Source organism: Agrobacterium sp. 22-210-1 (assembly GCF_053522525.1).
Map to the genome: position 1 here is coordinate 57,672 of NZ_JBNWCI010000003.1, position 57,671 is coordinate 115,342.

Genomic DNA, 57,671 nt, shown 5'->3' on the forward strand with positions numbered 1-57,671 from the left:
CTTGGTCCACTCGTCGTTTTCTCAGGTAAAATACTGTCGGCCCTCGATGTGACCAAAATTCACACCCTCGCTGTCGAGGCCTTTGGCGCGCGAAGTTCCGGACCGGTGGGCGAAGTCGATCGTGGCAAGGTGTCGATCACACGTCGTCCATGGGGCTTTCCGACAATCAAGGTCAAAACTCTAGAAACGAAGGTCGATCTCATCACTCTTACCCTGGGGTGTGATGACCGACTTTTCGAAGCAGCTGTTAATTCCGGGGCGCGAGGCATCGTCCTTCAAGGTTTCGGCAGCGGAAATGCCACGCCGGAGATCGTCTCTGCGGTTGACCGAGCAACCGGGAATGGCGTCGTCACCGTGGTTACGTCTCGCTGTTTTGACGGACGTGTGCTCCCGCTCTACGGTGATGGGGGAGGGCGAGATCTGCAGGATGCCGGGGCTATTTTCGCTGGCCGTCTGCAGGGCCCGAAAGCCCGCATCCTCTTATGCGCGGCCCTCGCCAACATCCCGATCTGCGATATTGCTGACGTCTTCGAACAATTCGGCAGATAGTTGCCTTCACCGTAGTTGGTGTTCAGCTACCACGTTGGCCAAGCTTTCCATGCGACTCTACTGTCGTCTGGAGCCCAATGCGCTCGTTTGCATCGGCTTATAGCACACGATCTATATCGAAAGATTACTCTGCGACAACTCCAGGAAATTATTAGACAACCTGCGGTTAATCCGTCATGAAAATGCGGGTGCTTAAGGGGGAAAGAATTGTACGTACCGCCATGGACGATTTTCGCGGGTCTCGGGGCGCTTGATCGCCGCGAACTGTGCAATCTCATCGCAAGCTTCGAGGCCACAACGCTGTTGTCCATGTCTATGGACCGCGTTAGCGATATGTTGTCCCGCTTTCAGAAGAATGCCGAGTCGTCAGATGCCACGGCTTTCGCCCGCCGTCTAAGACTCGCCGCAGACGAACTGTTTGCGTCCGATATCTCAGACCGCGCGCTGAGGATTCGCCTCTGGGTCAGGATCGCGGAGGCTCTCGACCTTGACGCTACCCTTCCACTATCGTCTAGAAGGGCCAACTCGGTTGGCGCGGGTGTGGCACACAAGACATCGTCGGTGATGTCCGTTCCTGTCTCTGACGAAAGCGAGAATGCATCGCAGACGGGCATCCAGAAAGCCTGGCAGGCAGTGAAGACGCTGCGCGGTCGATCCCACCAAGATTTCGCCTCTCTGGTCGCCGATCAGGCGCAACTCGTTGCCAAGGCAGTGGCAGAGGCGGCGACATCAGGTGAGATTCCGGAAGAACTGGCGAGCGCACTCGGCCAGCGCGTCCGTGACCATATTCGAAGCCTGCCACCCGAGCTTCGGGATGAGGCTATGCGGGCCGCCCTGACGGCAGGAGATCGGGCAGCCTTTACTGTGCTCGCCACCGGGACCGCGGCATTCTCCATCGGCATGGGCGTAAACCTGGCCGGGTTCAGCGCCTACATCCTCGCTGCCCAGGCTTCGGCGTTTATCCCTTTCATGAGCGGACCAGCCGTCGTATCGACGCTCTTCATGCTAGCGAACCCGCTATTCAGTGTCCCGGCTGTCCTCGGTATCGGGTACCTGGCAAACAACTTCGTAAACGGTGGGCAGGCTGCAAAGCTCGCCGCTATCGTTTCGGTCCAGTTATCCCTTCGTGGGCTGTCGGCAGAACGAGATGGCTTGGCGGTCGTACTGAACGATTTCCGAACCGCGGCCAGAGCCGACCTAGCGTCAGTGTCCACGTCGACCATGGCCGAAAACATGCTTCGCAACGCGGCCGTCGCAAGGACGACCGGCGGGAGTTTGCCAAAGGCATTCGGCGATCCGAGGACCGGAGTGCTTGTCCCCGAGCGGCAAAGCGACCTGCTTACGGCCGTACTCTCGAAGAACAGTGGCGATGCGCTGGAAATGGCCGCTGTAACGGCTCTGTCGGCGGGTGACATGCTCTACAACGCGGTATCCATCGATCCGATGGTTCTCGCCGCGGCCGATTTCTCGCGCTCGGAAGACCTGGGAGACATATTCAAGTTCGGTACGTTTGCCGAGCGCGTCGGAGCAATGAGCGTTGCCGCTGCGGCCGGAGCAGGCAATAACCTACGCGGTTATGTCTCCGAACAGCTAGTAGCTGCACGTCTTTCCGAACTCGGCCACGTGGTCAGTTTTCCGGAGACCTCGAACAATGCGGGTTTTGATCTCCTCGTAGACGGTGTTCCGTTTCAGGTGAAATGCCTGCAGGGCCTCGAAGGCCTGCGAAAGCATTTCGCCAAGTATCCCGACATGCCTGTGTACGCCAATGCCGAATTGGCGGAGGCTGTTATCAGCAGCGGAGAGGAATGGGCAAAACTCGTTTTCTATGTCGATGGATTTGATCGCGAGATCGCCGACCTCGTCATGACAACCTCCCTCGAAGCCGCAGAGGCGTTGGGCGACCTGAACGTGCCGTTCTTTGCCATGGCAGTTTCCTCGGCGCGAAACCTCCACAGTGTCTGGCGCGGCCGCATGCTCCTGTCGGACCTGCCATTTTCCGTCCTGATGGATGCCAGCGTCAAAGGAGGACTTTCGGCCATTGGCGCGCTGTCAGGCAAGGCTATCGGCCTGATGGCTTTCGGCCCGGCTGGAGCGCTGGTCCTGAGTGGTGTCGGTGGTGTGAGTGCACTGGTCGGCGCGGGCTGGACGAGAGAGCAGGCAACGCGATTGCTGTCATCCGACTGGCTTGCCGACCTCGACGCGTCCACCGATCGGTTCCGTACCGCGCTTCTGGCGGTCGTGCAGGCCAAGATCGCGATGCTCGAGGCGAAGAAATCCGCCGTTCCCGCCACGCTTCCCGAGATCAACGACTGGATAGACGCGCGCTTCGCGGACGACATACTATCTCTCGGTGAAGTCACGTACGATATCAAGACGGCAATTCCGACGCTCAGTCAGCCAGCCAAGGCACGAGCTTGCCTGGCTGCCATGGATGCGGCCAAGGTTCACCCCCTTGCCGTTGAAGCGGAGTTAGCGAACCTTTTGGAGGTGCTTGGGTCCGAGCCATCGAAAGCCGCATCCGCTGGCAGGAAGGTCTCGGACGCATGGTCCGCGTTGAAATCGAAGCTGCCCAGTGCGGGCTAATGGAGGTATTGCATGCAGGCGTTGATCGGGGCGGCAAGTTCTAGGGTTATGTTGTTGATTGCCGCTGCAGTCGCAGCGGGAACGTTGTCTATCATTCCCGCGCGGGCGCAGGACGATCACTCGATCTACTACGGATCGCGTGCCGGCATGCACGTAACGACCGTCTCAAAATCCGGGATCGGTACGTCGAAAGCCGTTATCATGATCAAGCATACGCCCAAGGATGCCAAGGCGTACTGCGTTGAATACGAGCAGGACTATTCGATGGCTTGCGTCAAACGGACAATGGCATCGATAAAAGTAGGCGACAGGGTAACGGCGAACTGCAAAAAGGGGACTTGGACCGACGTTTACGGCGAGGGGTATGTCTTTGAAGGCAAACCGAGGTCAACTGACCTCATGGCTGACTATGTCGTACGCAGCGTAAAATCGGGCGAGGTACTCGACGGTTCATCGGCTTCTGGCTACCCGACCGCACTGAGCGTCTTCCAGGAACTTTGCCCTGGTGTCGCTGAATGATACGTCCTTTTTCCGTCGTCACAATGCTTGCATGCTTAGGCTTGACGGCTCCGGTAAGCTCCCATGCCGCCGACGTTAAGTTCGAAGGGATTACGAACGGGCAGTTCGGTCCAGAGGCACGCTTCAGGCTCGAGGGCGAAATCCTCGAGGCCGACAGTTCTCGTGTGAAGCAAGCATTGGCGGAAGCCAACATCTCAGTTCAACAAAACCCTTGGCAACGGATTGTCATTGCCCTGAATAGTCCGGGCGGCGATTACCACGAGGGATTAAACCTCGCCTTGGCGTTCCGCCGTCTCGGTCTTGCCACCGTCGTACGTGAGATGGATTCCTGCTACTCCGCCTGCGCCATCGCATTTCTCGGGGGCGTCGACCTTCCGAAAGACCCGACACCTGTCGGCGACAATGATCCTCTCCCCGATCAGAAACCGTCGCGCACGATTGAAAAAGGAGCGAAACTGGGATTTCACGCGCCGTATCTCTCCGTTCCTGAAGGGCGCTACGACGCCGCCCTCGTACAGGATGCCTATAGGGCAGCGGTCCTGGGTATCGCGCGATTGGTAGCAGTCGCGGATCGTCTCCATCTCGTTCCAGCCGAGTTGCCTCGCTTGCTCGCTCCAGGTCGTGACGAAATGTATATGGCCGACGACGTAGATGCTGTCCGTGTTCTCGGCATCACTTACAACGACTTTTCGTACCAAATCCGAGATGGATATCCATTTTCGCATTCCATGATTTTGAATGGATGTGTCAACCGCTACTACCACCTCGGGCGGAGAAGCAGTTCCGACGGTTACCAGATTGCCTTGTCTTCACTCGAGGAGTTCATTGAAGGTTCCCAGCTGATGGAGAACGGTGAGGACGCGATTGCATTCGGCGTTCGGTCGATCGGGCAGGGGACGGTTTCAACGTGGCTTGCCTACATGCCAATCGCCAAGACGAAGGATGGTGATCGCTTCGTATGGTGTTTATTCTCGCCAGGCACGACAGGGCCAACGACATTCTACAAACCAGCAGGGACCATCGAAGAGCTGTTCTCGGAACTCAAGGGAAAGGGCGACCTCTGGGACTTCACATCATCCCCGACGACGATCGCGCTTTCGACAGGTGATTGGGTTGACGACTTGATGCGCGCAATCGACCTCGTTCCGCCACGCACGAAGCTGGGCGACGTGGCGAACCAACTTGAAACCTATCGCAAGTCCGAGCAGGCGGTCGCTCCTCGGTGAGCACCCAGTACGGCGTGGGTCCGAGGCGCTGTTACAGCTTGAAGCAGAAGCGATTCCGTGTTTCGCTGTTAAGCGCACACAGCGTATACCCGTCGGCGGCGTAAGGCGTGGACGGCTTACCGTTTATCGTGAAGAAGTCGCCGTCGCGCGCGAAAATGGTTTTGTTGCCCGTCGGCCATACGAATTCGTAACGATCGGACCGCCGACTATCTACAATGACATTGATGTTCAGAGTAGCTTCACAGGGTTCGATCTCTTTTTCGCCACTCGTATTGAAAACGGCGCACGTGGCGGACGCTTTCGCACCGATTATCGACCGAGGGGATGTGGCATCTCCACTGACGGGTACTCCACTGAGTTCTTTGAGCGTGAGGCCGGGCCGATATGAGGCGAGTTGGTTAATCCCCCAACTCCGGTCGGCAAAATTATCGACAGTGCAAGCTCCCTGACCCAACAAGACGTTGTACATCCCGTTGTAACCGCAACCCTGTAGGCCGTTTTCAGTGACCGCGATCACGCATCCCGCTTCGGAATACCCGGCATCGCTACTCGTCACCGAATAGTATCCGGTGCCATCTGCGATTTTCAGGAGTTTGACAACAGATTGGTCCTGCGTCACGGGTTTCGTGAATTTCCGCACGTCGACGGGGTCCTTCATCAGGCCTACTTGCCAATGGAAGGAATTCTCGCACGCATAGTACGCGCGTTCTTCGGGTGGGGCCGATTGTTTAGGAAGGCCTATGAGCTCGATTTCGAAGCGGCCGGCTTTCTCTACTGTATCGATGTAGAAGAAATCGTTGCCGATATGACGGAGCATCTCCTGAATCAGGTCAGGGCGCATCATCGTCGAATTCGACCACGGGACCAGATTGTTAGCGAGCAACATGATCTTGCTCATGTCCTCCAAGGCAACGTCGTGGGCGACGGCTAGCGCTTTGGTACTGATCAGGCTTTCTTGCTTCAGCGCCAAAAACGGGCGATGAAATCCGAGCTTACCGGTGATATGGAGCTTACGATTGACGAAGGTAACCTCGGGTCCCTGTGCAATTCCCATCATGAACATGATGGCGCACATCGAGTAGCATTCCGCACCATCGTCAATGACCGTGCCAACGCCGTTCTTGTAGAAGAATTCAGCGAGTTTAACGCCCTCGGTGACATTCCCTCCCGGACTGTTCAAACAGATCGTATCTCGGGCCGAACTCTCGCCATCGACACCGAGAAATTCCTTGGCGGCTATTTCGACAAGGCGGGAGAAGTCACCTGAGACGATCTCGCCTTCAAGCGAAAGAACACACGTCTCTTTGGAGGACTTCCGTATATTAGCACCGGTGGCCGCCCCTGCCTGAAAGAATACCAGTCCGACAATGGCCATCCACAGCGAGCAAACTTGCCACGATGACCTGTACAGTTTCCCCATCTGCCCCTCCCTTAAAGGTCGCGTCATTGATCCGCCTCGATCCCCTCGGGCTGATCGCCTCGAACCTCTGTTGCTTCTGCCTGTCTTACTTTTTACGTCGTTGCGGTGAAGTTTCGGTTGATTAGTTCGAGACTCCATTCAGGCTTTTGCTAGTAGGGGTCGAAGATGTTCTGACCGGGAGATCTGCGGAATGGCCAACGGCCCGGATGTCGTCTAACAATATTGAGTACCCACCATAGTGCTCGCCTGCCTTGAAGGTGCCCCACGTCATCGCGAGGAACCGCTCAAAATGGAATGAGAAAGAGCAGAACGTACTCCATCTGCGTTCAAAGACTTAGGGGCGTTAGATCTCTGATCTGATTTTGAGGTCATGTCCTTCAGCTTCGGAGAACATGTCAGCTGTTGGCGCGATGCGGAAGACCGCAGTCGGCCCGTTGCTGACATCATCACCGCGACGCATCTATGGGTATCGTAGATTTTCGCCTAGCCGCCTGGCAGTCTTGGCATGGAGCCTGCGAGGCTGACGAAGCTCTCGTTCTTGAGGGTTTCAATGATCTGCGCGCACCCAAGTGCTTGCGGAATCTTAACAGTCAGAGTTTCGTGCTTGGTATCGAGTCGCAACCGCGTCCCTGTTTGAAGTTCGATTTCGATTACACCCGTGGTCTGGTTCCCCTCTGAACTCAAACCCAAATCCTCCTCCCGATCCTCGATTTGGTCGAGCAGGTCGACGTAGTGGCCTTTCATACCAGGAGCCGGGATGATCAGAGTGTCAACACTCTCAAGGAACACGTCGTCGAAGTCCGTTGGCAATGCAGTAGAGCGGAGATGGATTTCACGTCGGAGAACAGCTTCCGCAGGATTGTCTGGGTTCTGCATCGCCTCGATTTCGAACCGGAAAATGTCCGTGTCTACACTACCGGTGCCCACGTGCACCTTCTTAACGATATCCTTGGACTTGATCTTGAGAACTTTGCGGGCCTGCAGTGCTACATGCTGGCACTCGGTCTCAACCTCCGGAGCTAGGAGCCTGGCCGCCCAAGCGGACGCGCTTGGACTCAGTTCAGTTGGCACCGTGTGTTTCTTCGTATAGGTGAAACCATCAAGCTTCCTGAATTCTCTAGTCTCCTCACCAACGAACCAAGCGTTGGCGAAATCGGGCTTTATGATTGGATCACTGTCAACTACTGGCGGTTCGGGAAGCGCGGCTAGGATAAAGGTTCCATTGTGGTCGATCTTCGCGAAAGGCGTTTGGACCGCCTTCTTCGAGAACTCCTCCCTCGTAAACTTTCTGACCGCTGCCAACAGGTAGTCTTGCAAACTTGTCCCGGTCACGTAACTGTCGTTCATAATCGCGGCAGGGTCCTCGCCCCTCAAGGCGCGGACAAGATGATACGTCCAAACTCCATGTTTGAGTTTGTCGGACGAATAGGACTTTTCTTCCGGAGAACAAGCCAAGAATGTCGCCGTATAACGAGTGTTTTTCACGAACTCGATGAACTCGTCCTTCCTCATTGCGGAGAGCAAATCCCTTGAAGGGAGATCCTCGAAGATTTCCGTCGAGCAAGCGTCGATGAAAAGCGCGCTCTGCTTGCATCTGCTCTGTCGTAAGGGCGCGAGCAAGACCTCTTCTACGCTGGCGGTCGTGCCGTGGACATTGAGAGCGTGGGTATCCCAACAGGTTAGCCTATTGCCTCCGACCGGGGCCCAGAAACCGTGACCAGCATAGAAGAAATAGAAGCGGTCGTCAGGTTCGAGGTTCTTTATCAAAGCCGTTAGGGAGAGTTGCAGTCTTGACCATGTCGCTTCTTGATCAAGCCAGATCGTTATGTTCGAGCGTGGTACCGCAAGCACGTTCTCGAGAACATCGGCGAACTCTTGCGCGTCGTTATGGGCATACTTAACGCCCACGATAGACTTCTCTTGGTATGATTGGATTGCAACGACGACTGCAAATGATTCTGCCATTGATATACTCTAAAAATGTAAGCGATCGTTTTCTACACGTTAGAGTTGGGCGCACAATTCCGCAAGCTCTTCGTGCCATCGCAGAAGATAGGCGGGCGTCCTCCGGGCAAGGATTTTCGACGGTTGTCAGCTTGGATGCTTCGTCAATTCGCGCGAATCCGCTGCCTGAGCCTCCTCTTACACCGCTTCTAAACGAGGACTGAGCCCCTGAGAAGCGAGCGTTATCGACATCGGCTACCACGTCCGCTATCGGCAGCTTTGCTGCCGTCAACGTTGCAGCGGCGGCTTTCGAGATGGCCCACGCTCTTAGTCAGGGCATAATGAGGACACCGCTTACCTTTCACTCGATGAGTTGGCGCGATTGCAGAGCTTTTAGAAATTCAATGAATCTGGTCATTTAGAGAGCGACCTTAAAAGATTGATTCATATCAAGTTTCGGCAGGTCGATGGTTACCAACGGCTAAAAGCGCGCTTCAATGCCGCTTGACTCTTGCACGGCATGAGAACAAAAGAGGAACATAAGCTTTTTATGGACATGAAGTCCACCTTTCACACGAGCCAGAGGAGGTCCGTGAACGATGTTGCACGCCCGGACCCCAGGCATAATTGATGACCTTAGAGAACGCATAGCACACCTTGAAGGAAGCGTCGGCCGCAAAGCTCTCGTGCTGCCTTTCGGTGTCAAGACAATCGATGAACGGCTGCCGGGAGGGGGCCTTGCATATGGTGCGCTTCACGAATTCGCAGGCGGTGGAGCAGGGACGGTAGACGGGGCGGCCGCAGCCTTGTTCGCGGCGGGGATTGCCGCGCGGTCTAGAGGAAAAGTCCTTTGGTGCCTTACTCGTCCTGACTTGTTTGCTCCAGCGCTGTCCCAAGCCGGCCTCCATCCAGATCGTGTGATTTATTGCGAAGCTGACAAGGAGGAAGACGTCCTAGCGTCTATGGAAGAGGGGTTGTCGTTCGGCGGGCTCGCAGCCGTCGTCGGAGAACTAGTCCGACTTCCCATGACGGCCTCCAGACGCCTCCAGCTCGCCGCTGAAAAGACAGGGACGATGGGTTTGGTTGTTCGCCGATGGCGGCGGCAGACGGAGGCTGCCGATTTTGGAAATCCCACAGCCAGTACGTCGCGATGGCGCGTAAGTGTGTTGCCATCCGAGAAGTTGCCGACTGCCGGTGTGGGGAGAGCGAGGTGGTTGGCTGAACTGATGAGAGTGAAAGCAGGCGAAAGTGCTGAGTTTGAGATAGGAGCCTGTGATGCCAAGGGTCGTGTGTGTTTACTTCCCACAGTTGCCGGTGGACAGGATAAGACGGCATGGAGACGGATCGGTGCCCGCTGATCAGCCGCTTGTGGTGATTTCGCGAAGTGGGGCCAAGCGATGGGTTTCATCTGTTGACGCCGCCGCCCGGAAGGCTGGTTTGCGCGTCGGGATGGCTGCAAGCAAGGCTCAGGCAATTGTCGCAAACCTTACTATGATTGACGCCGATCCGGCTGCGGACGCCGCGGCCATCGAACGTCTCGCCCTTTGGGCATTGAGGCAATACACCCCTGTCGTCGCTGTCGATGGAAACGATGGCATCGTGATGGACACAGAAGGTGCGGATCATTTGCAGGGTGGCGAAGCGATGCTCATTTCGGGCTTGGTCAACTCACTGCGAGGGCGTGGTCTGATATCGAGGGCAGCGGTATCCGACACCTGGGGAGCGTCCCATGCCATCACAAGGCTCGTGAAAGCTGAAACAACGGTCGTTCCCGTCGGTGGGGTGAGCAAGGCCATTGTTGGTCTGCCAATCCATTGTCTTCGCTTACAACCGGATACGATCCTGGGCCTGCGTGTTCTCGGTGTCGAAACCGTCGGCGAACTTTCCGCTATGCCACGGGCGCCGTTGACCCTTCGCTTCGGCGCGGAGGTTGGACGCCGCCTTGATCAGTTATTCGGGCGAGCGGCCGAGCCCATAGAACCCTTGCGTACACCGGAGCTCGTTCAAGTATCGCGAAATTTCCAAGAGCCGATCGGCGCGGCCGAGACTATCGCGAAATACATCCGTCGTCTTGTAGGGGAGCTATCTGCGAAGCTCGAAGAGAGGGGACTAGGTGTCAGGCGTTCCGACCTTGTCGTTCACCGAGTGGACAATACAAGGCAATCCGTGCGTGCTGGCCTTCAAAAGCCCGTTCGCGACCCATCCCGCCTGTCGAAATTGCTCTGCGACCAAATCGAAAAAATTGATCCTGGGTTCGGGATAGAGAGACTCGACCTCGTGGCCGTGATGGCCGAGCCGCTGCAGGAGCGACAGGTCGCTTCATCCCTCATCGAGGAACAAGTCGTCGACATCACCCCACTCATTGATGTTCTGGGGAACCGCGGCCAACGCCTCTACCGTATGACACCCGTCGCCTCAGATGTGCCGGAGCGTTCGTTGAGGCGGATATCACCTTCCGCCGACGACACGGGGGTCGACTGGGCCGTAAAATGGCCAAGGCCTTCTCGTCTTCTTGCCCAGCCAGAGCAGATCGAGACGATAGCCGTGCTGCCCGATCAGCCGCCAGTCGTTATCACGTGGCGGGGCAAGCGCCGGCGCGTCGTCAGCGCCGACGGACCTGAACGGATATTCGGCGAGTGGTGGCTTAGGCCGCGCGAAATGGAGGCTGTCAGGGATTATTTCGTCATTGAAGACGATGCGGGGGAGCGCTTGTGGGTCTACCGCGCAGGAGACGGCGTTGATAAAGCAACCGGCTCTCATAAGTGGTTTCTCCATGGGATTTTCGGCTGATGCGATACGCCGAACTCCAGGTAACAACGCATTTTAGCTTCCTGCGGGGCGCGAGTTCGGCCGACGAATTGTTTGCAACGGCTGCCGCAATGGGCATCGATGCAATTGGCGTGGTCGACCGAAACTCTTTGGCAGGCATAGTTCGTGCTTGGGAGGCCGCAAAGGCTACTGGCGTCCGTCTTGTTGTGGGTTGTCGCCTTGACCTCAAAGACGGTATATCTCTGTTGGTTTATCCGACGGATCGAGCCGCCTATTCGAGATTGACCCGGTTGCTGACATTAGGAAAATCGAGAGGCGGCAAAGGCAACTGTATTCTCGATCTTTCCGACGTCGAGGCGTATAGCGAGGGCCTCCTCGCGATCCTGATCCCTGATGAAGCTGACGATGTCTACGCGGGCCAACTCAGAAAGATTGTGACCATTTTTGCGGATCGGGCTTACGTGAGTCTGTGCCTTCGTCGGCGTCCGAATGATCGACTACGTTTGCATAATCTCTCAAAACTGGCCTTCAAAAACGGCGTAAAGACCGTTGTCACCAACGATGTCCTCTTTCATGATCCTTCACGAAGGCAGCTGCAGGATGTGGTGACGTGTATCCGGAACCGGACGACAATCGACAGCATTGGCTTTGACCGTGAACGGCACGCAGACCGATTTCTCAAAACGCCGGAAGAAATGCACCGTCTGTTTGCGGAGTATCCGGAGGCTTTGGCCCGAAGCCGCGAAATCGTCTCACGCTGCAAATTTGACCTGTCTGAGTTGCAATATCAGTATCCAGACGAGGCGATCGTTCCTGGCCTTGATGCCCAGCAGTCGCTGACCAAGTTTGCATGGGAAGGCGCAGCCGACAGATACCCGGAAGGCATTCCGGACAAGGTTCGCACGGCCATTCTCCATGAGCTCGAATTGATCAGAGTCATGAAATATGCGCCTTATTTCCTCACGGTGTACAGCATCGTCCGGTTCGCCAGATCAAAGGATATACTGTGTCAGGGAAGGGGGAGCGCGGCGAATTCGGCTGTTTGCTACTGCCTTGGCATCACAAGTATCAATCCGGAAACCTCCGATCTGCTTTTCGAACGGTTTGTCTCTATGGAACGCGACGAACCGCCTGACATCGACGTCGATTTCGAACACAACAGACGCGAGGAAGTCATCCAGTGGATCTACGAGACATATGGCAGGTCTCGATCTGCCCTGTGTTCGACTGTCCTGCGTTATCGAGCCAAAGGCGCGCTCCGCGACGTTGGCAAGGCATTGGGATTGCCCGAAGACCTTATCGGGCAATTGTCGTCCGGTATCTGGGGATGGTCCAAGGAAGGGGTGGGCGAGAAGCAGCTCAAGGAAAACAACATCAACACATCTGACTACCGACTACGGCTTGCGCTCGACCTCGCAGGCCAGCTCATGGGCGCACCGAGACATCTCGGGCAGCATCCGGGCGGCTTCGTATTGACGCAAGATCGTCTCGACGATTTGGTGCCGATCGATCCTGCGCGGATGAAAGATCGTCAGGTCGTTGAGTGGGACAAGGATGACATCGAAGCTCTGAAGTTCATGAAAGTCGATGTGCTTGCTCTTGGAATGTTATCTTGCATGGCGCGATCGTTCGAGATGCTGACCGACTACAAGAACATTCCGATGGGGCTGGCGGATGTCCCCCACGAAGATACAAAAACATACGCAATGATCCGTCGCGCCGACACGCTCGGCACTTTCCAAATTGAGAGCCGGGCACAGATGGCCATGCTGCCGCGTCTGAAGCCGCGAACCTTTTATGATCTTGTCGTGCAGGTCGCGATCGTCAGACCCGGCCCTATCCAGGGCGATATGGTCCACCCGTATCTTCGTCGCCGAGAGGGTAAGGAAAAGGTCGAGTATCCAACGCCGGAACTTGAGGCAGTCCTTGGGAAGACCCTCGGCGTCCCGCTTTTCCAGGAGTCAGCCATGAAGGTGGCGATGACCTGTGCGGGCTTCACCGCGGGAGAGGCCGATCAGCTCAGGCGAGCAATGGCGACGTTCAAATTCACCGGCGGCGTCTCGAAATTTAAAGACAAGCTCGTTAGTGGGATGGTCAAGAAGGGCTACACGGCGGAATTTGCGGAACGAACGTTCACTCAGCTAGAGGGCTTCGGCAGCTATGGTTTTCCGGAGTCGCACGCCGCCTCTTTCGCCCTCGTCGCTTATGCGAGCAGTTGGGTCAAATGTCATCATCCGGACGTTTTCTGTGCGGCACTAATCAATAGCCAGCCGATGGGATTTTACAGCGTCGCACAGATCGTAACGGACGCCCGTCAGCACGGTGTCGAGGTCCGCCCTGCCTGTGTAAACGCATCCAGATGGGACTGCACCATGGAGCGTATAGAGAATTCGGATCGATACGCCGTCCGTCTTGGAATGCGCATCATCAAGGGATTGCCGGAGGCTGACGCGGCACGCATCGTCCTATCCAGGGCCGATTCCCGGTTTGAGAGTGCAGACGACTTGTGGCGACGGTCTGGCGTCCCGACAGCTTCCCTCGTCAAGCTCGCGAAGGCAGACGCCTTCCTGCCATCTATGGGGCTCGAGCGCCGGGAGGCGCTTTGGGACATCAAGGCATTGCGGGATGAGCCTCTCGAGTTATGGGCTGCCGCAGCTGAGCGAGAATCCAAGACCATTGCTGAAATGCAGGAACCTGATGTCATGCTTAAGTCGATGACAGAAGGGAGAGAAGTCGTAGAGGATTACACCGTCACCGGGCTGACCTTGAGGTCGCATCCCATGTCCTTCTTGCGCAACAATCTAAAGGCTAAACGCATCGTGACCTGCGCGGAGGCGATGAACGAGCGCGATGGACGTTGGCTTTGGACCGCGGGGCTGGTTCTAGTCCGGCAGCGCCCTGGCAGTGCGAAGGGCGTCATGTTCTTGACCCTCGAAGACGAGACCGGCATCGTTAACGCAGTCGTGTGGCCATCGTTGTTTGAGCGCCAGCGTCGCGTCCTGATGACGGCAAGCATGATGGGCATTCACGGCAAGATTCAACGCGAAGGTGAGGTAGTCCACCTCGTAGCCCAAAGGCTCTTTGATTTCTCGAGCGATCTATCGAGCCTTGGAGAAAGAGACACCGAATTCCCACTTCCCCATGGTCGGGGAGATCAAGTTAAACATGGAGGTGGCCCCGATCCGCGGGACAACCCGAAGCCAGCTGTTCAAGCCCGCGATATCTATATACCGGATCTGCATATCGACACGCTGAAGGTTAAGAGCCGGAATTTCCATTGAGACAATTCGAGTAACGAAACATCCGCCATCGGATTTGATCGGAAGGACGGTCACTTACCTAGAATTCTAACCAGCATCGAAACCGGAGTGAGCAACGTGTCGCGCTTGTTTTCAGTAGTGAGAGGGATGGACGAGATCATCACGCATTTCGGTGTCGACGTCCCAACCGACGCGCCAGTGCCCTCTGAAACGATCGAAGGCACACAGGGTTTGGTGATATTTAAGAAAGATGGACTTCGGCACCTACGGTCAATTCCCTGGGGCTTTCCGCGCAGAAGCCGTGATTCACCCCCCACCAGACTGGGCCTCGTCGCCGACCTCACGAACCCGATGTGGGAGCGTACCGTCGTCGATCCGATATACAGATGCCTTATCCCGCTAACACATTTCGCCGAGCCAGACGGTCCCAAGGGCGAAAAAACAAGGACGTGGTTTAGCTTGAACCGACAGCCTCTTGTCGCATGGGCAGGCTTCTGTCGCCGGACCCCTGAGTTCGGGCCGGTGTTCGCAGGAATGACTGGTGAGGCGAATGAGAAAATTCGCCCGCTCAACGATCGGATGCCGGTGCTGCTCACGCCCGACGAATATGATGCATGGCTTTCTGGCGACATCCAGGACGTTATCAGGTTCCGGTTTCGACCGCCCATGTCGGCGGATGCTTTCGACACGCTCGAAACCGACGACAAATGGCAGAGCGGTAAATCGCCAAACCGTACCATTCCTAGATAATCAGGTCCCCCTGCGCTAGGACCACACGTACAACCTGAGAATTTGCGGTTCTCGGGACACCGTTTGTGGCGCGTCTCGCCAAAACATGCCCCACGCGGTTCCCGCTTCAAGGGGTCTGGATGGGGAGGCATGCTCGTTGGTTCTTGAGCTTCGTCCAAGCCGCCAGAAACAAAGCTGATGGCGCATCGACCAAGCCGTTTGCAGAAATGTCGGGATTCTCCTGAGTAAAGAGACGGACAAGGCGATAGCCGATTGAATATCCAGCCCATCGCGGCAGGTCTCCAGTTCCAAAGAACCAGGTGGCATGATCATAGTGGAAGCTATTTATTTCGTCCTCCGCTCGGTCGAGGACCAAACTCAAATCATTCTCGGTGAGGGCGCTCGTCCATGGTGGAGCTGAAATGCCGCTCACCATTTCTGAGAAAACATCGGCAAGCCCTTCGGATACCAACGCATCGCCCAAGGAAAGCCCGTACCCACTTGTCCGCCATCGCATGGCGTGATGGAGCTCGTGAGCGAGTGTACGGTCGAAAACACCGCTGGTGAGGTGATCCTCGAAACCGCGTGCTCCGGGGTCGAGACTGATCGTCACCAGTCCACGCCGGAAACAAGACCCGCCAATCCCCAATTCTGGCACGGTTTCATCCGGAAGATGCTGGATCACGACATCCACCTCATGACGGCCAAACTCTGACGGCACGATTTCGCCAATACGCTCGGCAACGGAATTAGATCGTAGCCGAAGAACATCGCGCCAAGGGGTGAGGCTCCCCTCGGCCTGAAGAAAATGAAGATTAAGTTTCATGAACGTCCAATCGCCGTTTGCCACACCCATTATGGATCGGCAGCGTTTTCCCTGAAGGTGTCTAAGAGCCTTCGGAGTGAATTATGCGATGGTGACGGAACTGATCATGGATGTAATTTGCCACATTTAAGGCAACGCGTCAAAGCGACCCGTTGACTCACTTACAGTCGATAAGATCGTCATTGGGTCCGAATTTCGACTGGCTATTTTGCCTTCGGTTTTCGACACGCTCGAGATCAGAGACAAATGGCAGAGGTGTCCCGCCAAACCACAGTATTCCTAGACGACCGAGCCGCCCTGTGTTCTAGTTGTGGCCGTACAGACGGGAGAGACCGCATGTGTAACTTGTATACGGTCCGGAAGTCAGCCGCGGAGGTTGCGGCTCACTTCGGTGTCGCTAATCCGATAGCAACCAACGCACCGGAAGAGGTGTATCCTGGCACTCCCGGTTTGGTCATCACAGAAGCTGATGGTGCGCGCGAGATGAGGTCGATGACCTGGGGCTTCCCGCTGCGGCTCAAAACGATGAAGCCGGACGCCAAACCGAAACCCGTCAACAATATTGCCGACATAGGCGGTCGCATGTGGGTTGGTCTAGCGAAGAGACCGGATGCGCGCTGCCTTATCCCGCTTACGGGCTTCGCAGAAGCCGAAGGCGAAAAGGGACGAATGACACGCACGTGGTTTTCGCATCGGGACGATCCTATCTTTGCCTGGGCGGGGCTTTGGAGGGTCAGCGATGAATGGGGTCCGGTCTACTCCGGCGTTATGACTGACGCCAACGAAGCCATCTCGCCAGTCCACAACCGGATGCCTGTGCTGCTCCAGAGAGAAGATTACGATGGGTGGCTTCACGGAAGCTATGAGGAAGCCCGTCGTTTTCAAGAACGAGTTTTCCCACCGGATTTAATCGTGGTGGATCGCACCACCGAATTATGGTCACGGAGGAAGGCCGCAGGAGACACGCCGGTCCTTCTGTGATGGATCACAGCTTTGAAAACCAGTCCGCATAGGGCGTGTTTTTAGCGAGGTGCCTATTATAGTCGGGCTCCCCGTCATCCCACCAGACGGGACCGCGTTCACCGAGCGCAATCTTCGCTTCATGGACTCGCATTCGAGCGTCGCGCATCGCTCCATAATTTGCCGCATCATCACGCACCGCGCGCCTTGCGGCCATAAGTTCTTTTACCAACTTCTCTCGCTCGGCCTTCCCGAGTCCCGGATTGCTCTTCCGCCAAAGCCGCCCGTGGACGACGAAGTATCGGCCGTCCGGGGTGTCGGGATATGCGGAGTGTGCTTCGGGCGCTTTGGGCATGGAATATGAACATGAGCGGACACGTCTTGTTCCGCATGAGCTCTTGGCAAGGGGCGGCTAACCGTAGTTATTGCTTGTATCGTTCGGCTGCACCAACGAACGAGACAAGCCGCGTTGATGGCCTGCCGTCGATTTCGAAAAGGTTCATGGCGACGGTCTACCAGTCCCTGCGCTTGAGATCATCTCGAATAAAATCCACGAAAGTTCGGATGAGGGGGTTTTTATAGCGACTTTGAAAATACATTGCATACAATGTATGCACACTCGCCGATTGAAAATCGGGAAAAAGCACCTCCAGTTTGCCGCTTTTTATATGTCGATCGGCTAGGTAGATTGGAAGGCAGGCTATTCCCTGATCAGACAAAGTGAAGTTCAAGAGAGCCAAGCTGCTGTTGCACTCGAGGCTTGCGCTGATCTTTACCCGTTCCATCGCTCCTTTGTGCCAGTAGAGCCACGCACCGCCGCTGGTCATAGCAGGATATACCAGGAGCTGGTGATTTTGAATTTTCAGATGGCTAGGTGTTTCCGGGCGACCATAGCGGTCAAGATAGTCCGGCGTCGCACAATATACCCAACGGATTCGGGTCAGCATGCGAGCGGCATAAGGACCGTCTGTTGAGTCTGTAATTCGCAGCGCCACGTCGATGTTCTCCGCGCTTAAGTCGACAAAGCGGTCATCTAGAGAGATGTGAACATTAACATCCGGATACCTCGCCTTGTATCGGCTTACGATGCCAACCAGCTGCGAGCTGCCGAAAGCAATCGAGCACGAGATATGCAGATCTCCCTTTGTTTGATTGAGGAGGTCGCCGACTTCGTCAAGCGCGTCCCCTACATCTCCGAGAATCCGGGCAACACGTTGAAAAAAAGCGTTTCCATGCTTGGTCAGGGTAACTGTGCGAGTCGTGCGTCGCACAAGTAATACACCAAGCTGCTCTTCCAGCTGCGAAAGGCTTTTGCTGACGGCGGAAGGCGTCATTCCAAGCTCTCGCGCAGCCGATGACAAACCGCCGGTCTCCGCGATTTTTGCGAAAATAACGAATTGGCTGAGCGATGTGGCTCTCTTCATTTGTGAACAAATATCACAAGAGATTTCAGAAATGAACTATTCTTCATAACGACAGCTCGTTCTAATATCCGCTACACCTGAAGGAAATTTCTCTGGAAAGAGGGTGTGATTTGTCAGATTATTTTGACCGGGTGGTCGACCGGCAGAAATCGAATTCCATTAAATGGGGCGCTCCTCACAAGAACCTGCAGCCAGATGAAGTGGCAGCCCGTCCTTTGCCGATGTGGGTGGCGGATATGGATTTCAAATCTCCGCCAGCGGTAATAGAGGCACTTGAGCGCGCTGTACGAGATGGCATATTTGGATACCCGTTTCGCACAGCAAGTTATGAAGAGGCTGTTTGCGGATGGCAAAACCGGCGTTTCGGCTGGCAGCCCAAACCTGAATGGTTGGTGCAGACACCAGGCGTGATCACTGCCTTAAGTATGATCATTCAAACGTTCACGCGTGAAGGCGATGGGGTGCTGGTTCAGCCACCCGTGTACGGTCATTTTTTTAACGACGTACAACAAAACAACCGACGGGTGAATGAAGCGCCGCTGACGCTGAACGGAACTTCATACAGCTTCGATCCCGACGCCTTTGAAAGCTCGATCACACCGGAGACAAGGCTTTTCATCCTTTGCAATCCGCACAACCCGACAGGTAACGTCTGGTCAGCAGACGATTTGCGGCGAATGGGTGAGATTTGCTTGCGTCACAAGATTTTGGTTGTCTCTGATGAAATCCATCAAGATCTCATTTTCAATCCGCATGCGAAACATATCCCCTTTGCCTCACTCGGGGACGAGTTTGCTAAGAATGCAATTGTCTGCACTGCCCCGAGCAAGTCTTTTAACCTCGCAGGCCTCCAGTGCTCAAATTTGTTCGTAGCTGACGATAAGATCCGGAGCCAACTACAAGCAACATTGGTGCGAGGGGGACTGAATTTTGTGAATGCCCTCGGAGCCGTGGCTTGTGAGGCTGCATATAGTCAAGGTGAAGATTGGCTCGAGCACTTGCTTCGCTACATTCGCGGTAACCATCAACATTTTGCATCGTCAATACACCAGCTCTTTCCACAGCTGCGCGTTCTCAACACGGATGCGCTTTACTTGGCGTGGATGGACTGCCGCGGAATAAACATGGCCGCGCCAGAGTTGGAAAAATTTATGCTCACTCAGGGCCGCGTCTGGTTTGACCGCGGGTCGAAATTCGGCTCGCAAGGGCAGGGCTTCATGCGCGTGAATCTTGGATGCCCGCGTTCAACAGTCAATGAGGCAATCAACCGGCTTAAAAACGCCCTGCAGTGAGGAGTGATAACCGTTCCGTCGATTGCGGAACGGCTTGGGAGAGGAAGACGAAAAAAGGGAGGAGCTATGCTGGCTGCTGAAACGGCGCCCGCCATCGAGATCGCTCGGGCGGAATTTGAATATATGTGTGCAATCCGACGGGAATTGCACAGCCTGCCGGAATTATCACTGTTCGAGCGCAGGACATCGCAACGCATTGGTGAAGAATTAGACGTCATCGGCGTGCCCTATGTGCGGGTTGGCGAATTTGGCATTGTCGCGACAATCGAGGGAGCTCGCACAGACCGTGTGGTTGCGCTGCGCGCTGATATGGATGCACTCCCCATACAGGAGGACAACCCTCATCTGGAGTATCATTCGCAGACCCCTGGCATAATGCATGCCTGCGGACATGACGGCCACGTTGCGATGCTCCTTGGTGCTGCACGTATCCTTCAGCAATTGAAATCGCAATTGCAGGGTACAGTTAAGCTTTGCTTTCAGCAGGCTGAAGAAGTTGGGAAAGGTACGCGAGACATTTTAACGGAGCTCGCAAAGTTCCCCGTCGAAACAGTTTTCGGCATCCACTTGTGGTCAGAGATTGAAACCGGAAAAATCTCAGTAGAAGCGGGTCCACGCATGGCCGCCGGTAAAGCGATAAACATCACCGTTCATGGGGCGGGAACCCACGGCGCATACCCAAATCGAGGGGTTGATCCGGTCATCGCGTCAGCGGCAATAGTATTGAACTGCTCGGCGCTTGTCAGTCGCGAAGTCGACGCAACTGACCCTGTCGTGCTCACATTCGGACAAATTCACGGCGGCGAAGCCGGCAATGTTATTCCGGACGTCGTCCGTCTCTCTGGTTCGTTGCGCACCACGTCCGCCGAGACAGAGGCTTTCCTCATCGAAGCGGTGGAGAGAGTGGTCCAAAACACAGCCGCAACTTTCCGAGCCAATGTAGAGGTCACGTGGCCCGGTGGTGTGCCCGTGGTTTCAAATGATCCTACATGCAGCGAGGTTGCAAGGAGCGCCGTCCACAGATTGGGACTTGAAGGGCAAATAACGCATTTTAAAACCATGATGGCGTCGGAAAATTATGCCGACTTTTTGGCAATCTATCCCGGCGTTTTCGCGCTTATCGGCGTTCGCAACGAGGCGCTCGGAGCCTGCTACCCCCACCATCATCCGAAATTCAACATTGACGAGGAACCGTTGGCAACCGGCGCAGCGCTTCATGCGCAATACGCGCTTGACTATTTCAGCATGGTCAACGCAGGAGCAAAGCAATGACACAGGCGGCTATCAAGAGGACCAACGGATTTCTATCGTCCGTCGAGCGTATCGGCAACAAGATGCCGCATCCGATCGCGCTGTTTCTCGGCATCATCCTGATCGTCCTGAGCCTGTCCTTTCTCTTGTCACAGTTTGGTGTCTCGGCGGTTCACCCTCAAACGAAGGAGGCGCTCTACGTCAAGAATTTGCTCAATATCCATGAGCTGATTGAGTGGGGAAGCAACCTATCCAAGAACCTTCAGAATTTTCCTGTTCTTGCCAGTGTTCTTATCTTGGCTGCCGCAACGGGCCTTTGTGAGCAGACAGGTTTCTTTGCTTCGGCGATCAAGTCGTCGCTGAAAAACGCCACTGGTTCAGGTGTCGTCTTCGTTATCGCACTGGTCGGCGCTTGCGGAAATGTGGCAGGAGACGTGGCATTTCTGATCGTACCGACAATCGCGGCTAGCGTTTTCCTAGGGACTGGTCGTCACCCGCTGGTAGGTCTCTTTCTCGGCTACGCAGCTGTCGGCGGAGGTTATGGTACTAACTTCATTCCCGGCGGCTGGGATGTGGTACTAACGCCTATCACTATCCAGTCTGCAAAACTCCTCGATCCGGGTTTCGATATGAACCTTGTTAGCGGTTATTACATGATGGCCGCAGGTACCGTGCTGATCGCGGTTACCGCAACGTTCGTTACTGTCAAATTCATTGAGCCGAAATTCGGAAAGTACGAGGGAAGTTTCGCGGCAGATGAGAATGATGGCGCACTTACTGACAACCAACGCCGCGCACTTAAAAAAGCGCTGCTGGGTGTTGGACTGTTTCTGATTGCGATTGTTATCGCTGCAATACCAGAAAATAGCTTCCTAAGGTCGGATACCGGCTCGCTCACGGTCAACGCACCCTTGATGAGATTGTTGTACGCAATTCTTGTAGTCGCATTTTTTCTGGCCGGTGTGATTTACGGTACAGTGATCGGCAAAATCAGGAGCATAAAAGACCTCGCTGAGATTCTGACCAAATCGATCAGCAATGTTGCTCCCTTCGTCGTGATCGCGATAATCGTATCCCAGTTTCTGTACTTGTTTGCGCAGTCCAATCTCGGGACAGTCATAGCTATAAACGGCGGACATTTGCTGAGTGAAATGGCTGTGCCAGTGGTCGTCGTTCTGATCCTCTTTTTCGTGTTCGAAGGCGTCGCTGACATGTTTATTGTGAGTGGGAGCGCTCGTTACCTGATTTTCGGTCCGGTCTTCGTACCGATGTTGATGCATCTTGGAGTACATCCGGCTTTTGCGCAGATGATCCATCGCACGGGTGGCAGCATGGCTAATCACCTGACTCCGCTGAACTCGTTCTTTCCGGTTCTGATCGGCCTCGCGCAGAAGTATGACAAGAACATAGGTATCGGGACGATTTTCTCTACCATGATCCCTTACACAATCGCGTACAGCGTCGTTTACATCCTAATGATTGTGGTCTGGTACGTTTTTGCCCTGCCGCTGGGGTTCGATACGCCATCGCATATCACTGTAAACTGAAGCTCGGTCCGAATGACTTCCATTAACGTGAAGGAATGCTGTCGGACACTCGTATAATGTCGCGAAGGCTTCAAAAGCAGTTTCTAGCCGTTGTATGTAGTCTGACCAGCCATGCTTTTTATGAGCATGGCTGGTAAAGTAATTCGATTATGCCAGGAACTCGATAAGATCGCGGTTAAGTCTTTCCGGCGCAGTCGCAAAAAGGCCATGGGGTTCGCCGTCGTATTCGATCAAGCGCGCACCAGCGATGCCTTTCACTGCAGCGCGCGCGGCGGGATCGATCGGAACCGTCTTATCAGATGTGCCGTGGATGACGAGCGTGGGCATCGTAAAAGCCTGCAGGTCCGGCCTGAAATCCGTGCGTCCAAAGGCATCGATGCAGTCGATCGTCGCCTTGGGGCTTGCCATGACCCCCAAAACGAAGGACCAGTCGAGTACACCCTGGCTGACAGGCTTGCTCACAAGCCCAACACCGTAAAAGGTTTTCGCGAAGCTTTGCAAAAACGCGAACCGGTCCTCACGAACCTGTTGTTTCATATCGGCGAACACGTTTGCATCAACCCCTTCTGGATTGGACGCATCCTTTAGCAGATATGGGACAACGGAGGACACCAGTATGGCCTTCGACACGCGGGCGGCGCCGTGTCGCGAAAGATAGCGCGCAATCTCGCCGCCGCCCATCGAGAAGCCCACCAGATTTGCTTGATCGAGGTTCAGGCCCTCAAGAACTGCTGCCAGATCGTCGGCAAAGACATCGTAATTGTATCCATCGCCTGGGTGACCCGACTGGCCAAAACCGCGGCGATCATATGTGATGACCCTGAAACCAGCCTCGAGGAGAGCGAGCGACTGATACTCGAACATATCGCCGGTCAGCGGCCAGCCGTGGATGAGCACGACAGGGCGGCCCTTTCCGACATCCTTCACATGGAGTTGGACGCCGTCCTTTGTTTCAATGAATGCCATATTCGTTTTCCTCGTTTTCATAAGGCGAGGTAACCGACCAGGCCACCTAATAGTTCCGCCGGGACGCTTACGATCGCGCCTTCCCACTTATGCGGCTTGCAAGGATCTCAGGGAGAGAAACAGGTCGGAGCCTTTGTGGGTCAACGCCGACGTCGAACTGCCGCGTGGTCGGCTTAAGCCGTCCGTGGGAGTGGCCGTGCAGGTTTATCGAACCCTTTCCCATCTGATTCCAAGTTCGGAAAGCGTAGTGGCACAGGATGAGATGATAGCCGTGCTCGCGGAGTTCCGTGTAGTGCTGGACACTCGCCCAACCTTCCGAACTCGTTGTCGTCTCGGGATCATTGTTGCCGACAATCAGATGCTTCCGGCCGTTGAGCTTGGCCAGTAGCTCACCACAGTTGCCGCCTTTCACTGACATGAAGTCGCCGAGGTGCCACAAGTCGTCATCTTTGCCGACTACGGCGTTCCAGTTTTTAATGAGCGTTACGTCATGCTCGGCCATATCAGAGAACGGCCGTCGGTCGATCCGGAGCACGCGAGGGTCGCTGAAATGGGTGTCACCTGTGAAGAAGATCATGTCTCTAGCCGAAATACCGAGCCGCGGTATACCCACACGCACTGGCGACGCTTGTCAGGAAAGTGCCCCAGATCAGGTCGACGATCGTCATCGTGATCGGCCAGTTCTTGAGAGTTGACAAGTTCGTTATGTCGTAGGTGCCATAGGCAGCAAGGCCGAGGACCGCCGCGTACCCGATGGCGGTCCAGATCGAGCCGGCTTCGAGACCCGGACGAACCGCGAGCATGACAATGGCGACGGCGAAGAACAAGTAGAAAATCGCGGCGACGACGAGGTTCGGGGAGGGAAGCATCATGTCGCCAAGCTGACGCTGATAGAAGCTTCTGGCGATCAAACCGAGCCAGATGGCATCGATCAATAGAAAGGAAACCAAGGTCCCGGCGTATGCGATGCCCATTGTCTTCATGCGGCAGCTCTCCTTATGTGCGGCGTCGAGCAGGAACCAAGCAGATGCCGACCTTGTTCCGCGCAATGCCGATCAGAGCTCGACGGGGCGGCACGTTCCATGTCGTAGTATGCGGCTTCGCGAGGCTCGGGCCGGAAGACGGAAAACGTACCAACTAAGTGCCCGATCGAGGTGTCTGCAGTGAGCACGGCAGCCGGACAAATCGGAGGTCTTGCTTTCTGCGGACGGAGAAGTCTTTGGGAGTACTCTGTGCGCCCAGCCCGTGACGCGTATCGATTAAACAACTTGCAACGGAGCTCTCGATTGGATATTGGTAATCCACTTATCCTACATCCTACAGGTGGCTTTATGAACGTATCTTTTCTAGGTGTCGCGCATTGGCATTCGACGATGCATGCCGAAGCTGCCATCACCAATGGCGCGGTAGTCGGGGCGGCATGGGATCCGGACCTTGATGCGGCTCGTGCTTTCGCGAAAAAATTTGGCTGTCAGGTCGCGACAAGTCTAGAAGGTGCTCTTACGGGTGCCGACTTTGCTGTGGTCATGGGGCGACCCTCTGAAATTGCTGAACGTGGACTGGCAGTTATCCAGATAGGTGTGCCACTTCTTATCGAGAAACCGATAGGCGTCTCCGCCGCCGCGGCTGAGCCATTGATCGCAGCCACTCAGCGAAATGGTACATTTGTCGCTTTGGCGTTGCCACATGGATTAGGAATGATGGCGGCCCTACGCGACCTTGAGAAGGAAGGGCGGCTCGGGCCAATCTCACACTCGCATTTTCGCCTGATCAACGGACCACCGCAGCGTTACGTCAACGACGGTGTGTCATGGGTGCTAGACCACAAAATTGGTGGAGGAGGGGCGTTACGAAACCTCGGCATTCATGGGATAAACGGCTTTCTCGCCCTTGCAGGAAATCAAACCGTTGAAATTGTCAGCGCTACGATGGGACGCCCCCTGCACGGAACAGAGGTTGAAGATTATGCTGCCGTGGTTCTGCGCGCCGAAGATGGGATGATCGGACTTGTGGAGGCCGGTTATACCTTCGCGTCGATGACGCGTGGCATCTTCGAATGGCGCGTCTCGTCTAAAAACGCGACGCTAAGTGACTGCGGCGACCACCTTGGACTGTCGACATTGGATGATGGAGGCAATTGCGCTCTTCCCGCAACACCTCCGGCCCGCCGCTATGATGATGTGATGGCGGACACGCTACTGCGCTTTTCAGATGGCCGCCCGCCCGCCGTATCACTCGCGGACTGCCAACGCGCTATGGAAATCATTGATAACTGCTACGCACAGAAGGGAATTCAACATGCTTAAGGTTGGCATTATCGGCGCTGGCCACTTCGGCGCGGCGCACGCCGACGCTTTGCGCTCTGTCCCCAATGTCGAGCTCGTTGCTGCTTGCCGTAACGATGCCGAAGGCCTCAAAGGCTTTATCGATCAGTACGGTGGGAAGCCATATTTGGACTACCGCGATCTGCTTTCGGATCCGAATGTTGAAGCAGTCGTAGTCGCACTGCCGCATCATCTACACACTCACGTTGCTATTGCCTGCGCGGAAGCCGGCAAGCATATAATGATCGAAAAGCCTATTGCGCCGACTGTAGCAGAATGCCGTGAAATCTTGGCAGCTACCCGGAAAGCGGGCGTCACGATTATGCCGGGTCACACAATGCGTTTCTCGCTACCCTTTGTGGCGGCAAAAAAGATCATCGATTCTGGCGAATTGGGCGCCATGCGTTACGGTTCCAGCCGCATGATCAAGCTGTGGATGGAGGAGAACCGGCGTGACTGGCACCTGGATCCCGCAACTGGCGGCGGGATGTTGTTTACCGCGGGCATCCACGCTCTTGATCGGTTACTCGCCCTTGCAGGTCGTCGCGCGACCCATATCAGCGCCATCACATCCACGACGTTTCACCAGCAGAAGGCCGATGATGCAGCCCTCCTGCTCGTTCGCTTCGGTGATAGCGCTGCGGGCCAGGTAGCGAGCATCGGCTATACCAACGGCGCATTCATCTCAGGCGATGAGTTGGTGTTCGACAACGGCGTCCTAACCGTCGACTTCTTCAAAGGTGTTACGCTCGGCCGGGATCTCAAGTGGCATCACATTGATGGGTCTATCGAGCCGGACGTTCCTGAGCGTGGCCTGATACGCCAATGGAAGGCCTTTCTGCATGCGGTTTCTACCGGTAGCCCGCCTCCTGTGACTGGTGAGGACGGCATGCATGTGGTGGCGTGTATTGAGGCCGCGTTCAAAGCATCGCGCGAACGACGTGAAGTGGCGGTCGAGACGTAAGTCGGCCCACCTCGTCTGACCAAAACCGCTGTCAACAGATGGTAATCGCCCCGGTTTACCGATCAAGCCTCGCTACTTGATCGGCGAGGCCTCTTACTGCGCACTCGTCCGCCCGAAACCCACGACCGAACACTTCATGTTTAGGATGGTTCGATGCTTCGTCTGCGCCGGATATCAGCGAACGAGGCAAGCATAGCTCGATTCAACCGCAAACCTTTTCACGATTGGCCGTCCACTGTGTTGTCGCTGCTGAAGCCATAAACCGCAGAAAAGCTCTTGTGGCAGGCACATGCTTCCCTTTGTGATCGGGTCGCACGGTTCACCGCCAGCGTTGATGCGGAATAAACCGCAAAGAGCTATGCCAATCCGAACGTCGGTAGGTCGTCACGGATACACGCCTTGAAATGTCCTGCCGTCACCTCGCGCAGCAGCGGGACAGTCGCGGCGCAGGCACCGATCGCCTTCGGACAGCGGGTTCGGAAGACGCAACCGCTCGGTGGATTTGCTGGACTAGGAATGTCACCCTTCAAAAGCTGACGCTCGGACTTTGCGCCGCGATCGGGCGATGGGATCGCAGACATTAGCGCCTGCGTATAAGGATGCTGGGGCGTTGCATAGAGAGCTTCAGTCGAAGCAATTTCCATAATCCGACCGAGGTACAGCACGATAACGCGATCGCAGATGTATTCCACAACGGCAAGGTCATGGGAGATGAACAGCATGGTGAGCCCAAGCTCCTGCTGTAAGTCGCGCAACAGATTAACCACCTGTGCCTGGATAGAAACGTCGAGAGCAGAAACAGGTTCGTCGGCGACGATAAAGTCGGGAGCAAGGGTTAGCGCCCTTGCGATCCCGATCCGCTGGCGCTGGCCGCCCGAGAATTCATGGGCGTAGCGGTTCATAGCATCTTGAGGTAGCTCGACCTGTTCCAACGCTTTCCTTGCCCGCAAGAGCCGTTCCGCTTTGGTACCGATCTTCTGAATGCTCAATCCCTCGGTGAGTATCTCCCCGATAGTCATGCGAGGAGAAAGTGACGCATATGGATCCTGGAAAATGTATTGCATGCGCGGACGCTGCCGCCGCATCTCACGAGGTGACAACCGCGTCAGATCAGTGCCATCGAAGCAGACCTCACCTGCTGACGGCTCGATCAAACGGAGAACCGATCGACCTATAGTGGTTTTCCCGCTGCCGGATTCCCCGACGAGTCCGACCACCTCACTCTTCGAAATGTCGAACGAGATATTCTCCAGGATTTTTAAAGTCCCATTGCGAGTTTGATAATGCTTGGCGAGTCCACGAACGGATAGAACAGGGCGAGGGGTCATGCGGCAATCTCCTGCCAGCGGATGCAGCGAGTACGATGGGTTTCGCTGACGGTTTCTAGCTCGGGCACGGACGCTCGGCAGGCTTCGACAGCGAGCGGACAGCGCGGGGCAAAAGCACAGCCAGTCGGCATATTGGCGAGGCTAGGAACCATCCCAGGAATCGCAGGCAACCGCTTGCCGTTGCGTTTCATCTCGGTCGCTGTCCCCAGGCGCGGCATCGATTTGAGCAGCCCAATCGTATAAGGATGGCGCGGATTTCGGAAGACGTCTGCGACCGGGCCTGTTTCAACGATGCGGCCCGCATACATCACTGCAACCCCATGAGCGATCTCCGCAACAACGCCAAGATTATGAGTTACAAATAAAATCCCCATCCCTCGCTCGCGTTGAAGAGCCTGCATGAGCACGAGAATCTGCGCCTGAATCGTGACGTCGAGTGCTGTTGTCGGCTCATCGGCGATAAGCAAAGTCGGATCGCAAGCAAGAGCCATCGCAATGGTCGCGCGTTGCCGCATGCCGCCAGATAATTCATGGGGATATTGACCTGCGCGACGTCGGGCGTCGGGAATGCCAACCCTTTCCAGAAGGCCGACCGCCCCCTCAAGTGCCTCGCGTCTCCCAGTGCCACGGTGCACCCGCAATGACTCTGAGATTTGGTCGCCAATTGTATAGACCGGGTTGAGGCTCGTCATAGGCTCCTGAAAAACCATGCCAATGTCATTGCCCCGGACACGGCGCATCTCTTCCTCGGAAAGGGTGACCAGATCCCTGACCTGTCCATCCTTGCCACGGAAAAGCATTCTGCCGGTGTCGATCGAACCGACCTTGCGCGCAAGCAGACGCATTACCGATAGGCTTGTCACGGACTTGCCCGAACCCGACTCGCCGACCAAGGCGATAGTTTCCCCAGGGTGAATGACAAGATCGACGTCATTGACCGCGGCGATCTCCGTGGCGCGAACGCGAAAGACGGTTCTGAGGCCCTTGATCTCGAGTATAGGTTCGGGATTCATCTGTAACCTCAGTTAAGAAGGCCGACGGAACGCAAGATCTCCTCGACCTTGCTTGTCTCTGCGTCATTTAGGGGCGCGCGTGGACGTGCCATCACGTTGGTGGCGATAATACCCAGGCTCCGCATCGCCGTTTTGAAGCCGCCAACGCCGCTCGCGCCACCGCTGACACGCCCAGCCGCAACCCAGACAATCTCGAACAGTCTGCAAAGGCGCTCTTGTTCCTTGCGTGCTGCATCCCAATCGCCGGCCTTGGCGTGGTTCCAAAGCCTCACGTAACCGGCTGGATCGACGTTCGCGAGGCCAGGTACGACACCATGCGCACCCATGCTCAGGGCGTTATCGACGACGATCTCCGACCCCGTCATCAGGAACACGTCTTTATTTCCGGCAAGGTCGTTGAGTGCATAGCGGAAGTCGCCATCTTGGCCAGACGAGTCCTTCACGCCAATGATCGTGCCTTCATTGGCAAGTGTTACGACGGTCTGACGGGAAAGTTTGGTGTGGACGCAAACCGGTATATCGTAAGCGATAAGAGGAATGTCGACGGCATCGCGGATCATTCGGAAATGATCGATTGTCTCGGCTTGGCTGGTAAGCGTGTAGAAGGGAGCCGTGACGACCACTGCTTCGGCCCCTGCCTCTTTGGCAGTGCGAGCGTGACGTATGACGCGATCGGTCGTCGGATCGATCACTCCAGCGATAACTGGGACGCGGCCATCGGCCACTTTCACAGTATGTTCGAGAATTTTGCGACGTTCAGCGTCGTCGTAAAATACGACCTCGCTTGTCGATCCAAGCGCGAACAGGCCATGGCAACCGTTGCTGATGAGGTGGTCGAGAACGCGAGTATAGGAGTCATAGTCGACCGAGAAGTCTGCATTTAGAGGGATAACGACCGGAGGAACGACACCGAAGAATTTGGACATGTTTTTACTCTTTCAGGGTTAGTTAAAGTTCGGAGCGAGGATCGAAGGCATCCCTCAAACCGTCGCCGATAAAGTTGATGGCGAGGACACCGAGCACGAGGGCGCCTCCTGGGAATAGCCATTGCCAAGGATATTGCTCGAGCACCGCAGTCGATCGGGCGGCGTTCAGCATGTTGCCCCAGCTCGCGGCTGGCGGCGGTATTCCAAGACCGAGAAAGGACAGTCCGGCCTCAAGAAGGATTGCGTTGGCAACTTGAAGTGTCGCGTAAACGACGAGGATATCGATCGAATTAGGCAAGCCGTGCCGGAACAGCAGATGCCCCACGCCGGCGCCCATCCCGCGCGCAGCCATAACAAATTCACGTTCGCGCAACTCCAGCAACCTAGCTCGTATCATGCGTGAAAGAACTGGCCATGAGAGCAATGCTATGACAAAGACGGTCGACCAAATCCCAGACCCCACGATTGAGGCCAGCACGAGCAGGAAAATGACCGGCGGCAGCGTCATCGCCAGATCCACAGAGCGCATTGCAACTGCGTCTGAGACGCGTCCGCCAAATGCAGAAATGGCGCCGACGAGAAACCCGATGGCAGTGGATAGAATGACTGAAGAGAGGGCGACCAGCAGTGAAATACGACCCCCTTCAAGCGTCCGGGCCAAAACGTCGCGTCCGACCCCGTCCGTTCCAAACCAGTGTTTCCAGGTTGGTCCGGCATTCATGGCCAACAGATCAATGTCGTTCGGCCGATAGGGGAGCCAGAGAGGATAAGTCAAAACTGCCGTGAGCAATGGAAGGATAAGCACCACCCCAAACAGCGCAGCATTGTTATGAGTGAAGCGGTTGGCGGCACGGGCCAGCGGGCCGGAGGAGGATAAGGTGAACAGGCTCATGTCAGGCTACCTTGATGCGCGGGTCGATGACGGCATAGGCAAGGTCAGTCAGAATGTTGACGACTATGACGCAGGCGCCGATAACCAGCGTCGCGCCCATGATGATAGGATAGTCGCGAGTCTCGACGGCACTTATGAGCAACAATCCCATGCCCGGCCAATTGAAGACGCTTTCGGTGAAAATGGCGCCGCCCACAGCAAGACCGATGGTCGAGCCGATTAAAGTGACGACGGGTAATAGCGCGTTTCGGAGCGCATGTTTGGTAACGACCCAAAAGTCCTTGACCCCTTTGGCACGCGCAGTTCGAACATAATCCTGGTTCAAAACTTCGAGCATAGAGGCGCGCATGTACCGCATGATCAGCGCCGCGTGGCCAATCGAGAGCACAAACGCTGGCAGAATGAGGTGATGCAAAAGGTCACGAAGCGAAAACTCCGTCGCGGGCGTCAGCATGCCACCCGATGGCAGCCATTTCAGTCGCACCGAAAAAAGGTAAAGCCCGAGCAAAGCTGTCAAAAATGCGGGACTGGAGATTCCCAGAAGTGCGAGCACAGAAAACGAGTAGTCGGGCAACGAATTGCGGCGCACAGCGCTCACGATGCCGGTCGTGATACCCACGATAATCGCAATAAGAAGCCCTGTCCCCATCAACAGGAGAGTTGGGCCTATGCGTGATGCGATTAGACCAGCTACCGTCTCGTTGAAACGCTGTAGCGAGTGGCCGAGATTTCCCTGCAAAGCCTGAGACAGCCACGCCAGATATTGAACCGGCAGTGGGCGGTCGAGCCCCAGCCGTGCGCGTAACGCGTCCATGGCTTCTCGTGACATGGCAACATTGGGATCGATATACGCGTCGATAGGGTCGCCCGGCGTAAGCTGTAAGAGCACGAAGATCAGCACCGTCAGTGCCAGCAACATGCCGAGCCCAATCATTATACGATGGAGACAATAGCGAAGCATAGGAGATACGCACCCTTTCCAGGGAGTTCCAAACACGTCTGAGATTTTCGGGGCAGCCGTTAGGCCGCCCCAGAGGAGGAACCAGGGCCTATTTGGCTATCGACCACTTTTCAGGATGGGCTTGGTAGGGTCCGCCGGCTGGCGCAGGGATCCAGACGAAGTCCTTCAAGTTTGCCGAAGCCACACCGTAGCGATTAGCGACCCACATGGTGCCCCATGGAAGGTTAGCGTTTGTCGCCTTGCAGACATCCCGGTAACGGCTGTCACTCTTGCTTGCGTCAGTCTCAGCCAACGCGGCATCGAGTGCGTTTGTAACCTCCGGCATGCGGATATGCATGAGGTTCGAACCGGCTGGCGGAATCTGCTTTTCGTTCAGCCCGATATTTATGTTCGAGGCGTCCGGCCCATTTTGGAGACCGGCGTAGATAAGGGGGAAATCGCCCGCGTTCTTAGACTGTGCATAGACGATCGAGTTGTAAGTCGGCGTATCAACAGCACGCGGCACGATGTTGATTCCGACCTGGGCGAGCATCGCCTGCATGGCCGCGAGCACATTTGTCGCGAGTGGTGAGGTGTAGTAGGTCAAGATCGTGATCGGCTTGTCGCCGTTGATCTTATCCCAGCCAGCCTCAGCCAAAAGCTTCTTCGCCTTCTCCGGATCGTATCCATACGTGTCTATACCTTGCGGTACCAAATGATCGGCGACGTAGACGCAATTCGCGGGCTTCGCAGCGCCGCCGTAGAGGCTCTGGATGATGGCGTCGCGGTTGATCGCATACATGAAGGCTTGCCGGACTTTGACATCCTTCCAGAGAGGCACTTCCTGATTGAAGCCGACGTAATTGACAACAAACGAGTCGCCCTCAATCACCTTGAACGCTTTGTCGCCGCTAAATGTTGTGACGTCGTTTGAATCGACATAGGTGAACTGGATTTCACCCGAGCGAAGGGCCGCGATCGCCGCAGCAGGGTTGGCGAAGTACCGGTTAATCAGCTTATCGACGGCGGGTTTACCGCCACGGTAGTCCGGATTGGCGGTCAGCTCGACATATTGGTCAGCAACGTATTTGGTGAACTTGAACGGACCCGTCCCGATCGGCGAAGTCGACCACCAAGCATTCTTTGCGACCTGCTCGGCCGGTATTGTCGCCAACGCATGCTCGGGAAGCATCATGAGCTTCGTAAGTGTGTCCAGCATGCTTGGCGTCGCGGTTTTGAGTTTCACCAGAACGGTGCGGTCATCTGGTGTCTCGACAGATTCGATCGCGCCGAGACGAGCGGAGAGGACCGAACCAACTTTTTCGTTCTTTGCCAGTTCGATGGTGAATTTGACGTCCTTGGACGTGAACGACTTTCCGTCATGCCATTTTGCGTTTGCGAGTTTGAATGAATAAGTCTTCTGATCGGGGCTGACTTCGAAGGATTCAGCGAGCGCGCCGGTGATGCTTTGGAGCTTGTCGTCGTAAATCACCAATGGCTCGAAATACGTGACAAGCCAGGTGAAGCCGCCGGTGGCCGCCAAGGGGTTGAAATTACCCTGGAAGCCACCTGGGCCGACGTCGAAACCGCCAGAAATTGTGCCTCCTGCTGCCAAGGCTGGCAAGGTCGTGACAGCAAGGCCGCTGAACAGCGTTGCCGATAAGGCGAGCGCCGAGATTGTGGTCTTCAGATTCATGTAGTCCTCCCTATTGTTTTCTCAGGTCTTGTTGTCAGCGATCACCCGATTGATGCCGGCATAGTGATTGTCCAGCCTCTGCTGAACGGCCGCGATATCGCGGGCCTCAACTGCATCGACGATCGCAGCGTGATCGCGCCACGTTTGCAAAGGGTCGACATTCTCAAGATTGACGAAGTCAGAAGCCTTGTAGAAGGCAAGCCAAAACACCTCGAGCAATCCCAGCAACGTCTCATTGCCCTGGCAGCGGAACAGCAATTGATGAAAGTGACGATCTTCGTCAGGAAAGCTCTCCCCGCGTTCGGCACGTTCCTTCATCTTATCGCAGGTTTCCCGCAGCTCCTGAATATCGTCATTCCCGATCAGTTCGAGCGTTTGCCCGATAAGACCGACCTCGAGGGTCCGGCGAATAGTGATCACTTCCTCGATTTGCTTGAGGGCGCCACCGAGACCGTAGGCCAGGTTTTCAAGCAGAGGTTCAAACGAAAACGCTTTAACGAACACGCCAATCCCACGCCGCGATTCAAGCACCCCAACGGACTCCAGAGCCTTAATTCCCTCCCGCACCGAGTTGCGGCTGACCCCCAACTGGTTGGCGAGTTCGCCTTCTGGCGGGAGAGGTGCGCCAGCGTCCAGAGAGTTGTCCGCGATGTATGTGCGCAGGCTCTCCTGCACCGATACATGCAGCAGCGGCGCGCGATTGAGAGGTTTGATCGATTTCATATTCATCTCCGGTTGCCTTCTTCAGACTCCGAAACGACAGATGCTCCACATTTATCCACTTGTAGGATATCTGTCAATCGGATATCGATGTTGCCAATAAGTGGTCATGTTTGGTGTAGCCCATATCGCCTTCAACGCGAATGGAAAACTCGATCAGAAGTGATTGTGTCGACACCGCTCATGCCGCTGCAAACATCTTGTGACCCAAAGCATGCAATGCGAGGTGCAAAATGAAACACCACCGAGAAGTTATAGAACGCCTGCGAGGGAAGCTCATCGTATCCTGTCAGCCTGTGCCTGGAGGTCCATTCGATAATCTTGAGGCAATCGTCGCTTATGCGTGCGCTGTCGAAGCGACCGGCGCGTCGGGACTTCGCATTGAAGGTGCAACAAATGTCGCAGGCGTGTCGAAGTTGACGCACATCCCTATCGTTGGCTTGGTCAAGCGCGACCTTACCGATAGCCCCGTGCGCATCACGCCGCTTCTTTCTGACGTTATTGATCTCTGCGAGGCGGGCGCAGACATTATCGCTATTGATGCGACTGACCGACCCCGCCCGGTCGCGCTTGCCGAGTTGATCGCGGAGGTCAAGCGACGGGGTCGGCTGGCAATGGCTGACATATCGACCGAAGCAGAGGCGCGTAGCGCTCTCGCTGCCGGGTTTCACATCGTTGGAACCACGATGTCTGGTTACACGGGCGAAGTGGCGCCCCCAAAGATGCCTGACTTGGAACTGGTTCGAATATGTAAACACCTGAACGCTCCAGTCTTCGCTGAAGGCCGCTACAATAGTCCTGAGATGGCAGGCGATGCGATCCGCGCAGGCGCGCACGCGGTCGTGGTCGGGTCAGCGATCACCCGGCCGGAACACGTGACAGAATGGTTTCGCGTTGCTGTAGAACGGGCTGCGGGAATTTTTGAGCCAATGCTCGCCTTCGACATCGGCGGCACAAAAACTCTCGCCGCCTTGGTTCAAGGAAGTACAGTTATCGAGCGTCGCGTCATCCAGACCCCGTCCGACGTCGGTGGAGAAGACTGGATTGACAGGATCGTCGACCTTACGACGGGATGGAGTGGTCGATATGCTCGCGTGGCAGCGGCGGTTACCGGGCGCATCGAAGGTGATGTTTGGTCTGCGCTCAATCCATGTACACTCGCAATACCCGCTAAATTTGCGCTGGCGAAGGTATTGGAACGTCGGCTCAATTCCCATGTTCATGTTGTCAATGATGCCCAAGCAGCCGCATGGGGTGAGTATCGCTTTGGGGCGGGACAGGGCAAGGATTTGGTATTTCTCACCGTTTCAAGCGGCATCGGAGGCGGCATCGTCCTCAATGGGCGGCTTTTGCACGGCGCGAATGGCGTTGCAGGAAGTCTGGGCCAGGTGCCCTCGAATGGAAAGACCGGATTAACGCGCTTGGAGACCCTTGCATCCGGTTTCGGGATAGGACAGGGGGCGCTACAGAAAGGTTACGAGAGCGATGCACGCTCTGTCTTTGCTGCAGCGCGCGCAGGTGAAAAATGGGCATCGGATGTCTTGGCTGACGCTATAACGCCTCTCGCGCAGGCTATCGTTGGACTGCAGGCCCTTGTCGATCCGGACTGCATAGTGATCGGTGGCGGAGTTGGTCTGGCAGAGGGGTTTTTGGACCTCCTGCGCGCGTCACTCGAGCGGTATCCCGAGGTTTTCAGTCCCGTCATTGTCCCAGCCGAACTCGGCGCAGATGCGGGTGTCATAGGCGTAGCGGACATTGCCAGCAAATCCTAGCGACACATTCGGTCGGAATTGCGCTCTGCAGCATCTACAAATGGAGTATTGCCTTTGAAAGTCTCGTCTAACAATCAGGCGTCAATCAGCGGTCATCACAGGGGCCGTACAGGTAACGACGGGGGTCGCAACGGTGTCTGAGACTTGGCCAAACCTTCCGGTCGCCCTCAAAAGCGGGATTGGAGTGCATGTCGGTAATACCGCCTATGTCGGGCTTGGTACCGCGGGAACGGGTCTCTATGCACTCGACTTGACCAATCCAGTAAACGGCTGGGCACGGTGCGCTCCGTTTATTGGACCAGTTACTTATGGGGCTGCTGCGGCTGCATCCGGTACGCACATACTGATCTTCAGCGGCAACGGGAAAAAAGACGAGGCTGCCAAGTCGCCAATCATATTCGACGCCGTCTATGCCTACGATACGGAGAGGGATGCCTGGACAAAACTCGATACGACGACGCCCGCTGGCCTTTTGGGTGCAAAGGCGGTTGCGCTTAGCGACGGACGAATTGGGCTTATAGGAGGTTTCAACAAGGAACTGTTTGATAGGTATCTGGCCGATCTAAGCGATGTCGACAAAGAGAGAGAGCCGGCGCGCTTCAACGAGTTGGTAAACGGCTACATGAACATGAGACCACTGGAATATCGTTGGAACGACGAGTTCCTGACCTACGATCCCACTCAGAACACTTGGGGGACGCTCGGCAAAAATCCCTATCTCCCTAACTGCGATGCGGCCCTCATCGTCCAAAGGGATGATCGATTCATCATCGCTAGCGGCGAAATCAAGCCCGGCCTGAGAACGCCGGAGGTCAAGGCGGTGGAAGTTAAAGGCCAAATAGCATCCTGGCACAAACTTCCCGACCTTCCGGCCATATCGGGCTCCGAACAGCAGGAAGGGCTCGCCGGGGCCTACGCCGGTCTTGTCGGTGACGACGTTCTTCTCGCTGGCGGGGCTAATTTCAAGGGTTCGCGGGCCAATGCAGCGATGGGTAACTGGTACGCCCATCATGGACTGACAAAGAGTTGGCGCAACGAGGTCTACGTCTTGAGCGATCGGACATGGACGCAGGTAGGAAAGTTACCGATCGGCCTAGCCTACGGTGCCGCAATTGCCGTCTCGGGCGGTCTACTTCTTGTTGGAGGCGAAGACGGTGAAGGAAAGGCAAGGACAGATGTCTTCTTGTTGAAATGGGACGGCCAGCACCTCTCCGTGCGCGCTTGGCCCATAGATGCGACGGGCGATATCCGGTACCGATAAAACACGCGATGCTGGCAATTTTGATGTTTGCACTTCCGCGTGAGTTGAAGCATATTGCTTGAAAACCCCTTCGTTCGAAGGGAGTTGAGCAGGCCACTTCAAGTCTCGGGAACCATGACCAGTACCTGTCCACTCCATTTGAGTGTCGAGGGGGACGCGATTTCTACGTCCGGTTATTCGGGTTAGGCCGATGTCCGGACGCCGGAAGTGACTAAAGGTGTGCCAGGGGCGGCTCGGCTTTGGGAATGCGTGACCTTTGAAGGGGGGGGACTGACTATGTATCAGGGAATCTCGCTGCTACGGCAGCTTTTGGGACAGACGGCGAACGCGGAAGATGTCGATGCATCGCTTTACGCCGCCGAGCGCCTACGATTTGTGCTTGAGACGCCGACCGCCATGACTGTTGTGGACGTGAAGACGTCTTTGACCGAAGTGTTGGGCGAACATGCTTTTTCGATCGAGGCGCTTTTCAAATCCACTAACACCGGCGGTATGCGCTTCTTTGTCTATTCTCCGGACAAGCTGGAACGGACATTACCGGCGGACGCGCTTTTTGCTATTGCTGCCGAGCTGCGTACCGCGCTTTCACTGATTTCCTGCGAACCGGACAGTGGGGAACGCGTGTTCTCAGACCCGGAGCCCGAGCTGGATAAAGTCGCAGAATCGGCAGTTACTGATCTCTATTGCTGGGCACCCGGCGAGGCTCCTTCCGATCACCTTTGGGCTTTGAAGAATACACGCGTCCTTGACGCTTGGGCGCTCGCGCCTGGTAAAGGTGCTGGCATCGTTATTGCCCAGCCCGATACAGGCATTACAAAACACACCGAGCTCGCGGATATAAAAATCGACCGTAAGCGCACTGCCAACATTCTCGAAGGCGGAAGCAACCCGACCGATCCCTTGAAACCCGGCATGGCCAATCCCGGACATGGATCGGGGACGATCAGTGTCGTGGCTTCGGGTGAGGGCGGCCTAATGTCCGGCGCGGCCCCAAAAGCCACATTGGTACCGATCCGTTGCACTGACGATGTAAAGATTTTAAACGGTGCACCCGTCGCAAAGGCGATCGATCACGCCATCAGTGTTGGCGCACACATTATTACCATGAGCTTGGGCGGCCTAAGCAGCCGGGCGATCCACAGCGCTGTCCGTGACGCCGTCGCCCGTGATACCATCGTGCTCGCAGCAGCAGGAAACTGCGTAGGACTGGTTGTTTGGCCCGCTGCCTACAGTGAGGTCATCGCCGTCGGCGGGACAAACGTACTCGATCGCCCTTGGCGCGGGTCGTCGGAAGGAGCAGCAGTAGCATTCGCTGCACCGGCAGAATTTGTATGGCGAGCCGAACGGCGAACGCCGGACGCTCCCACGAATGTGGTGTCTGGCGGACAGGGAACGTCGTTTGCCACAGCGCTGACCGCAGGCATCGCGGCTCTCTGGCTCGACCGCCATGGCCGCGCAAAAGTGATCGCGGAAGCGCGGCGTAGAAGCACCGTCGTGCAAGAGCTTTTCCGCGCCGCCGCGCGGCAAACTGCTCGACGTCCAGCAGGTTACCCTGACAATCTTGGTGCCGGCATCATCGACGCGCGTGCACTGCTTAAACTGCCGCTTTCCGCCATTAACCTGATGAACACCGAGAGCGCACCGTCTGTGTCCGATGGGAATACCGGCCTGGAATCTGCGCTTACGTCGGTTTTCGGGCCTGGTAAACCCGATCCGCAATTCGACTGGGCGGCGCATAGCGCCGAACTGTCAGCGATCCTTTTGGCAGATGCCCGCGCGGGACGCAGCGCGGAGGGCGCTGGTATTGAGGCACGAGCATGGCGCCAACCTTCGGCAGACCTCGCTATCGCTTGTGATCGGGCGACCGACCCAAGGCTGGCCAAGCTTGCTCTTCGAACGGCCGTCGCAGCACCATCGGTTTTCATTCCGCCGGCACAGGACGAGCGCGTGAGCAAGCTTGTCACACGGCTAGGCGTGGCTGCGGTCCGCGGCACAAATGCGGAGAGCGCGGCTGGGCTGACGGTCGAGCAAGCGCAAGCGGCTCTCGACGGCGAGGGACGTAAACGGGTACTTTCGGCCGCTAAGGGTCGGGCACAACATGTCGCCGGCGCGCAAAACCTTATCGACGCGCTGGATGATGGCATGGCCGAGCTGAAGGCGCACGGGGCGAACGCCCGGATCGGAGACGATCGCCTCGTTATGCTTGAGGCACTCGTGGCACTTACTGAAAGGCCCGCGCTTCCTGTCATTAACAGAACCACACCAGACAACCGCGTCGTTCAAACCTATAACGCGTTCGATCCAGCCCTGGGCAAATTCGAAGGCCTTGCTTCTCTTGCGCTACCGGACATGGAGGCTCGGATTCTTCCCGCTATCGGTCGCATCGATGCGGAGGGTAATCATCTTGGCACGGGCTTTGTTGTTAGAAGCGGCCGCGTTCTGACAAATAGACATGTCCTCGAACTCATTGCTGCGCCGGTGCCAAGCAAAACATCACCTCGGAAATGGGTCTTGATCAAAGACGCGACAATAGACTTTTCGCCCAGCGGCTTTGATCCCGGACAGCGCTTCCGCGTGAATGGCGTGTCGTACGCCGGCGCAAATCCGATTTTAAATACGCCGATCAGTCTGGATAACCTCGATCTCGCAGTGCTGGAAATCGAGCCGGTGAATGCGGCCGGTAATTCCCGTCCTCAAGGGCTCGATGTTTCACAGAACGCACAATGGCGAAACGTTGGAAATACGGTCTCCGTCGTTGGTTATCCGGCGCCGCCACAAGGCCTGCCGCGTGATGAGAAAGGCGAGGCGAGGCGGGATGTCCTAGACCGGCTACGCGAAATCTTCGGCCTTCGCTACCACCAGAAATGCTTTAGCCCCGGAGAGGCGATGGTGGGTGGGAACCAATGGGTCTTTCCTCATGACGCCACCACACTGGGGGGAAATTCTGGTTCGGCCGCAATCAGTCTCACGGACGGCCTGCCGGCTGTCGGGCTTCATTTCGCAGGCGATTGGATGCGTGCGAACTTCGCCCACGATCTTGCCAAGGTATGCGGCCTAGCGCCGGAATTAATTGAACTCCTGCAGGAAGGGTAACGATGCTCGTCCCCACAGATGCGGGCAGTTCACCGGTCCAAACCCTGACTGAAGAAGAGGCCGGGCTCATTGCCCGGCAAATTCTAGCCGGCCGTGTTGCTGTGGCATCGGCTTATGACCGGCTCGCGGGAAGAGGCCAGGAAAGGCGCGCACCGGATTTCAAGACCATTGCCTTGGGGCAAGTAGGTGCGGACGCTTACAGCTTAGCGCTTCAAGCCGCCGCAAATGCAGGTTTCCTTGCCCCGTTTTTAGCCACGCTCTCCGAACAGGGGCATATCGATCTCGAGCAAGCCCTCAGAACCGGTAAAGTGATCCATCCCCAGGACGCGTCGGGCGTGGCAATCCATCCTCAGGGGATGACGGCCGAGATGATGCAGTTGATCCAAGCGGCGCGACTGCTTGAAGGGTTAAGCACTGCTGTCCGCCGGGTCTGCCTTGTTGAGGTGGCCTCCGATCCGCCGGTGAACGGAACCGGGTTTCTCATCGGCACGCAGACGGTGCTGACGAATTGGCACGTAATGCATTCCTTGATCGACGCTGCGACGGGGCAGCAAAAGCAAGACAGCGCCGCAAAAATCATTTGCCGCTTCGAAAAGTTAGCTGAGGGAGCCGGAAAACCCTATCGCGCTGCAGAACAATGGTTGGTCGATTTCAGTCCGATGGCAGTGAACGGGATAGAGGGAAAAGCTTACCCTGACATGACAGCGCGTCGCCCACACGCGCTTGATTTTTGCGCAATCAGACTCACCGGAGCTCCCGGCCGTGTCCGTGGATACTATGATCTATCAAAGCCTGGAAAACTTGATTCATTACGCCAGATGACATTCGTCGTGCAGCATCCCTCGGCGTGGCCCACCCAGGTCGGGGTGGCAGACTCAACCGTGATAGATCAAACGTCGGGTTTCATACGCCACTATGCGCCCACCGCAGAGGGATCGTCTGGAGGTCTATGTCTCGATCACAATTTAAATCCCATCGGCCTCCACCGGGCAGCGGTGACCACAGCCGAGAAGGTCTTTTTACACAATTTGGCAGTCGACTTTAACGCCATTCATAAGACATGCCCTGAGCTTGGAAAGGCAGACGACGTCTACGATCGGACATTCCTTCTCTACGACCGGGAGGGGAACCAGCGCGCTGTAATCGGACGCCAGCGGACGCAGGAACACCTGCGCGCAATGGCGAGTGGCGACGACAAGTCGATCCTCTTTCTGCACGGAGAGAAACGCGGTGGCAAAAGCTTCACGATCGACCTCTTACGAGCTCTGATCGGCTCAGGGGATCGTCACGTGGTCGTCCAGTTGACGCCTGAACTCATCCCATCCGATCCGGTCAAGTTAGCTCGCGATATTTTGCAGCATGCCGGGGTGACGGATAGTGCCGTTGACCTACCCGAGCCGGATGTTACGCACGGCACGACGACTGCCTGGATGAAATCGACACTCATACCTGCCTTTACGCGCGTCCTTTCCGAGTATCTTCTGGCAAACCCGGCAGCTCCACGAACCCTTTGGCTTGTCTTCGACGGGCTTGATCAGCAGGATATCGTGCGCTCAAATGCGCGATTGTTTCTCGATGAATTGTATGACGCCACGCGGCTTCTTAAAAATCTCCGGGTACTTCTGATAGGGCTCCGAGGGCTTTCCTGGATGAACCCATCGGTGCATAGGATCGAAACGCTCGGTCGACCCGACGATATAGCGGACGAGGACGTGGCTGAGGCCATATCCGCTCTGTTGGTAGATTGCGGTCTCAACGTCCACGGATCGGAAGTTATGCGGCATGCGCATCTTGCGATAGCCTCTGCCGCCAATTCTTCAAACGGCGGCGACGACGAAACCCGGCTATGCCGCCTATCGAACCTGCTGTCTTCGATATGGATTCGTACGGCCGAAAAGTGGAGGGCACCATGACTGCATCCGCCTCGGTTGAAGATGGCGCCGAACTCCGTCGAGTGCAGGTGAAAGCTGCGCTGCTCGGCGCTTTCCATCCCTTGGAGCTTCTAGGGTCTGATGCAGATAGCTCGATTTTGGCGTCGCTTTCCGATTGCTCGGAGGAGGTTTTCATTGGCGGGACATACTTATGGTCACTGACACCGGACGCGCGGCGGTCTGCGCTCGCTTACTTGCCGCCGATGGGGCCGGAACGCCAAAAATTAATCGCTGAACTGCCCCGACGAGATGACGATCAGCTCGCCAAAGCTTTTGTCGAATGCCTTTCACCTCGACCACCCGCTCGCTTCGCAGGCTTGCTGGCCAGCAAGGGCACATCGATCTCGAAATCGTTGAGTACAGCCGATATTATCAGTCTGTTCCAAGCCATCCAACTGTTTACCGCTGCAGGGGTTTCTCTCCCAGATTGGGTGAGGAGGCCGGAGGTACTGACGAGCCTGCAGCGAGCAGCGACATTTCGTCAACAGAAAGACGCCACTCGAACGCTAATTGGTCCTGGGTTCAGGGGTCGGAAACAAGAGCTGAAAGCGCTAAGCTATTTCGCTGAAACCGGTGATTTACTGGAGGGCAATCGAACCACGCCGCCGAAGGAAATCGATCTATCCGATTTTTCTGCCGATGCGCGAGTGCCGGCACTCGCCGTCACGGGTATTGGAGGCGTCGGCAAATCCGCGCTCATGGATCATCTACGTCAGCAGTTGGGTAAGGTACAGACCCTCACCGTAGCCGTATTTGACCTTGACCAAGTGGCGCTCCGTTCGGGCGAACGCGTCGCTTTGACGTTGGATCTCTTGCGCATAATAGCTGTCGCTAAACCAACTCTGGCGCCGGAGATCGAAGCTCTCAGACAACAAGTTCGCACTGAGATGTCGGATGCTCGCGAACACTACGATGCGGGCGGCAGTTCAATCCTTGGCGCCCTCTCAGGTTTATCCCAATTGCCTTTTGGGCACGACTGGAAGCTGTTGATCATCTTCGATACGTTCGAAGAGGTTCTTGTTGCTGGCGACGAGCGCGTTCGCCGAATCAGCGATTGGTTGTCGGTTCTTTCCGAAACCTTGGGCGAGGGGGTACTGCGGGTTATATTCTCGGGCAGAGAAGCCGAAACACTGAATGCGATAAGAGGAACAGGTATCGCCCTCAAGAGCGCGTTAAGGCTCGGCGATCTCGGCGTTCGCGCTGGTCGCGCCCGGCTGCGAGACTTGTTCCGTGAAGAGGGTATTCCGCATCTTGATCTGGTCAATCCATTGGTTGCAGCACATGGCTCAAACGCTTTGGTTCTTGAGATAATTGCACGCTACTGCATCGATCGATCATATGAGGATGTGCAGGCGTTTGCCAGGGAAACCCTCTCAGAAGTGGTTGGTTCCGGCGCGAGTGGTTTTGGCGCCGAATATCGACAGCGGTTTCTGTATCGTCGTATCCTTGAACGGCTCCCAGATGTTGCGCTCCGCCAATTGGCATGCCCAGGACTAGTTTTACGAAGGATTACGCCGCGCACTATTGCCGAGGTCTTGGCAGAACCCTGTGGGCTGGAAACGCCGATGTCGTTAGCGCGGGCCGAAGAGTTGTTTGATCAACTGGCGCGTCAGGTTTGGCTCGTGGAACAGGGGTCCGGTGCACGCGAACTGATCCACCGCGCTGATCTTCGCCGATTAATGTTGCCGGCAATTCTGGCCGAAACGGAATCAACAAGCGTAGCGATGGCGGCAGCTGCTTGGTATGAGCGCCTGTCGGCATCCGATCCCGCAGCGGAACTCGATGCACTTTATTATCGAGCGCTCGTCGATCCCCGATCCCTTCCTGAAAACGACGATCTTTTAAGGAGACTGGCGCTTCACCTGGGACCCGCGGTCGCCGATCTTCCCGCCAAAATCCGGGCTCGCATTAAGGTCGCGACGGGTGAAACTCTCGGTCTGGAAGAAATCTTCCTGCTTGGTGGCAACGCGCGGGCCACAGCCATCAGTACACGTCATTCAAGGCAAGTTTTCGAGGGTCTAGAATCGACAGTTCTTTCAGAGGCAAGCGATTTGGGAAGGGACACATTCCAACCTCTAGTCGAGGGCGTACCGACAACGATCGCCGGTCCATTCGATCTCGTTTTTGCCAACAACGATAGCTTCCGTTCCAGCAACCCGAAAGCTATAGATGCCTCTAGGGACACTCCAGACTTAATACGCGCCCAGTTTGCAAATTGCGACTTTGAGGGCATAGCCGATCGCAACGCAAACCGCTTCGAGGAGTTTGTCAAATCCTCCGAGGACGAAAACTCGTTTCCGCTTGAACGAAACCCCGCCTGGCTGACCTTATTGTCGGTCATGGTTTATCCGGAGAAACGCAAAAGACATACGCGAGACTTTCAGCGAATTCTCACCGAGCAGTCGAAATCGGCTCTCGCCAAACAGATCAAGGGGCCATCGGGGCTCGCAGCCAATAATCACTCCCGCCTCCTCCTCCTTGCGGCGTCACATTTGGGCATCGCAAAGGACAGTTCCATTTGGCGTCGCTGGATCACTGAACAAAGAAATAGCGTACTGTCTCGCGACGGTATTCAAGTCAATGATCTCGAGGACTGGCGGCTTATGTTAACATATCCGCTCCTTCCCAACTTGAGCCTGACGCTATCCCTGAGAGCTGTTGGTCACCTACAAGTCAACCTACTTGAAGAAGTCTTAATGCAGGCCGGCGCTGCCAATCCTGATAGCCGTGTCGGCGCCGTCCGGCGCCGTTTGGAGCAATTAAAAAGGCTCAATTCGCCCAGCATGAGTGAAGTGAATAGGATCGGCTCCGCCATTTCGAAAGACTTGGTCCCGTTCAATATCAATAGCGTTGAGCCGAGCGTACGCAAAGCGCTGCTCCCGGGCCGCATGCCTGAGCTCCAGGCTGCTTTACGCCTGGCTCTGGAACGGAAGGGCCAAGTACAACATTTGTCAGACGCCGTCGCGCGAGCCACTTCAGACATTTCGTGGTGGCCGCGCGAACTCTCGCCTGACCGCTTTGAACGACCTCCGAATAGCACAATCGTCTCAGCACTGATCACAATGACTGATGACAGCGGCCGTCTTCCGCATCTCGTTGCGGCTCTCGCTGAGGCACACCCGTCGAATTCCCGCTTGCGGAGCCTCGCTCGACTTTCGACGATGATCGTCGATTGGCTCTCGTTCTCGCGAAATTCCGATCCGATCGATGAGAGATGAAAACTGAAATGCGCTTTTGCCTCAGCATGAGGGTCTGCAATCTCATCGACCACCGACATTACTGCAAACCGACAACAGGCACGAATTTTACTGTCGAGACCAAAACCTATCGCATGTTTGTGTTCTTGCCGAATTAGCTGTTCGCTACTTACTCAACCCATGTGCGAGTTGTCGAATGATACACCTTGAACGATTGCTGATGCCAACCTAGATATGGTTGATACACGGTAAATCCGGTGGGGCATTATCCATTCAGGTTCGTCGGTTGCGACGCCCTCGGTCAGGCTTCGGGAAAGAGCCTTCCGAGTTGTCGGACGACATGCGCCTTCGGCGCAGGCGCCGATGGTCTTGCTCATCGATGAGTAGGCGGGATGAGGACGCGATGATTACAATTACTAAGGAAGCCGAAGGTTACCTCCAGGCATTGGCGGAGGAACTCTCGATCTCTCCCACCAGATATGAACAGGCGGTCGCCCGGTACCAGTCGCTCGGCAATTGGCTGCATCGCGACGCTTCAACGGTGAAACAGTACGACCCGCAGGTGTATTCACAGGGTTCGTTTCGATTGGGCACGGTCATCAAGCCCGAGGACGAAAACGGCCAGTATGATATCGACTCGGTTTGCGAGTTGGCCACTCTCAAGAAAGACCAGCTGTCCCAGTACACGCTCAAGGAACTGCTTCGGGTCGAGATCGAGGCCTATCGGACGGCACAGACAATGTTGAAGCCACTCGGCGAGGGCCGTCGTTGCTGGACGCTCGAATATGCCGATGGCGCCCAGTTCCACATGGATATCGTTCCGGCGCTACCGAACGGCACAGCCACGCGGTTGTTGCTGGAGTCCCGCGGCCTGGATACGCAGTGGGCCGACACCGCGATCGCCATCACCGACAACAAGCACCCTGTCTTCTATCAGCTCACCACCGACTGGCCCCGATCCAACCCGAAGGGTTACGCCGCATGGTTCCGCTCACGGATGGCCGTCGCCTTCTCTCGCAAGCGCCGGAAGCTCGCCGAAGCAGCCCAAGCCAGCGTCGAGAGCATTCCCGAATACCGGGTAGTCACCCCGCTGCAACAGGCAATCATGATCCTGAAGCGCCACCGCGATCAGATGTTCGCGGATCGCAAGGCTGTCAAACCCATCTCGGTGATCCTGACGACCCTGTCCGCCCATGCATATGACGGTGAGGAAACTATCGGCCATGCCCTGGTCTCCATCTTGACCAAGATGGACCGGTTCATCGGCTTCGATGGCGTTCGGTCATATATTCCCAACCCATCTGACCCGCTCGAGAACTTCGCCGACAAGTGGGCCGAGCATCCCGAGCGGCGTGCTGCATTCTACGAATGGCTGGAAGCAGCCCGGCGCGACTTCTTCTATGCAGCCCAGGTCAGCAGCCGCCAGATGATCACGGACTCCCTTGCCCCCCGCATCGGCCGGGGCTTTGCCGAAAGGGCCAGGGACCGTGTCTATCCGCAGCCGGCTTCATCGCTCCTGCGCACCGCCACGGCAGCATCCGCTACGGCGGCGGCTACACCGACATTCCCCGCGGAGCGGCGCGTTCCAGGCAAACCTGCAGGGTTCGGCGGCATATGAGCTGGTGGATTTCGGATCCGGGCCGGGGCTTATCGGAACGTCTGGAGGTCGCTCGCCTCGAGCAGTCCGCAGACTGGCTCCGAAACGTGCGGTGGCGTCTTGATGGCCTGAGGTTGCTCCTGGATTTCGACATTGTCGAACGCGAATCCAGATGGCGTCTCGTCATGCACTACCCGGACTTCTTCCCCTCCATTCCGCCACTGGTTTTCAACGCAGACGGCGAACGGCTGTCGGCGCATCAATACGGTCTATCGGGCGAACTTTGCCTGGAGTATCGGCCTGACAACTGGCAGCTCGATTGGACGGGCGCCATGATGATCGAAAGCGCCCATCGGCTTCTCGTCGGAGAAAGCTCTGAGCTGGCGGGCCAAGGAGTTCCCTCAGCTCATGTCATATCCGACGGACAGCGCCTGCGCGGGACCTATCTCAGACTGGTCATACCTGAAGAACCGTTGCGCCTGATACAGGCCATGGACGACGACCACATGGAGCCTATTGAGCTCAACGAGCATTATTACGGCGAAGCTGCCGTGGCTCATCTAACTGCCCTGGGCCCTGATGGTGCTCGGATCTGGCATCGGAGCAAACCGGTCTCAACGGCAGTTAACTACAAGGGTACCGCGATCCGCGTCCCCAGAGGGCTGAAGTTTCCGGGGCCGATCACAATGGAGAGCCTCGAGATCGCGCTTGAGGCTGCAGGCGTTTCGACCGATTTCCCCGAGTGGCTGCCTGCCAACTATCTGCTGGTGGATGATACAACCGCATGGTTGGCGATGCTGTATCGTAAAGAGGACGGTGGAGTTCAGCATTACGGATACTCCACGTTTGTCATCGACGCCGACCAACAGCGACTACCGACCGCGAACACGGTGCTGGCCGACAAGCGGATCGCCCTGATCGGATGCGGTTCACTTGGGTCGAGGATAGCAGCGATGCTCGTACGATCAGGAGCCAGGAAGCTCGAACTGTTCGACGACGACATCCTCTCTCCCGGCAACCTGGTGAGGAACGAACTGGATTGGCGTGGCGTCGGGGCACATAAGGCCAAAGCTTTGCGGGCTAGGCTGCTCGAAATAGCCCCAGAAGCGAAAGTCACGGTGCAGATCGTGAACCTCGGCGGTCAGGAGAGTTCCGAGTGGACCGCCACCGCGCTCGAGACGCTGGCAAATTGTGACCTGATCATCGATGCCACGGCGGACGCCACGGTTTTCGGCCTCGCATCGGCCGCCGCGAGATTCAATGGCAAACCGATGGTGTGGGGCGAGGTCTTCGGGGGCGGGATCGGCGGCATCATCGCCCGATCTCGACCCTATCACGATCCGTCCCCCGACGTGGCCCGCCGCCAGATCCTGAAGTGGTGCGAAGACAAGGGCGTCGAGTGGGAGATGCCGTCTCGCCATATGGAATACGGTGTCGTGCGGGCGAGCCAGCCGCCGTTGATCGCTGACGATGCCGACGTCTCTGTAATGGCCGGCCACCTGGCGCGTTTCGCGATTGATACGCTGCGGAGTGGGGGGAGCCAATTCCCTGCTCCCGCGTATGCAATCGGCCTCGGTGAGGGCTGGATATTCGCCGCCCCGTTCGATACCCACCCCATCACCTACACAGGCACGGAAGGCTGGGACGCGGGATCGTCGCCCGACCCGGTGAAGCTGAAAGAACTCGTTGCCCTTCTTTTTCCTAGACAGGCCGAAGATGCAGATCGCCCTACCTAGCGCCGTTCGCAAAAAGATATGCAGAGAACTGGCCAAGTCTGGACGCCGGGAAACCGGCGGTCTTCTGCTCGCCGAGCAATTGGACGACCAAGGGCGATTTCGTGTCGTGGACGTCACCGTAGACCCGAACGGCGGCGAAAGTGCTTATTTCGAGCGCCGCCCGGAACTACACGCCACGGCACTGGAAGAATTCTTCGAGAGGAACGGCCACGACTTCGGTCGTTTCAACTACCTAGGAGAATGGCATTCCCATCCGAGTTTTCCAGTGGAGCCGAGTATCACCGACATTAGGACCATGCAGGCGATGGTCGAAGACGTCGGCAACATCGACTTCTCGGTCTTAATGATCGTCCGACTGCGGATGTACGTCATGCTGCAGATAGGAACCTACCTGTTCATGCGGGGCCAACACCCGCAACGCGTCGAGATGATCGACGACCCGATCCCACTGTCGAAGAAGAGATTTATCTGAAAGGCGTCGCCATCGGTGCGGCAATAGGAGGAGCGATATGTCCAAGACTGCTATTCCGGCAAAGGTTGCAAGCGCCCTCTGGGCGAAGGCGGCGGGCCGGTGCCAATTCCGTGGATGCAACAAGCTCCTGATCGGTGACCTGGTTGCTGGCAAGCGTACGGGCAAGTTCGGATACATCGCCCACATCGTCGCTGACGAGGCAGGAGGCCCTCGGGGAGATGCCGTGAGATCGCCGCAGCTTTCCCAGGACATCGACAACCTGATGCTGATGTGTCCCGTCCACCATAAGGCGATCGACGTTGATTATCTGGCCGACTATCCCGAGGACGTCCTCCTGGCCATGAAGGCGGAACATGAAGACCGGATTGAGATCGTCACCGACATGGATGTCGACCGCGTCTCTCATGTGGTCAGGTTCGCGGCGACGATCGGCCAGCGCGACACATTGGTGACAACCCGTTCGATTTTCAGCGCTATGCCTCCGGACCACCATCCCGCGGAAGGCCGTACGATCGACATAGAGTTGATTGGCTCGGAGCGCAAGGATCACGAAGAAGCCTATTGGACTGAGCAGAACGAGAACCTGGACCGCCTTTTCACGCGCAAGATTAAGGAACGCATCGAGCAGCGGGAAATTCGCCAACTCAGCGTCTTCGCTTTGGCTCCGCAGCCGTTGCTGATACGACTCGGGACGCTACTCGGCGACATTGTGCCGGTATCTGTTCATCAGAAGCACCGTGAGCCAGACAGTTGGAAATGGCTGCCGGACCAACCGCGCATCGCATACAAGGTTAACGAACACAGCGGCAGGAAGGACGTGCCGGTCGCGTTGAAGCTCGCCCTGAGCGCTACGGTAAACGACGAGCGTATCACATCGGTACTGGGTGAGGATGCCGCCATATGGTCGATCACCTGCGAGCAACCCGGCAATGATATCATGCGAAGGAGAGACGACCTCGGTGCCTACAAGAAGTTGGTACGCAATCTCTTCGACCGGATCAAGGCTTATCACGGGGAAGGCGTGATGATGCATGTGTTCCCGGCTTTGCCGGCGTCAGCGGCGGTGGAGACGGGACGCGTCTGGATGCCGAAGGCTGACCTCACGATGAAGATCTACGACCAGAACCGTACTGCGCAGGCATTCATCCCAACGATCACCATTGGGTAGGATATAGCGGTGAGCCTGGCAGCCTCCTACTTAATCTTGAACGATCGCTTTTAGTCAACCGGCTCCCCGAATCCACTGGTCTGCATTCGGCCCCATCGCATATTTCAAAGGTACGCGTTTTCCTTGTGGGCAATGGTGGCCATAGCCTCTCAGGATTCGATAGGCTGTGCGCTTTCGTTTCGGCCAAAGCGCGCATTCTTGTAGTTGAAACGAGCGGATATTGGCTGGGATCGTTCACAGCCTAGGCCGTCCGTTGTTTTGCCTGGAGGATAGTTGGATGTGACATCGCTACTTGCGGACAACCTAGCATAGAATCAGGTATCGTTTCTGAATATCTCCATCTCGCGGGACAGCCGATGTACCTTTCAAGAATTATGTTAGATAACTTCAGGAACTTCCGGTGCCTTGATGTCTCGCTGGCTGGCAACGTCGTCATCGTCGGTGAAAACCGGGTCGGCAAGTCGAACTTGCTCTATGGCCTCCGTCTGATATTCGACCCGTCGCTCCCAGACAGCGCTCGAGAGCTCTCTCTCGGCGACTTTTGGGACGGGCTTGAAGAACTTGACGAAGAAAGTCGGATCCTGGTGTCCGTAGAGATAAGGGAATTCGATGATGACCCGGATGTCCTCGCTGTGCTGACGGACTACCGTGTGCCCGGAAGCCCGGACACGGTGGCACTGACGTACGAATATAGGGCGCGCGCGGGACTCGGCCGGGCTCCAACGAGCGAGAGGGACTTCCAGTTTTCGTGCTACGGTGGGAGGGATCCGACACGAAAATTCGGTCATGACGTGCGAAGCAGGATTTCCATGGATGTCCTTCCGGCTCTCAGGGATGCGGAAGGTGACTTAACTGTCTGGAGGCGCTCTCCTCTGAGACCGCTGATCGAGACGGCTTTTGGTGCAATTGACCGTGACGAGTTGCAGGAGGTTGCCGACCAGATCGGTACCGCAACTTCCAGCTTGATGGAGTTCGAGTCCGTCTCCAAACTTGAGGAGGCCATAGCGACGTCGTTCCGGGCCATGAGTGGGGAGCGGCAGGATGTCGAGCCCACGCTCGGCTTCTCCGCAACCGATGCTTCGAAGCTCCATCGCCAAATCAGGCTGCTGATCGACGCTGGGCAAAGGGCTGTTTCGGACGCGAGCCTTGGTTCGGCGAACCTCATCTTTCTGACACTGAAGACCATGGAAATGCACAACCTCATTGTAGGGGACAAGCGTGACCATTCCCTTCTCGCGATAGAGGAACCCGAAGCGCACCTGCATCCGCATCTGCAAAGGCTCGTCTACCGAAGCCTATTCGAAGATGCGAGCAGTCCGGATGAGAACGGCGAGGATCCTCCACTGTCAGTCATCATGACAACGCACTCGCCACACATCGCGAGCGTTGCTCCGGTGACATCGATCGTCCTGCTTCGAGAAGATGGCGACGAGACAGTCGGCTGTTCTACGGCCTCCCTGGATCTGTCGACCGACGAGGCGGATGACTTGCAGCGCTACCTGGATTTCACGCGCGCCGAAATGTTATTCGCTCGCGGTGTCATCCTCGTTGAAGGCGATGCGGAACGTTTTCTGGTTCCCAGGTTTGCCGAGGAACTCGCTGCCGATTTGGATGGCTTAGGGATCACGATCTGCTCCGTCGCCGGCACGAACTTCACCCCCTACGCAAAGTTCCTCGAAGCGTTAAAAATACCCTTTTCCATAATCACTGATTTTGACCCTGATGGTGATCGGGGGCAGAAACGGACAGTTGCGTTGTCCCGGCTCCTGGATCGGATGCGTACCGAAAAGTACGACGAAGAGTATTTCAACGAGCTCCTTGAGACCGATGACTGGCCACGCTTCGATGCAAGCATCGAGGAGTTTGGCGTCTTCACCAACGCGGATACGCTCGAGATGGACCTCTTTAAGGGCGCCTTCAAAGCATCTATCATTGAGGGCCTCAGGGAGGGCAACTTCGGCAAGGAACGAGTGGCACGGATCGACGCCTGGGAAAAGGATCCCACGACGGTCAACCGGAAACAGCTACTCGCCATGATGGAGGACATCGGAAAGGGCCGCTTCGCACAGCGTATGGCAGCCCGTATTGGCGGTCTTGAGGTACCCGGCTACATCGCGCGTGCAATCAGCTACGTGGTCGACCGTGTCTAGCAGCGCACTTTATCTCGACGCTGCGGAGGAACTAAGGCCGAACAACGCCCAGTGGCAGGCCTATGAATCGACCGGCCACTGTGTCGTTCTCGCAGGTCCCGGAAGCGGCAAGACCAAGACCCTGACGATTAAACTGGCCCGGATCCTCGCCGAGGATGTGAAGGCTCCGCGTGGCGTCGCCTGCATCACCTACAACAACGAATGTGCGCGGGAACTGGAGGACCGGCTCGGCGCCCTCGGAGTCGAACCGGGAAAGCGTGTATTCGTCGGCACCGTCCACTCCTTTTCCCTGACGCAAATCCTGATCCCATATGCCGAGTCCCTAGACGTAGGACTCCCTTCCCGGTTCCAGATAGCAAACGCCCAGCAAAAGGGAGTAGCGATGGCCAGGGCTCACCGGGACGTGGTCGGTGGTCCCGGCAATCCAGAGGATTTTCGGTTCGGCATGGACCTCCACCGTCGAACCTACTTGGACAGAACCAAGCCGATATGGACGGAAGCTAACCCACAACGAGCTGCGCTCGCAACGTCATACGAGCAGTATCTGCGCGAAGCTGGCTTAATCGACTTCGAGGACATGCCCCTTCTTGGGCTGCGTGCCCTTGTCAGGAATCCGTGGCTGCGCGATGCGTTGCTTGCCAAATTCCCTGTTCTCGCCGTCGACGAATATCAGGACCTCGGTACCGCACTTCACCTGATGGTGCTCGGGCTTTGCTTTCGCACCGGAATACGCCTGCTGGCCGTGGGCGATGCCGATCAATCGATCTACGGCTTCACTGGGGCGAGACCAGAGTTGCTGCAGCAGCTTTCGCAGCGTGATGACGTGGAGACGGTGAGACTGGCGCTGAACTACCGAAGCGGCACACGGATCGTTGCCGTCTCGGAATATGCCCTCGGAGAGGTGCGCGGCTACCAGGCGGCTGAAGGCGCTGCTGAAGGCACGGTCTACTTCCACCCGCTCGCCGGAAGCTACGAAGCCCACGCCGCCTGGCTGTTCTCAACGTTACTTCCTGAAGTGGAGGTGAGAAACCCCGGCCTTCAGCGCGGTAACATTGCTGTCCTCTATGCGGCTGCGTTCATGGGCGACGCCGTCGCCGAGGCGGCTGCTGATCATGGCTGGGCATTCGTGCGGGCTGACGCGAATGCCCTTTATTCCAGGTCGAACAGATTGATGCGATGGATCGAGCGCTGCGCTGCATGGTGTTGTGGCGGATGGGAGGTTGGCGAGCCACGCTGGTCAAGGATTGTCTCCGAAGGTAGGCGCTTGTTCTCCGAGACGATCTTGTCCGATCAAGATTTGCGGGAGTTCAAACAGGCCCTGCTCGCCTTCACTTGGTCTTCGCGGGACAGCACCCTTCACCTTTCCGCCTGGCTTCGGGCGCTAGACGCCGCGATCGTCCAACGGTTTGCGATCGGTTGCAGAGCCCTGTCCGACGATGTGGCCGCGATGAGATCCCTCATTCAGCGGCTTGAACAGGATCAGGGATTGTCAGGCATGACACTTGGCCAGTTCTCGGGAGCCGGCGAAGGAAACGATCGCGTCAATCTCAGCACTCTCCACAGCTCGAAGGGCCGGGAGTTCGATGTCGTGGTGATGTTCGGCATCGACGAGGGCAGAATTCCTCGATCCAATCCGACACCAAGGGACATCATCGAGCAGCGTCGCCTTTTCTACGTGGGGTTCACCCGCGCACGCTCGGAGGTTCACTTGGCATTCTCTTCCACCCGCCCGTCGAGGTTCGTCCGCGAAGTCGACGAGCGGATCCAGGCGGAAGATGTTTGAACTGCGAGGGAGCGGTCGATAGCAACCATCCAACCCTGCGGCTTGGTGAACAGCCCGTGGCCCGAGGTGGCAGTCTTAGAAAGTTAGAGGACGCCGTGACGCAACAAATACAGAAATACCTGACAGCCTTAAGGGGGCACTTCGACCTGTTCATAGGTGTCGAAAAGGGTCAGAAAAGTCCCTCCGGACTGTTTTACCTTTTCATCATGGCTATAACCGTATCGCTGTTTATCTTACTGACGGCAATAGCAGTCAAAGCGTTTGGAAAGGACTTCGGAACATTCGGCGATTTCATCGGTGGAACGTTGAACCCCGTTCTAACGTTCCTAACGTTCATGGGCCTGCTTATTACCATCGTTTTGCAGCAAACGGAATTGCGCGAATCTCGTGTGGAGCTTGGCCGGTCGGCAACGGCTCTCGAAAGCCAGCTCGCAGCTACCGATCGCCAGAATTTTGAGTCAACCTTTTTTCAGATGCTCACACTGCATAACACAATCGTAAACTCGATTGATCTCTATTATAGCGGGCGCGAGCGTGCCATGGACCTTGACATCAACAAGGGAGCACGAGAAACGAAAGGCCGTGATTGCTTCGAGCAGTTTTTCCGCAATTTCGAGGTTGCTTATTCTCGAGCGGCGGGTCTCCCTGATCGCGAGCGACTTCAGCAGGCCTACGATAGCTTCTGGAGCGATCGGCAGCAGGACCTCGCTCACTATTATCGATATCTGTACAACGTCCTCAGATTTGTCCACGAGGCAAAGGGTATCAAGGATAGAGGGCCTTACGTAAAGCTTTTGAGAGCGCAGCTTTCCGATTATGAGCTCGTAATGCTGTTCTACACAGCCCTGAACAAACACGGCATCAACTACTGGCTATATATTCATGAGTACCAGTTGTTTGATAATCTGCCGGAAGGGATGCTCATCGAGGATGGCCACCGTGCATTCTATTCTGACAGGTCATTTGGTGAGCCCAAGCGCGAGCCTCCTACTGAATGGCCTCCAAGAATCCTGGCTCTTAACTTTGATGTGGATCGCGAAAAAACGAGGGAACGAGCGACGGCAGGTTTTCCAGAGGTCGAAGAACAGACTGCTGACGATATTCTGGAAGCGGAATTAAAGCGCGACCTTTAGGTCACGCACAATACTGAAGGTGAAGGTCAATGGTTTCATACAGAGTTGGGCCAGTTACGAACAATACGATCTTCTGTCCGGCATTTTGCTTGGAGGCATAAGATCCTCCGAAAAGAGTGAACCCTACCTTCTTTTAGAGATGATGCATCGCGCCATTGTTCTCCCGAGCTGTCGCGGATATCGGGCTCCATCTGACGCTTTCATCGCCGCTTCTATTAGCGGCATCGCTTTTTTGCTGTTCCGATGTTCTGGTGCGATTTAAACCCAGCCTAGCTCGAAGGGAAAATCCGCTGGCGCCTTGTCGGTTCGGGCTTTTAGAAAAATTTTGTTTTGATAACCTGCTTCAGGGCGCTTCAGTCCAGCCGTTCCGACCAGCTCTTCGCCACTGAAAAGCATCACAAGGCTAACCGCCTTCTGAACGCGCGCAGGCAAACCGTTAGCGACCTCACCGCCCGCGATGACCAGTTTGGCAAATTGTCAAATCAGGGCGGAAAACAGCCGTTGTCAAACCCCGTCTGTCACAATCGATGCATGCTGCCGTCGCGCTATCGTTGGCGGACACGCGACTTGCTGCACGGCAGCCAGGCAAGTTGGCGTAGTGATCGATCCGCTTCATTATGAAATCCATTCATATCCTCCCGCCTGCACCCGCGCGAGGCGCCATCCCTTGGCCCTTAGCGACGTCAACTCAGCTGCGGTGATCGCGTCTTCACGCAGAGCGAGGCAGAGGAGATGTGTCGGGCGTGTCATGGCGACGTAATGTTGTTTCAGGCGTTTGCGATTCTCCGCTCCCTCACTGCCAGGGCCCGCCTTGGCTCCTGTCAGCCATAATTTGAGGCTTGCAAGATGATGCTTCTTATAGAAACTCTCCAGCACCAGCGTCGCAGTGTGAGTTTCTCCTTTAACCGAGTGAATGGAGCCGACTCGTATGCTGACTTCCGGTGCGGCGGCCGGATAGCGGTAGATATTGTTTCGTTCGACTGCCGGAACCCTGGCAGCAACACCCGGCCCATTGTTCCAGGCAAGGAAAGCGTCAACAGCAGTACCAGTAGGAACCTTTCCGGTCAGGCATTTAACAATTTCTGTAAACGCCGGCCTGCAAGTGCCATCCCAGAATCCCTGCGTAAGTGTCTGGCGATCGACGGCTATGCCCGCGATTATCTGAAAATAAACCGCATGCGCTTTTTGATTGTCCGCCAATAGCGCGGCCATTTGCCTATGCTTTCGCTTGCCAGCGACGGATGTCAGCGGATCTGTCATCTGCGCAAGCCGTAAAATGCCTTCGGCAATTTTCTCCGTAACGAAATGGGTTTCGCCGCGCTCCGCTGCCAGCTTGGCACCTGCGAAAAAGTACTGCTGCAAGGTTTCCGGTTTCGGCTCCGCGGCGGTCAGGGCCGGATCATACACGGGCCAATATTTTCCAACGTGCCGGGGCACGTTGTCGTCCTTCTCTCCGGGTTTATGCACCGCGGCTACGGCCGTGAAGACCCCGTCTTTCAACTCTGTGGCGGTGAATATCTCACACAAATAACGAGCATAGGATTCGATGACGTGATCCACTGTAGTGTCATCGAACAAAAACACGGTGTGTTTGCCGCTTGTGTCAGAAGCAATCTTAGGGTTTTTCGGGCCCAGGCCGATAAGGCCATGAGGTACAAGGCCAAGAGGATTCGCAAAGGTAGCAATTTCCTGGCCAAACCGATGGCTATTGGGAATGGCCTTGCATATGGCGGCTAGTGGGAAAGTGTCCGTTGTCGCGCCCGCCCCATTCGCACTGTCATAGATTGCCTGATTGGAATCTCCATATCGTTGACGAATGGCAGGTCCCGACGGCCCGGCGATAAAGATTCGATGAAGGATGCCTGACTGGAGTTCACTATTGTCTTGCACCTCATCGATGAACACCAAGGGGAACCGCAAGCGCAGGGCTTCAATAGTATCCGGATAGCAATCGAGTAGGTCGCAGGCCCACATGAACATTTCGTCGTAGCAATGGTAGCCGTCCTGCGCGCATTTTCGGGCAAGAGCGACAAGTTGCCTGGCGGCGGTTTTCGTCTGGTCTTTGAACTCCGGTTGTCCGTTGCGAAGCACCGCAAACCCCGCAGTGGCAACGCGCCAATGTCCTACGATATTGATACGATCACTGGCGGCTTCTTTTGGGTTGATGGCGTTCGCCAGCGCGCTGAATTGCTGCGTGTTCAGCAACCGTCTGCGATGGGTCTCACATAACAGGTCGTCGATCGCGCGCACTGGAATGCCCTGTGAGCGTAACCAGGGGATCGCAAGGAACTCATTCACGAAACCGTGGAT

41 protein-coding genes (2 of these 41 cut by a window edge) are annotated in these 57,671 nt (G+C 56.3%); 26 read left to right on the forward strand and 15 right to left on the reverse strand.

Going from position 1 to position 57,671, the window contains the following annotated elements; genetic code table 11:
* The 4 genes from ACQZ5F_RS18635 to ACQZ5F_RS18650 all read left to right on the forward strand — a co-directional run.
* Positions 1-549: the 3' portion of an asparaginase gene (locus ACQZ5F_RS18635; RefSeq protein WP_448730670.1), read on the forward strand. Its footprint begins 450 nt before the window's first position; 549 of the gene's 999 nt are visible here — the last part of the coding sequence; its start codon lies off the left edge, out of view; its stop codon occupies positions 547-549.
* 207 nt (positions 550-756) lie between these two features.
* Positions 757-3,132, forward strand: a complete 2,376-nt coding sequence (locus ACQZ5F_RS18640) for a hypothetical protein (protein ID WP_448730671.1) — start codon at positions 757-759, stop codon at positions 3,130-3,132.
* A 12-nt stretch (positions 3,133-3,144) separates the two neighbouring features.
* Positions 3,145-3,651 (forward strand): hypothetical protein, encoded by a 507-nt coding sequence (locus ACQZ5F_RS18645; RefSeq protein WP_448730672.1) that lies wholly within the window; start codon positions 3,145-3,147, stop codon positions 3,649-3,651.
* Positions 3,648-4,877, forward strand: coding sequence for a hypothetical protein (locus ACQZ5F_RS18650; protein WP_448730673.1), 1,230 nt, complete (start codon positions 3,648-3,650; stop codon positions 4,875-4,877). The genes ACQZ5F_RS18645 and ACQZ5F_RS18650 overlap by 4 nt, the downstream gene beginning before the upstream one ends.
* A 31-nt stretch (positions 4,878-4,908) precedes the next feature.
* Here ACQZ5F_RS18650 and ACQZ5F_RS18655 read toward each other — a convergent pair whose 3' ends face one another.
* Both ACQZ5F_RS18655 and ACQZ5F_RS18660 read right to left on the reverse strand, forming a co-directional pair.
* Positions 4,909-6,297: a hypothetical protein gene (locus ACQZ5F_RS18655; RefSeq protein ID WP_448730674.1), complete on the reverse strand. Its 1,389-nt coding sequence runs from the start codon at positions 6,295-6,297 to the stop codon at positions 4,909-4,911.
* 483 nt (positions 6,298-6,780) lie between these two features.
* Entirely contained in the window at positions 6,781-8,262 is a 1,482-nt protein-coding gene (locus ACQZ5F_RS18660; protein ID WP_448730675.1) for a caspase family protein, read from the reverse strand.
* Positions 8,263-8,840: 578 nt separating this feature from the next.
* Between ACQZ5F_RS18660 and ACQZ5F_RS18665 the strand changes: the two genes are divergently transcribed.
* The 4 genes from ACQZ5F_RS18665 to ACQZ5F_RS18680 all read left to right on the forward strand — a co-directional run bounded on the left by ACQZ5F_RS18665 (position 8,841) and on the right by ACQZ5F_RS18680 (position 15,020).
* Positions 8,841-9,599 (forward strand): ImuA family protein, encoded by a 759-nt coding sequence (locus ACQZ5F_RS18665; protein WP_448730676.1) that lies wholly within the window; start codon positions 8,841-8,843, stop codon positions 9,597-9,599.
* Positions 9,517-11,031, forward strand: a complete 1,515-nt coding sequence (locus tag ACQZ5F_RS18670) for a Y-family DNA polymerase (RefSeq protein ID WP_448730677.1) — start codon at positions 9,517-9,519, stop codon at positions 11,029-11,031. The genes ACQZ5F_RS18665 and ACQZ5F_RS18670 overlap by 83 nt, the downstream gene beginning before the upstream one ends.
* On the forward strand, positions 11,031-14,291 hold the full coding sequence (locus tag ACQZ5F_RS18675; RefSeq protein WP_448730678.1) for an error-prone DNA polymerase: 3,261 nt from the start codon (positions 11,031-11,033) through the stop codon (positions 14,289-14,291). The genes ACQZ5F_RS18670 and ACQZ5F_RS18675 overlap by 1 nt, the downstream gene beginning before the upstream one ends.
* A 126-nt stretch (positions 14,292-14,417) precedes the next feature.
* The gene (locus ACQZ5F_RS18680; RefSeq protein WP_448730679.1) at positions 14,418-15,020 is read left to right on the forward strand and encodes an SOS response-associated peptidase family protein; all 603 of its coding nucleotides are present in this window, start codon (positions 14,418-14,420) and stop codon (positions 15,018-15,020) included.
* A 106-nt stretch (positions 15,021-15,126) separates the two neighbouring features.
* Here ACQZ5F_RS18680 and ACQZ5F_RS18685 read toward each other — a convergent pair whose 3' ends face one another.
* Entirely contained in the window at positions 15,127-15,825 is a 699-nt protein-coding gene (locus ACQZ5F_RS18685) for a DUF2268 domain-containing putative Zn-dependent protease (RefSeq protein WP_448730680.1), read from the reverse strand.
* 336 nt (positions 15,826-16,161) lie between these two features.
* Between ACQZ5F_RS18685 and ACQZ5F_RS18690 the strand changes: the two genes are divergently transcribed.
* Positions 16,162-16,806: an SOS response-associated peptidase gene (locus ACQZ5F_RS18690; protein WP_448730681.1), complete on the forward strand. Its 645-nt coding sequence runs from the start codon at positions 16,162-16,164 to the stop codon at positions 16,804-16,806.
* A gap of 491 nt (positions 16,807-17,297) precedes the next feature.
* Here the strand turns inward: ACQZ5F_RS18690 and ACQZ5F_RS18695 are convergent, their stop codons facing one another.
* Positions 17,298-18,209 (reverse strand): LysR family transcriptional regulator, encoded by a 912-nt coding sequence (locus tag ACQZ5F_RS18695; RefSeq protein WP_448730682.1) that lies wholly within the window; start codon positions 18,207-18,209, stop codon positions 17,298-17,300.
* A 110-nt stretch (positions 18,210-18,319) separates the two neighbouring features.
* Between ACQZ5F_RS18695 and ACQZ5F_RS18700 the strand changes: the two genes are divergently transcribed.
* The 3 genes from ACQZ5F_RS18700 to ACQZ5F_RS18710 all read left to right on the forward strand — a co-directional run bounded on the left by ACQZ5F_RS18700 (position 18,320) and on the right by ACQZ5F_RS18710 (position 22,299).
* Positions 18,320-19,501: a MalY/PatB family protein gene (locus tag ACQZ5F_RS18700; RefSeq protein WP_448730683.1), complete on the forward strand. Its 1,182-nt coding sequence runs from the start codon at positions 18,320-18,322 to the stop codon at positions 19,499-19,501.
* Positions 19,502-19,567: 66 nt separating this feature from the next.
* Positions 19,568-20,773 carry an amidohydrolase gene (locus tag ACQZ5F_RS18705; protein WP_448730684.1) on the forward strand — a complete coding sequence of 402 codons (1,206 nt, stop codon included), beginning with the start codon at positions 19,568-19,570 and terminating at the stop codon, positions 20,771-20,773.
* A complete protein-coding gene (locus tag ACQZ5F_RS18710) occupies positions 20,770-22,299 on the forward strand; it encodes an AbgT family transporter (RefSeq protein ID WP_448730685.1) in 1,530 nt (509 codons plus the stop codon). Before ACQZ5F_RS18705 ends, ACQZ5F_RS18710 begins: the two co-directional genes overlap by 4 nt.
* Positions 22,300-22,446: 147 nt before the next feature.
* Here the strand turns inward: ACQZ5F_RS18710 and ACQZ5F_RS18715 are convergent, their stop codons facing one another.
* The 3 genes from ACQZ5F_RS18715 to ACQZ5F_RS18725 form a co-directional block, all read right to left on the reverse strand.
* Complete coding sequence (locus tag ACQZ5F_RS18715) at positions 22,447-23,265, reverse strand: alpha/beta fold hydrolase (protein ID WP_448730686.1); 819 nt, start codon at positions 23,263-23,265, stop codon at positions 22,447-22,449.
* 67 nt (positions 23,266-23,332) lie between these two features.
* Positions 23,333-23,842 carry a hydrolase gene (locus ACQZ5F_RS18720; protein ID WP_448730687.1) on the reverse strand — a complete coding sequence of 170 codons (510 nt, stop codon included), beginning with the start codon at positions 23,840-23,842 and terminating at the stop codon, positions 23,333-23,335.
* Between the two features lie 4 nt (positions 23,843-23,846).
* Positions 23,847-24,248, reverse strand: a complete 402-nt coding sequence (locus ACQZ5F_RS18725) for a DUF2177 family protein (RefSeq protein ID WP_448730688.1) — start codon at positions 24,246-24,248, stop codon at positions 23,847-23,849.
* A gap of 348 nt (positions 24,249-24,596) precedes the next feature.
* Here ACQZ5F_RS18725 and ACQZ5F_RS18730 point away from each other — a divergent pair, with 348 nt between their 5' ends.
* Positions 24,597-25,571 (forward strand): Gfo/Idh/MocA family protein, encoded by a 975-nt coding sequence (locus ACQZ5F_RS18730; protein WP_448730965.1) that lies wholly within the window; start codon positions 24,597-24,599, stop codon positions 25,569-25,571.
* Positions 25,564-26,553: a Gfo/Idh/MocA family protein gene (locus ACQZ5F_RS18735; RefSeq protein WP_448730689.1), complete on the forward strand. Its 990-nt coding sequence runs from the start codon at positions 25,564-25,566 to the stop codon at positions 26,551-26,553. Before ACQZ5F_RS18730 ends, ACQZ5F_RS18735 begins: the two co-directional genes overlap by 8 nt.
* Before the next feature lie 356 nt (positions 26,554-26,909).
* Here the strand turns inward: ACQZ5F_RS18735 and ACQZ5F_RS18740 are convergent, their stop codons facing one another.
* The 7 genes from ACQZ5F_RS18740 to ACQZ5F_RS18770 all read right to left on the reverse strand — a co-directional run bounded on the left by ACQZ5F_RS18740 (position 26,910) and on the right by ACQZ5F_RS18770 (position 34,077).
* Entirely contained in the window at positions 26,910-27,881 is a 972-nt protein-coding gene (locus ACQZ5F_RS18740; RefSeq protein ID WP_448730690.1) for an ABC transporter ATP-binding protein, read from the reverse strand.
* On the reverse strand, positions 27,878-28,894 hold the full coding sequence (locus ACQZ5F_RS18745) for an ABC transporter ATP-binding protein (RefSeq protein WP_448730691.1): 1,017 nt from the start codon (positions 28,892-28,894) through the stop codon (positions 27,878-27,880). The genes ACQZ5F_RS18740 and ACQZ5F_RS18745 overlap by 4 nt, the downstream gene beginning before the upstream one ends.
* 8 nt (positions 28,895-28,902) lie before the next feature.
* Positions 28,903-29,820, reverse strand: coding sequence for a dihydrodipicolinate synthase family protein (locus ACQZ5F_RS18750; protein ID WP_448730692.1), 918 nt, complete (start codon positions 29,818-29,820; stop codon positions 28,903-28,905).
* A 22-nt stretch (positions 29,821-29,842) separates the two neighbouring features.
* Positions 29,843-30,712, reverse strand: coding sequence for an ABC transporter permease (locus ACQZ5F_RS18755; RefSeq protein ID WP_448730693.1), 870 nt, complete (start codon positions 30,710-30,712; stop codon positions 29,843-29,845).
* A 1-nt stretch (position 30,713) separates the two neighbouring features.
* On the reverse strand, positions 30,714-31,673 hold the full coding sequence (locus tag ACQZ5F_RS18760) for an ABC transporter permease (RefSeq protein WP_448730694.1): 960 nt from the start codon (positions 31,671-31,673) through the stop codon (positions 30,714-30,716).
* Positions 31,674-31,761: 88 nt separating this feature from the next.
* Positions 31,762-33,348: an ABC transporter substrate-binding protein gene (locus ACQZ5F_RS18765; RefSeq protein ID WP_448730695.1), complete on the reverse strand. Its 1,587-nt coding sequence runs from the start codon at positions 33,346-33,348 to the stop codon at positions 31,762-31,764.
* A 21-nt stretch (positions 33,349-33,369) separates the two neighbouring features.
* Positions 33,370-34,077 (reverse strand): FadR/GntR family transcriptional regulator, encoded by a 708-nt coding sequence (locus tag ACQZ5F_RS18770; RefSeq protein ID WP_448730696.1) that lies wholly within the window; start codon positions 34,075-34,077, stop codon positions 33,370-33,372.
* A 224-nt stretch (positions 34,078-34,301) separates the two neighbouring features.
* Between ACQZ5F_RS18770 and ACQZ5F_RS18775 the strand changes: the two genes are divergently transcribed.
* From ACQZ5F_RS18775 to ACQZ5F_RS18830, 12 genes are all read left to right on the forward strand, one after another.
* Positions 34,302-35,840 carry a putative N-acetylmannosamine-6-phosphate 2-epimerase gene (locus tag ACQZ5F_RS18775; RefSeq protein WP_448730697.1) on the forward strand — a complete coding sequence of 513 codons (1,539 nt, stop codon included), beginning with the start codon at positions 34,302-34,304 and terminating at the stop codon, positions 35,838-35,840.
* A 94-nt stretch (positions 35,841-35,934) separates the two neighbouring features.
* Positions 35,935-37,101, forward strand: coding sequence for an N-acetylneuraminate epimerase (locus tag ACQZ5F_RS18780; RefSeq protein WP_458575412.1), 1,167 nt, complete (start codon positions 35,935-35,937; stop codon positions 37,099-37,101).
* Positions 37,102-37,377: 276 nt separating this feature from the next.
* On the forward strand, positions 37,378-40,194 hold the full coding sequence (locus tag ACQZ5F_RS18785) for a S8 family serine peptidase (RefSeq protein WP_448730698.1): 2,817 nt from the start codon (positions 37,378-37,380) through the stop codon (positions 40,192-40,194).
* A gap of 2 nt (positions 40,195-40,196) precedes the next feature.
* Positions 40,197-42,107: a serine protease gene (locus tag ACQZ5F_RS18790; protein ID WP_448730699.1), complete on the forward strand. Its 1,911-nt coding sequence runs from the start codon at positions 40,197-40,199 to the stop codon at positions 42,105-42,107.
* The gene (locus ACQZ5F_RS18795) at positions 42,104-45,343 is read left to right on the forward strand and encodes a hypothetical protein (protein WP_448730700.1); all 3,240 of its coding nucleotides are present in this window, start codon (positions 42,104-42,106) and stop codon (positions 45,341-45,343) included. The genes ACQZ5F_RS18790 and ACQZ5F_RS18795 overlap by 4 nt, the downstream gene beginning before the upstream one ends.
* A 382-nt stretch (positions 45,344-45,725) precedes the next feature.
* Positions 45,726-46,940 carry a nucleotidyltransferase domain-containing protein gene (locus tag ACQZ5F_RS18800; RefSeq protein ID WP_448730701.1) on the forward strand — a complete coding sequence of 405 codons (1,215 nt, stop codon included), beginning with the start codon at positions 45,726-45,728 and terminating at the stop codon, positions 46,938-46,940.
* Complete coding sequence (locus ACQZ5F_RS18805) at positions 46,937-48,655, forward strand: ThiF family adenylyltransferase (RefSeq protein WP_448730702.1); 1,719 nt, start codon at positions 46,937-46,939, stop codon at positions 48,653-48,655. Before ACQZ5F_RS18800 ends, ACQZ5F_RS18805 begins: the two co-directional genes overlap by 4 nt.
* A complete protein-coding gene (locus ACQZ5F_RS18810; RefSeq protein ID WP_448730703.1) occupies positions 48,636-49,127 on the forward strand; it encodes a Mov34/MPN/PAD-1 family protein in 492 nt (163 codons plus the stop codon). Before ACQZ5F_RS18805 ends, ACQZ5F_RS18810 begins: the two co-directional genes overlap by 20 nt.
* A 37-nt stretch (positions 49,128-49,164) precedes the next feature.
* Entirely contained in the window at positions 49,165-50,295 is a 1,131-nt protein-coding gene (locus ACQZ5F_RS18815; protein ID WP_448730704.1) for an SAVED domain-containing protein, read from the forward strand.
* Between the two features lie 356 nt (positions 50,296-50,651).
* A complete protein-coding gene (locus ACQZ5F_RS18820; protein ID WP_448730705.1) occupies positions 50,652-52,445 on the forward strand; it encodes an ATP-dependent nuclease in 1,794 nt (597 codons plus the stop codon).
* Positions 52,438-54,228 (forward strand): ATP-dependent helicase, encoded by a 1,791-nt coding sequence (locus ACQZ5F_RS18825; protein WP_448730706.1) that lies wholly within the window; start codon positions 52,438-52,440, stop codon positions 54,226-54,228. Before ACQZ5F_RS18820 ends, ACQZ5F_RS18825 begins: the two co-directional genes overlap by 8 nt.
* 95 nt (positions 54,229-54,323) lie before the next feature.
* Positions 54,324-55,361: a putative phage abortive infection protein gene (locus ACQZ5F_RS18830; RefSeq protein WP_448730707.1), complete on the forward strand. Its 1,038-nt coding sequence runs from the start codon at positions 54,324-54,326 to the stop codon at positions 55,359-55,361.
* Positions 55,362-55,976: 615 nt separating this feature from the next.
* Here the strand turns inward: ACQZ5F_RS18830 and ACQZ5F_RS18835 are convergent.
* Positions 55,977-57,671, reverse strand: partial view of a UvrD-helicase domain-containing protein gene (locus tag ACQZ5F_RS18835; protein WP_448730708.1) — the 3' portion only. Its footprint extends 222 nt past the window's final position; 1,695 of the gene's 1,917 nt are visible here — the last part of the coding sequence; the start codon falls outside the window, past its right edge; the stop codon is at positions 55,977-55,979.

Bases quoted from the DNA above. Each gene is read 5' to 3' on its own strand.
- ACQZ5F_RS18790 (WP_448730699.1), top strand. From the start codon at position 40,197: ATGCTCGTCCCCACAGATGCGGGCAGTTCACCGGTCCAAACCCTGACT.
- ACQZ5F_RS18815 (WP_448730704.1), top strand. From the start codon at position 49,165: ATGTCCAAGACTGCTATTCCGGCAAAGGTTGCAAGCGCCCTCTGGGCG.
- ACQZ5F_RS18645 (WP_448730672.1), top strand. From the start codon at position 3,145: ATGCAGGCGTTGATCGGGGCGGCAAGTTCTAGGGTTATGTTGTTGATT.
- ACQZ5F_RS18670 (WP_448730677.1), top strand. From the start codon at position 9,517: ATGCCAAGGGTCGTGTGTGTTTACTTCCCACAGTTGCCGGTGGACAGG.
- ACQZ5F_RS18725 (WP_448730688.1), bottom strand. From the start codon at position 24,248: ATGAAGACAATGGGCATCGCATACGCCGGGACCTTGGTTTCCTTTCTA.
- ACQZ5F_RS18805 (WP_448730702.1), top strand. From the start codon at position 46,937: ATGAGCTGGTGGATTTCGGATCCGGGCCGGGGCTTATCGGAACGTCTG.
- ACQZ5F_RS18660 (WP_448730675.1), bottom strand. From the start codon at position 8,262: ATGGCAGAATCATTTGCAGTCGTCGTTGCAATCCAATCATACCAAGAG.
- ACQZ5F_RS18710 (WP_448730685.1), top strand. From the start codon at position 20,770: ATGACACAGGCGGCTATCAAGAGGACCAACGGATTTCTATCGTCCGTC.
- ACQZ5F_RS18715 (WP_448730686.1), bottom strand. From the start codon at position 23,265: ATGGCATTCATTGAAACAAAGGACGGCGTCCAACTCCATGTGAAGGAT.
- ACQZ5F_RS18750 (WP_448730692.1), bottom strand. From the start codon at position 29,820: ATGTCCAAATTCTTCGGTGTCGTTCCTCCGGTCGTTATCCCTCTAAAT.
- ACQZ5F_RS18665 (WP_448730676.1), top strand. From the start codon at position 8,841: ATGTTGCACGCCCGGACCCCAGGCATAATTGATGACCTTAGAGAACGC.
- ACQZ5F_RS18795 (WP_448730700.1), top strand. From the start codon at position 42,104: ATGACTGCATCCGCCTCGGTTGAAGATGGCGCCGAACTCCGTCGAGTG.
- ACQZ5F_RS18745 (WP_448730691.1), bottom strand. From the start codon at position 28,894: ATGAATCCCGAACCTATACTCGAGATCAAGGGCCTCAGAACCGTCTTT.
- ACQZ5F_RS18760 (WP_448730694.1), bottom strand. From the start codon at position 31,673: ATGCTTCGCTATTGTCTCCATCGTATAATGATTGGGCTCGGCATGTTG.
- ACQZ5F_RS18765 (WP_448730695.1), bottom strand. From the start codon at position 33,348: ATGAATCTGAAGACCACAATCTCGGCGCTCGCCTTATCGGCAACGCTG.
- ACQZ5F_RS18785 (WP_448730698.1), top strand. From the start codon at position 37,378: ATGTATCAGGGAATCTCGCTGCTACGGCAGCTTTTGGGACAGACGGCG.
- ACQZ5F_RS18735 (WP_448730689.1), top strand. From the start codon at position 25,564: ATGCTTAAGGTTGGCATTATCGGCGCTGGCCACTTCGGCGCGGCGCAC.
- ACQZ5F_RS18690 (WP_448730681.1), top strand. From the start codon at position 16,162: ATGTGTAACTTGTATACGGTCCGGAAGTCAGCCGCGGAGGTTGCGGCT.
- ACQZ5F_RS18755 (WP_448730693.1), bottom strand. From the start codon at position 30,712: ATGAGCCTGTTCACCTTATCCTCCTCCGGCCCGCTGGCCCGTGCCGCC.
- ACQZ5F_RS18770 (WP_448730696.1), bottom strand. From the start codon at position 34,077: ATGAATATGAAATCGATCAAACCTCTCAATCGCGCGCCGCTGCTGCAT.
- ACQZ5F_RS18720 (WP_448730687.1), bottom strand. From the start codon at position 23,842: ATGATCTTCTTCACAGGTGACACCCATTTCAGCGACCCTCGCGTGCTC.
- ACQZ5F_RS18675 (WP_448730678.1), top strand. From the start codon at position 11,031: ATGCGATACGCCGAACTCCAGGTAACAACGCATTTTAGCTTCCTGCGG.
- ACQZ5F_RS18800 (WP_448730701.1), top strand. From the start codon at position 45,726: ATGATTACAATTACTAAGGAAGCCGAAGGTTACCTCCAGGCATTGGCG.
- ACQZ5F_RS18740 (WP_448730690.1), bottom strand. From the start codon at position 27,881: ATGACCCCTCGCCCTGTTCTATCCGTTCGTGGACTCGCCAAGCATTAT.
- ACQZ5F_RS18695 (WP_448730682.1), bottom strand. From the start codon at position 18,209: ATGAAGAGAGCCACATCGCTCAGCCAATTCGTTATTTTCGCAAAAATC.
- ACQZ5F_RS18655 (WP_448730674.1), bottom strand. From the start codon at position 6,297: ATGGGGAAACTGTACAGGTCATCGTGGCAAGTTTGCTCGCTGTGGATG.
- ACQZ5F_RS18685 (WP_448730680.1), bottom strand. From the start codon at position 15,825: ATGAAACTTAATCTTCATTTTCTTCAGGCCGAGGGGAGCCTCACCCCT.
- ACQZ5F_RS18705 (WP_448730684.1), top strand. From the start codon at position 19,568: ATGCTGGCTGCTGAAACGGCGCCCGCCATCGAGATCGCTCGGGCGGAA.
- ACQZ5F_RS18810 (WP_448730703.1), top strand. From the start codon at position 48,636: ATGCAGATCGCCCTACCTAGCGCCGTTCGCAAAAAGATATGCAGAGAA.
- ACQZ5F_RS18820 (WP_448730705.1), top strand. From the start codon at position 50,652: ATGTACCTTTCAAGAATTATGTTAGATAACTTCAGGAACTTCCGGTGC.
- ACQZ5F_RS18650 (WP_448730673.1), top strand. From the start codon at position 3,648: ATGATACGTCCTTTTTCCGTCGTCACAATGCTTGCATGCTTAGGCTTG.
- ACQZ5F_RS18775 (WP_448730697.1), top strand. From the start codon at position 34,302: ATGAAACACCACCGAGAAGTTATAGAACGCCTGCGAGGGAAGCTCATC.
- ACQZ5F_RS18730 (WP_448730965.1), top strand. From the start codon at position 24,597: ATGAACGTATCTTTTCTAGGTGTCGCGCATTGGCATTCGACGATGCAT.
- ACQZ5F_RS18680 (WP_448730679.1), top strand. From the start codon at position 14,418: ATGGACGAGATCATCACGCATTTCGGTGTCGACGTCCCAACCGACGCG.